This window comes from Pseudomonas sp. NY15372 (genome assembly GCF_048068215.1).
Taxonomy (GTDB): Bacteria; Pseudomonadota; Gammaproteobacteria; order Pseudomonadales; family Pseudomonadaceae; genus Aquipseudomonas; species Aquipseudomonas guariconensis_A.
Map to the genome: position 1 here is coordinate 1 of NZ_JBLUPY010000021.1, position 56,149 is coordinate 56,149.

Genomic DNA, 56,149 nt, shown 5'->3' on the forward strand with positions numbered 1-56,149 from the left:
CCCCCACGGCCCGCCCCCCCCCCCCCCCCCCCGGCGGGGGGGGGGGCCGCGGGCGCCCGGGGGTTTGGGCCGGTACTGGCGGTGGATCAATTGGCGAATGTACCTTGCAGGTGCTCGGCCCGAAACTCCAGCGTCTGCGGACGATACCCGGCGCGCAGCGGCGGCAGGGGCAGGCAATCGGTCCAGGTGGCGCCGGGCTGCAGTTCGCCGGGGCCGCGGTAGCGCGGGGCGTTGTAGGTGTTCTCGGCCAGGTTGACGGTATCGCCCGGGGTGTAGGCGGCGACGCGCCAGCGCAATTCGGTCAGGGGAACATCGTTGCCGTTTTTCATGCGCACCTGCAAGGCACGGTCGGCGGGGCACTGGTCGGGGGCGTAGGTCAGGCGCAGGTCCAGGCGAGCCAGTTGCGAGGCTTCGCGGGTGTCCTGCCAGACCACCCACAGCGCCACCAGCCCCAGGCCGAGCACGGCGGCCAGGGAAATCGGCAGGGCCTTGGCTGGGTAGCGCAGCAGCAATACCAGCCAGGTGAGGATGAGCAGGGCGCCGATGAGCATGGCGGGGTTAGACCTTGTTGCAGCGGGTCAGGTCATCCTAGCTGGAAAACGGGGAGGGCTCAAAAGCGGGAGGGCGTTGCCCTCCTTTCGCGGCACAAGGCCGCTCCTACAGAGCCCTGCACAACGGCAGACCTCTGTAGGAGCGGCCTTGTGCCGCGAAAGGGCCGCAAAGCGGCCCCAGGGTCCCACTTACTGCGCGATGGTCTTCACCGAAACCCCACGCTCCACTGGCGTGGAAGTACGCCCGTAGACATCCTCGAAGCGCTCGATGTCGTCCTCGCCCAGGTAGCTGCCGGACTGCACTTCGATGATCTCCAGCGGGATCTTGCCCGGGTTGCGCAGGCGGTGGATCGAGGCGATGGGGATGTAGGTCGACTGGTTCTCGGTGAGCAGGAACACGTTCTCGTCACAGGTCACCTCGGCCGTGCCCGATACCACGATCCAGTGCTCGGCACGGTGGTGGTGCATCTGCAGCGACAGGCTCGCGCCCGGCTTGACGGTGATGTGCTTGACCTGGAAGCGGCCACCCATGTCCACCGAGTCGTACGAGCCCCATGGGCGATACACCTCGAGGTGGTTCTGGGTTTCGCTGCGGCCCTGCTGGTCGAGGGTGTTGACCAGTTGCTTCACGCCTTGGACCTTGTCCTTGTGGGCGATCATCATGGCGTCCTTGGTCTCGACCACGACGATGTTCTCCAGGCCGATCACCGATACCAGCTTGCCGTTGCCATGGATCATGCAGTTGCGGCTGTCCTGCACCACCACGTCGCCCTTGGTGACGTTGCCGTCGGCGTCCTTGTCGTGCACTTCCCACAGCGACGACCAGCAACCTACGTCGCTCCAGCCGGCCGACAGCGGCACCACGCAGGCGCGCTGGGTCTTTTCCATCACCGCGTAGTCGATGGAGTTGTCCGGGCAGCAGGCGAAGGTGGCGGCATCGATGCTCAGGGTGTCGCCGTCTTCCTCGCTGCGCTCCAGGGCCAGCAGGCAGGTGTCGTAGATGTCCGGGTCGTGCTTCTTCAGCTCTTCGAGGAAGCGGCTGGCGCGGAACAGGAACATGCCGCTGTTCCAGAAGTAGCCGCCGGCACGGACGAACTCGTTGGCGCGTTTCTCGTCAGGCTTCTCGACGAATTGCGCCACACGCGCCACGCCTTCGGGCAGCAGGGCATCCTGGCTGGAGCGGATGTAGCCGTAGCCGGTCTCGGGCTTGGTCGCCGGCACGCCGAACAGCACCATCTCGCCGCGCTCGGCCGCCACGGTGGCCAGGGCCAGGGCGCGCTGCAGGGCCTTCTGGTCCTCGATCACATGGTCGGCTGGCAGTACCAGCATCAGCTCGTCACGGCCTTCGTTGACCAGCTTCATGGCGGTCATGGCCACCGCAGGAGCAGTGTTGCGGCCGAAGGGCTCCATCAAAAGGCCCTGGGTCTGCAGGTTCAGGCCGGCCAGCTGCTCCTGGACGATGAATTTGTGGTCTTTGTTGCACACCACGATGGGTGCATCCATGCCTTCGAACACCAGGCGCTGGAGGGTCTGCTGGAACAGGGTGTGTTCACCGGTCAGGGCCAGGAACTGCTTGGGGAACTGCTTGCGCGACAGAGGCCACAGACGCGAACCGCTACCACCAGAAAGAATTACCGGGATCATGATGTTTCTCCAAAAGGTCGATAGGGGCTTGGATCAGTTGCTGGCGACTGGGCGGGTGACCCAGACCGGCGACAGGCTGCTGCCGGAACCGGTGACATAGAGCACCGCCGCTTCGCCGCGCTCGAGGGCGACAGGCTTGAGGTCGCTGACCTTCTTGTCGCCTTCGTACAGGGCCAGGTTGACCTTGACCGGGTTGATCTCACGCTCGCCACGGCCGTTGGCGGCCACGGTCTTGACCACTTCGGTCTTGCCATCGGCGGTCTTGAGGGTCAGCGACTGGTCGGTGAGGTTCTGCACCCGCACCAGGGCCTTCTGCTTGTTCTTGAACGGTGGCTCCTCGATCAGCTGCGGGGTGCCGCTGGCGTTGTTGACCAGGGTGTAGTACTTGTCCGCGGCCAGCTTGACCGGGACGCTCTTGCCGCCGACCTGGGCGGTGTAGTCACCGCCTGGCAGGAAGCTGAAGTCGCTGCTGGCCTGGGCGCCGACCTGCTTGATCTGGGTGTTGCCCACGGACGCTGCGGCCGGGGCGTTTGCGGCGTTGTACAGGCGCACGAAGGTCGAGCCCTTCGGCGCGCTTGGGCCATAGAGTGCCGCATCGGCGCCGGCGAGGGCCTGCAGGGAGAGCAGGGACAGGCCTGCCGCGAGGGTGAACGCTTTGGCGAAGGAAGGTTTGTTGGTCATGTGCATGTCCTCTTCAGTGAACCGTCCGATTGGACGACAGAGCCAGGTTTTCTTCGGATTTGCGGGTGTTCTTCAGCTGCGCGATCCACTGCGGATCGAATGCGCTGAGGTCGTTCTTCATTGGCAGATAACGTTCCGGGAATTCCCACACCACCACTTGCGGGGCGTTGTCCTTGAAGGCGTCGCTCTGCAGGTACTTGAGCATCGGCAGCAGCGGGCCATGGCCGTCTTCGGCGTAGTTGGCCACGTCGCTGCGCAGTGCCTGCTGCAGGGCGCCGAGGAAGTTCCAGTGCGGGTTGGCGCTGTAGCTGGTGCCTACCAGCGCCACCGGGATCTGGGTTTCGGCGAACAGTGCATCGCCTGATTCACCCGTGGCCTCGGCCGGTCGGGTGGTGCGTTGCTGCAGGTTGTCCGGGCTCGGCAAAAGGTTGCTGAACAGCGGGTCGAGCGGCAGGAAGTTGGTCAGGTCGCCTTTGTACGGGCTGGTGCCGCCGGCCTCGGTAATGAACTGCTGCGGATCGCCGTTGAGCAGGTTCTGGCGCGATACCGCCTCGGCCAGGGCCTGGGCCGCGACTTCGGCGCCCATGGGCGTCCAGTGGGTGTCGGTGCGCAGGAATACCTGGCCGCGGGCCTTGGCCTGCTCCATCGGGGCCATCAGGTCCGGAGCGAACACGCCGGCCTGGCGGGCCTGGGCGTGGAACTGGTTGTACAGGTCGCTATGCAGGCTGGCTGGCAGGGCCTTGCCCAGGTACTCCGAATAGACCCGAGCCTTCGCCGGGACGATCGCCAGTACCAGCTGGGTGCCGTGGCGCTGCAGGGTGTCGCGCACGCCACGGATCAGCGCCAGGTTTTCCTGCATCAGTTGCTCGGCGCCAGCGGTAGGCTTGAACTCCTCGTCGGTGAACAGCCACTGGTCGCGGCCCAATACCACGCCCGGGCGGCCTTCGTTGAACAGCTTGAAGTCCAGCGCGGCCCACAGGTTGGTGCCGATGCGCTTGATCGGGAACTGCTCGTCGTAGTGGGTCTCGGCGGCCTTGGCCAGCTTGCCGTTGAGCAGGGTCATCTGCTCGGTACGGTTGAAGCTCTCAAGGCCACCCACCGACCAGGCACCTAGCCCGGTCAGCAGGCCCAGGAACGACAGCGAATAGGTGATGCGTAGTGTCCGGTTCATGATTCAGGCCTCAGAACTGGAAGTAGAGGAACGGTGAGTAGCTCTGTGCCGAGAGCTTGAGCACCGAGGCAACGAACAGCAGCAGGACCAGGGCGCGGGTCATGACGCGGGTCCAGTCCAGGCCGATGGAGCCGTCGGCGTTGATCTGCACCGGGGTCGGCTTGGGCGTGGGCTTGGCGTTGCGGTAGAAGTCGCGCAGGCCGAACACCGCCAGGGTGACGTAGGCCACCACCAGGGTCGCGACCTGAAGGCCGGTGAGTTGGGCGCGGTTGAGTTCCGACAGCTGCCAGTCGCCGAAGCTGAACATGGCGCCGTACATGCGGCCGGCCACGTGGAGGTTCTCGGCGCGGAAGATCACCCAGCCGATCACCACCAGCAGGAAGGTGAAGGCCCACTTGACCGGGTTGAAGCGCTGCGGGTTGGTGTCCAGGCCCAGGGCGCGTTCGATGGCGAGCCAGGTGCCGTGCCAGGCGCCCCAGATGATGTAGGTGAAATTGGCACCGTGCCACAGACCACCCAGCAGCATGGTCAGGAACAGGTTGCGGTAGGTGTTGAAGGTGCCTTTGCGGTTACCGCCCAGGGTGATGTACAGGTAGTCGCGCAGCCAGGTGGACAGGCTGATGTGCCAGCGCCGCCAGAACTCGGTGATCGACTGGCTGATGTACGGCTGCTTGAAGTTCTCCATGAAGCGGAAGCCCATCATCAGCCCCAGGCCGATGGCCATGTCGCTGTAGCCGGAGAAGTCGAAGTACAGCTGCGCGGTGTAGGCCAGCGCGCCGAGCCAGGCATCGCCCGTGGTGGGGTTCTGCAAGGCGAAGCAGTGGTCGGCGACCACCGCCAGGGTGTCGGCGATGAACACTTTCTTGATGAAGCCCTGCATGAAGCGGGTGCAGCCTTCGGAGAACTTGTCCAGGGTGTGGGTGCGGTTGTTGAACTGGTCGACCAGGTCCTTGAAGCGCAGCACGGGGCCGGCGATCAGGTGCGGGAAGATCGCCACGAAGGCCGCGAAGTCGATCAGGTTGCGCGTGGCCGGGGTGTCGCCGCGGTACACGTCGATGATGTAGCTGATCGACTCGAAGATATAGAACGAGATACCGATCGGCAGCAGCACGTGGGTGAGGATGAACGGCTGCATGCCGAACGAGGTGATGATCGCGTTGAGGCTGTCGACGCCGAAGTTGGCGTACTTGAAATAGCCCAGGATCGCCAAGTCGACGCCCACGCCCAGCAGCAGCCAGCGTTGGGCTGGCTTGGTGCGCACGCCGGCGGCGCCGACTTTCAGGCCGATCCAGTAGTTCCACAGCGTGACCCCGGCGAACAGGGCAAGGAAATCCACCCGCCACCAGGCATAGAAGATATAGCTGGCGATCAGCAGCAGCAGGTTGCGATAGCGTTGCCCGCTCAAGTAGTACAGGCCGAGGAATATCGGCAGGAACAGGAACAGGAACACGTTGGACGAAAAGACCATCCGGGTTCTCCTTGTCGTTCATCAACCGGGGCAAAGCGCCCCCCAAACCCCCCAGTCCGAAGACGGGGAGCAACCAGGTACCGGTGGGAGCTGGCTTGCCGGCGATGCAAGGCGAAGCCTTGCTCAGCGGTAGTCCGGGGCCGTTGGGCGGCCCATCGCCGGCAAGCCGGCTCCCACAGGGTTTTGTGTTACTTCTTGCTTTGCGCGCTCGGGTCGTAGACCCGCGTCAAGTCGCCACCCAGGCGGAAATTGTTGAACGGCTGCATGCCGCGCTTGCGCTTGAGGGTGTCGCCGCTGCACTGGTACAAGCTGCACCACGGTTCGAGCCAGGCGTACTTGCTGTCGACCTTCAGGTCCTTCATGTCCTGCTTCTCGCCGTTGCGCTTCTTGAACGCGCTCGGGTCGCGGGCGCCGTAAAGCACTTTTTGGCCCAGGCGATGCAAGGCGTTGTTGTTCTCGCCACGCAGGTCCACACCGTTGGCCTGGGCGAAGCTCGCGACCATCGCCAGCGGCGGCAGGGCATAGTTGTGGTAGGCCAGGGCGCGCTGCTTGCGCTTGAGCTCGTTGGGCAGGAAGCCCTGCTCATCGACCTGGTTGGCGCCGACCTTGTATTCCTTCACCGCCCAGTCGAACAGGTCGCGCCGGTCGGTGGCCACGGCGGTGGCCATGACCGCCCAGGCCGCCCAGTAGCTGTGGTTGTTGATCTTCTCCAGCGGCAGGTCGCTCCAGTCGCGCACGGTCTGTTCGGCCAGGCGCGCCAGCCATTTCTCGATCAGCTCGGCCTCGGCCTGGTGCGCGGCCAGCGGCTGGGAATTGGAGAATTTCAGGCGCAGCCACGAACCGCTCATGCTGCCCAGCGCCCATTTGCGCATGGACTTGCCGGTGTGGTTGTAGTCGGTGGACTCCAGTGCCCCGGCCCGGGCCCAGGTACCGAGCCAGGTCAGGGTGCAATCCAGCTGCGCCGGGCGGCCGTCGCGCATGTACTGACCGACCATCTTGCTCACGCCGCGCTCGAGGGTGGTGATGTCCTCGGTGGACTTGCGAAAGGCCTTGTCGGAGGCGGCATTGAACGTCGCCCGCGCCTTGTCGGAGCCTTCGTACTTGCTGCGGAACTGCAAGGCGCCGGTGTAGGGCCTTGGCGCCGGTTCGCAGCGGAAGTTGCCGTCCTTGGTCTTGAGCTTTTCGATCCCGGCGTAGTACCCCTGTGGAGGCACCAGGCCGCCGGCCTGCGCGGCCGGGCCGAACAGGGCCAGGGCGAGCAGGGCGGGGGTGGTGATCTTGCGCAATGGAGTCATGGTCGCCTCACTGGCCGGCTTGCGCTGTGCTTTGCGCATGGCCGGCGAAGTTGTTGCGTTTGCACAGCTTGGCCTCGACCTTCTGGGTACCGTTTTCCGGCCCCTGGACTTCGAGGGCGAGCAGGTTCTGGTCAGCCCAGTCTTCGTCCTCGCGCATCTGGAAGACGAAGCGGCCATCGGTATCGGAGGTCTCCGGTTTTTCGATCTTGATGTCCTCGTGGCGGCCGTTGAGGTACCAGAGGGTGGCCTGCAGCACCTTGACCGAGGGGTCCTCGAACTTGATGTCCATCTGCAGGTTGCGGTTGATCAGGTCCTTGATCACGCCGTTCTTGCCATTGACCATCAGCTCGTTCTTGCCGGGCTTGAGGGTGGCGCTGGCGCTCATCTGCGCAGGGCGGCCGTCACAGCCGTCGTCGAGCAGGGCGAGGATCTGGCGCCAGATGGTTTCCTGGTCCAGGCGGTAGAGCGGGGAGAATTCCCAGATCAGGATCTTGGGTGGGTTCTTCTGGAACTCCTCGCTGCCCAGGTACTGGATCATCGAGCCTTCCAGGCCGCCACCGGGGAAGGCGACGTTGAGCACATCGGCACCGATGTACTGCTGCAGGAAGCCGGAGAAGTTGTAGTTCTTGCCGCTGTGGCTGGTGCCGACCAGGGTGATCTGGGCATTGCCCGAGTCGCCGAACAGGTCGTCGCCACCGCTGGCACCGCCCTTGGGTTCGGTGGCGAACTGGTCCATGTACTGCACCGCATAGCTGGTGCCGCACAGCTGGCCGGCAACGTTGTGCAGGGTGCCGGTCTTGCCCATGCGCCCGGACTTGTGGGTCTCGAATTCCTTGCGCGGGATGCCTTCGAAGGCCGGCATGTCATGCACGGTGTCGGCCACGATCTTGGCCGCGCGCTCGGCGCCGTACGGCGTCCAGTGCTGGTCGCCGCGGAAGTAGAAGTCCTTGCCCTGGTCGGCTGCGGCCAGTTGCTCGTTGGTCAGCGGCGACAGGTCGGGCACGTTGTAGCCCATCTTGGCGAAGCGCTGGAGCATGGCGCGGTAGTTGCCCAGGGCCTTCTGGTAGTCGAAGGCGGCTTTCTCGGCCGGGTTGAGCATGTTGCGGTTCACCAGGCCACGGGTCGGCTGGTACACCAGCACCAGCTCGATGCCGCGCTTCTTGAACGCATCGTGCACCTGCTGCAGGCGCTTGTAGCCGGCCGGGGTGGTGCTGAACTCGGTGCGTAGGTCTTCACGGGTACGGAACAGCCAGTCGCCCTGGGCCTGCACCAAGGTGGTGAAGTTCTGCTGGTAGCGGGTCACGTAGCGGCTGGCGTCGTGGGCCTCGGGGCACAGCTGGCAGCAAGGCTCGGCGGTGAAGCTCGGGGCCTGCACGTCGGCGGCGCGCACGCCCTGGCTGATGGCCAGGAGGGCAGCGGACAGGCCGAGCAATTTCATCAGGTGTGGGGTCATGGTCTGGGCTTCCTTAGTCGATCATTTCGGCCTGGCGTTCGACCGGGTCGATCAGCACAGCCTTCTGCTGGCGCACCAGCAGGTCGAGGATTTCGTCCTGGCGCTCGCCCAGCACGCCATTGAGGCTGATGCCGTTGGACTTGCGTGGCGCCAGCATGGAGACCTTGTACAGTTCCACCGACAACGGCGAGTCGATCGACAGCGGGCCGGAACCGTTGGCCGCCAGCTCGCCGCCGACGACGATCAGCGAGACCTTGGTGTCGAACGGGTCGAGGGCGATGTCGCGGTCGGTGTCGGAAAGGTCCTTGATGTGCCCGTATACACCGACCAGGCCGTTGGCCATGGCGACGTTCTCGTACAGGCGGATGTTCACGCTGTTACGCACGCGGATGCCGTGGCGGCGGTTGTTGATCAGCTTGTTGCCCCAGATCAGGTTGTCGCCGCTCTCGTACAAGGTGATGCCGTCGGTGTGGTTGCGGTAGATCTCGTTGTAGGCGACCAGGTTGTTGACGCTGTTACGGTCCAGGACCACGCCGGAGAGCTTGTTGTCGTAGCTCTTGTTGTTGATGATCCAGCTGTCGTTGACTTCACGGGAGATGATGATCCCGTGCTTCTTCTTGGTGCCGTACACGGTGTTGCCGGCGATGATCAGGCGGTGCGAACGGTCATGGGGGTCGATGCCATAGACGATGTTGTCGCGGTAGGTGTTGTCCTTGACCACGAAGTCCTGGGTCTCGTAGCAGTAGAAGCCGTACCACATGTCGCTGAACTCCGAGCCGATGATCCAGCCGGTGGGTTCCGGGCGGCCCATGCGCTTGGCCATGTTCGGCGTGTACTGGGAAATACTCACCCCGTACGACTTACTCTTGGCGTAGCCGAAGCTGGCCATCTTGGTATTGACGATGTAGGTCTCGGTGCCCCCCCAGGACAGCAGGAACGGGCGGAACTCGTCCGGCTTGCGGAACGTGGCCGGGCCGTTGGCCTGCTCGCGCCAGCCGGTGACCTGGGTATCGGTGACGAACAGCTTGCCGTCGTTGACGATGAACGAACCACCCTCCTGGGACAGGCGCAGCTCCTTGACCTTGCCGTTGATTTCCAGCACGCCTTTCTGGCCGACCACGATGGGCAGGCGCGCCAGGTACACGCCCGGTTCGGTTTCGCGCAGGTACTGCTTGGGCACCTGCTTGCTCAACTGCACCAGGTCGACATGCCCGTCGTCGACGAAAATCGCCTGGGGGATGCCGTGCTGGCGCCGAACCCATTCGGCGCCCTTGTTGTCGCCGCCGATGAATTCCTTGAGCGACTCTTCCTGGAGCATCCGGCGTACGCTGACCTTGCCCTTGCGGCTGCGATCGAGCTTCTTCTGCACTGCCTCGGCGGTGAAGCCTGTGAGGTCGGGCAGCTTGGGCGGGTCCATGTGCAGGGGCTCGACCGGAGCGCTGGAGACTGTGTAGGTCTTGGCCTGCTGCAGTTCCTTGACCACCGGCTTGGTCGGCTCGGCCAGGGCCAGGCCGCTGCTGGCGAGCAGCAGGGCACTGGCCAACAGGCCGTGGCGGAAATTCGGGTGAAGGTTCATGAGTGTCCTCTCCCGGGCCTCAGTAGCGCCAGATCACGTCGACGAAGGCGCGGTGCATGTACGAGTCGGTCTCGCTGCCGTAGGCGTCGCCTGGCTTGAACACGCCGGCACGCAGGCGCACCAGGGCCGAAGGCTCGTCGATCGACTGGCTCAGCGAGGCCGGCAGCAGGCCCTGCTTGAAGTACTTGGTGACCACCACGTCCATCTCCTGGCCCAGGTCCTTCTCACCGTTGATCAGCGGACGGTTCACACCGTTGTCCTCGACCACGGCGTTGATGCCGCTGGAGCCGATGTTCTGCTGGTCATCGACGCGCCAGAACTTGTGGTAGATGAAGCTTGCGTCGTAGTCGTCGCGCAGCTGCCAGGAGGCGAACAGGGTGGCCGCTTGCAGGTTGCCCAGCTCGCCACGGAAGGCTTCGCCGAAGCGGTGCACGCGCGAACGGGTGCCGGTGTAGTTGGAGCGGTTGCTCTCAAGGCCGGTCTGCTCGTAGTTGCTCGAGCCGTCGCTGCCGCCACCGCCGCTGCCGCGGGCATAGGCCGCACCGACTTGCCAGTTGGGGTTCAGGCGCAGGCGCACGCCCAAGTCGGTGGCCCAGGCATTGACGTCGCCGCTCTGCTTGCCGGTGGCGACCTGTTCATTGCCCACGGTCTGGCTGCTGAGGCTGTCGCGATCGCCGGTCAGCCAGGTGACGCTGCCCCAGTAGTTGACGGTGTGGTCGTTGCGCCAGTTGTAGGCGTCGCTGTTGGCCTCCAGGCCCAGCCAGGTGAGGTCGCCGGTGCGGGTCTTGTCCAGCGCGTCGACGGTCTCGCCCGGGTCTTTCAGGCTGCCGCTGTCGTGGGTGTGGTGGGCGCGCACGCCAACCCAGTGCCCCGGCGTCCATTGCGTGGCGACGTTGCCGTAGACGTGGGTGCGGTCCTTGTCTTCGGGCGCCAGCTCGGTGAGGTCGGTGCGGTATTCGCTGAAGCGCTGGGCCACGCCCAGGTCGGCCTTGAGCAGGGTGGTGTCGAAGGTCCAGTTCAGCGCTTCGATGTTGGTATCGCGCCACATGCCGTCGTCGCTGCGCAGGCGCTGGCGACCGAAGCGCAGCTGCTCGCCTGGGTACGGGGTGAAGCCGCTGTAGCCGACCCAGAACTCGCGCATCGCCAGGTAGCTCTTGTCGGGCTTGCGACCGTCGTCGGCGTTGTCCACGGTGCTGCCGTCGTCGGACTGGCGCAGAGTGTCGGTCTCGATGATGTCGGTGGCGGTCACCGCCTGGCCCATGGCGAAGGCGCTCCAGTTGCCACGCTCGCCGTACACCCAGGGGCGCAGGTCAAGGCCCAGGCCGTTCACGTCGCCGCCGGAGCGGGTGCCCAGGTCGCGGTCGTCCTCGGACTGGCCGGTGATCTTGATGTCCAGGCCGAAGTTCTTGTCGGCTGTCATTTCCGCCAGGGTCGGGCAGGACCACAGCAGGGCGAAGCTCAGGCCAATGCCGGCTTTCACGAATGGATTGAGCGTCATAGCGAGTCCTCACCGTCTACTTCTTTTTCTTCGTCTTGCAGGGCTTCTTGGGCCAGGGTGCTGTTGCCGACCTGGGCCATGCTGCCGCGCGCCTGCTTTTCCTGGTCCAGCAGTTGCTGGGCCTGGCTGCGTTGCTCGGGTGTCAGTTGCTGGTCGAGCTGTTGCAGCAACTCGGCCGACTGGGGTGTCGGGTTGGCCTGGGCCAGCTGGGCGAATACCCAGGCGTTGGCCGGTGCCGGGCGGATGCCGTGGCCCTCGCTGAACAGCTGGGCCAGGGCGTAGTCGGCACTGAGCTGGCCGCCACGGGCGGCGCTGAGCAGGTGGTCGACGGCCTTCTGCGGCTCGACGTGGCCCAGGTAGCCGCGGCGATACAGCTGGCCGAGGTAGTAGTGGGCGCTGATCTCGCCGGCATCGGCGGCCGCCTGCAGGTGCTGCTCGGCCTTCTTGGCATCGGCCGGCAGGGTCTTGCCTTCGTAGTAGAGGCGGCCCAGCAGCAGTTCGGCGCGAGGCTGTTCGGCCTCGCGGCCTTTGTCGATGTAGGCCAGCAGTTGGTCGTTGTCGCCAAGCTCGGGGAAGTCGTACACCAGTTGCGCCAGGCTCACCCAGGAGGCCGGGTTGACCGGTGCCACTTGCTCGAGCAGTTCCTTGGCGGTCTTCTCGTCGGTCTGGCCCAGGCTGCGGTCGGCCAGGACACGGGCGACGCTGTCGACCCGGGTGGCGGGTACCGCGCCGCTGCCATAGGCGGCCTTGAGCTGCTGGATCAGCGCGGCCTGCTGGTCGGGCTGGGCACGCTTCTGGTAGACGGTGGCCAGTTCCACGTAGCAGATATCGGTGGTGTTCAGCGCGGCCTTGCAGATCTTCTCCACATCGCCCAGGTGCTGGTCGTAGGTGCCCTGGGTGCGATAGAGCAGCACCTGGGCCAGGCCCGCCTCGGGGTTGCCGGCGGCGCGCCACTGGTCGATCTGCTGCTGGGCGTTCACGTTGGGGAAGCTCTGCGGGTATTGCAGGTAGAGCATCGCCAAGGGGATCAGGGTATTGGTCTCACCCTGTTGCGCTGCGAGCTTGAGCAGGGTCTCGGCTTCCTGGCGCTCGGCCTGGGTGGCGTCGGGTTTGGCCACCAGCAGGCGGCCGAGGCGAGCCTGGGCGCGCGGCGAAGTGGCCGCGGCGGCGCGGTAGGTGGCCTCGGCCTGCTTGAGCTGGGCCGGGTCGCGTGTGGCGACCTGGATATCGGCCAGGCCCACCTGGGCATCGCTGTAGCCCAGGTCGGCCAGGGCCTTGTAATTGCGTTCGGCCAGCGCGGTATCGCCGCGCTTCATGGCTTCGTTGGCCAGGCGCTGGTCGGGCAGGCCGGAACAGCCGGCCAGGGCGACGGCCAGGGCCAGGCCACAGAGCCCCAGGTTTTCCCGGGCCCAGTGGGAGCTGGCTTGCCAGCGATTGGCCAATGCCGCGGCTGGGCGAGCGCTGCGCGCTCGATCGCCGGCAAGCCGGCTCCCACAGGGGGTACGAAGTCCGCTAGTCATCGTTCGATCCCTCTTACAGCCCGCGGGCCACGGCCTTGTCGATCAGCCAGTCCAGCGACGGGCCACGGTCGGCGTTGACCGAGGCAGGACGGCCGGCCAGTTCGGCAGGCAGGGCGCCGTCGGGCTTGATCTGCACGCGGATGTCCGAGGCCAGGTCTTCGCTGTTGAGGTTGGCGCTGCTGACGATCTGACCAGTACGCACGTCGTCTTCGCCGGCGATCTGGAACTGCACACGGGTGCCAGGCTTGACCTGGTCGAACTGGCGGTAGCTGAAGCGCGCCTCGATCATCGGGTTGCTGGTCCGCGGAATCAGCTGGAAGATCGGCTGGCCCTTGGCAGCGTACTGGCCGTCGTTAACCAACTGGCGGGAGACCACGCAATCGCACGGGCTGGTGAGGGTGCCGGACAGCTGCTTGCCGAACAGCTCCTCGACCTTGGCTGGCTCGAGCTGGGAGTCGTCCAAGTGGCCCTTGAGCATGTCCAGCATGCTGGTGCTGAAGCTCGCCAGCGGGGCGCCCTTGACCACTTGGCCGCCACTTTCCACCAGGCTCTGCACGGTGCCGTCGCGAGGCATGGTGACGTTGGTGGTGGGCACGGCGACTACGCCGGCCTCGGCGTGGCTGACGAAGTACATGCCATACAGCGACTTGGCGATGAAGCCGAAGGCGGCCACGCCGACCACGAACACGCCGAGGCTGACGGTGACCGCGCGCAGACGGCCGAAGGCCGACAGGCCCGAGCCGTTGTCCTTCTGCTTGCGCGCCTTGGTGAAGTTGTCGCGCTGCAGGGTGCTGAGCACGCCGCCCACGTCGATCATTTCGCCGGACAGGAAGGTGGTGATGATGTGGCGCAGGGTCGCCACGTCGCGCGGTTCCAAGTTCTGGAACTGCACGCCAGTGCGGCCGTTGCTCTGGTAGGAGCGGACCTGGAACTCGACGTCCATGGACAGGCCCAGGTTGTCGACCGTGAACTGCAGGCGGCCACGCAGCACGTCGCCGACATTCAGCGGTTTGTTGGTGTGGAAGGACAGGCCCCCGGCGGAGAGATCGTCCACCTTCACATCGTGCGTCTCGCGGTTGCGGTCCAGGTAGCGCAGCTTGGCGGGGATGCGTACCCGTACATGCTGGCGCTGGGCTTCGGACTCATGCACGACATTGGCGTTCACGGCGGTATTCATGGCGATTTCGTTCCTGTTAGTTCCGTTCCGGGGGGGCTCACACGATCATGAACAGCACAGCGACGAAGATGCTGGCCGCCGAGAAGGTCATGGTCCGCGAGGACCAGGTGTTGAACCATTGTTGAAAACTTGCGAGGTCACGCTTGAGCGCAGTCGGCTGGCGGGTCCACGACTGTTTGTCGAGGCGGAAGAACACGTAGATCTTCATGATCGCGCCGACGATCTGGTTGTAATAAAGAATCAGCGGGTAGGCCGGCCCTACGTTGTGGCCCGAGCACAGCAGCATGATGGTGAGGATCAGGCGGGTGATGCCGATCCACAGCAGGTACACCAGCAGGAAGCCCAGGCCGAACTTGAGGCTGGCGATCACCGCCACGGTCAGGCCCAGCAGGCTGGTCCACATGGACACGCGCTGGTCGAACAGGACGATGCTGGTGAACAGCCCCAGGCGCTTGAGGCCCAGGCCCAGTGCACGGGAGTTCTGCCGCAGGTTGTTGCCGTACCAGCGGTACATCAGCTTGCGGCTGGCCTTGAGGAAGCTCTTCTCCGGTGGGTGCTCGACCGTGTTGATCGCCGCGTCCGGCACGTAGAAGGTGTCGTAGCCCAGGCGCATGAGGCTGAACCAGCTGGACTTGTCGTCACCGGTGAGGAACTTGAAGCGGCCCAGGCGCCAGTGGTGCAGCGAATCGCTTTCCACGTCGGCGATGAACTCGGGGTTGGTCACCACGCTTGCGCGGAACATCGACATCCGGCCGGTCATGGTCAGCACGCGCTTGGACAAGGCCATCGAGCACATGTTGATGTGGCGCTGGGCGAAGCGCAGCTTGTGCCACTCGCTCATGATGTAGCCGCCGCGCACTTCGCAGAATTCGTTGGTGGTCAGGCCACCGACATTGGGGAACAGCTTGAACCAAGGTACGGTCTTGCGGACCACGCCTTCGCCGAGCACGGTGTCGCCATCGATCACCGCGACCACGGCATGTTCGTCGGGCATCATCCGCGAGATGGCGCGGAAGCCGAAGGCCAGGCCGTCGCGCTTGCCGGTACCGGCGATGCGCACGAAGTCCAGCTTGACGTGGGCGGGCGGGTTGTAGCGGGCCCACAGGCTCTTGACCAGCAGCTCGTCGGACATCTCTACCAGCGAACAGACCACGGTGGTGGGGTAGCCACAGTCGATCGCCTCGCGGATCACCGAGCTGTAGACCTGCGCGGTGGTGTGGGCATCGATGCGGAAGCTGGTGACCATCAGGTACACATGGGACGGGTCGGCCGCCTTGCCCAGCTTGCGCACTTTACGGCGCAGGTACGGGTAGACGCCGTAGAGGAAGACCATGCCACGGATGAAATGGGTGGCGCCCATGGAGTAGCGCCAGATGCCGACAGCGCCGACCAGGAAGATGAAGTGCTTCGACTGCGAGTCGAAGATGTCGCTGGGCAGGGCCAGGGCGATCAGCATGAGCAGGCTCACGTAGAGCAGCCACCCGGCGCACTGCAACAGCACTGTCTGGAGCCTTTGCATGTTCAGCATCCGTCGCGAGAATCAGGGGGAAGGGCAGCGGTCGCCCGCTGCCCGGCCGGTTACCAGCAGATGCCTTCGGTACGGCTGGTGGCGCAGGTCGGCTTGGTCATGAAGCCGACCAGGTCGATCACCTGCTTGCCTTCCGGTGCCTGCTGGGCGAGGGCGCGGAACTTCTCGTCGCGGTTGCCCAGGATGATCACGTCGGCGTTGTCGATGACGTGCTGCAGGTCATCGTTGAGCAGCGAGGAAACGTGCGGGATCTTCGACTCGATGTAGTCCTTGTTGGCGCCGTGGACACGGGCGTACTGGACGTTCTGGTCGTAGATGTTCAGCTCGTAGCCCTTGCCGATCAGGCGCTCGGCCAGTTCCACCAGCGGGCTTTCACGCAGGTCGTCCGTGCCGGCCTTGAACGACAGGCCCAACAGGGCGACCTTGCGCTTGTCGTGGCTTTCGATGATGTCGAAGGCGTTCTGCACCTGGGACTCGTTGCTGCGCATCAGCGAGTCGATCAGAGGTGCCTTCACGTCCAGGCTCGAAGCGCGGTAGGTGAGGGCGCGCACGTCCTTGGGCAGGCACGAGCCGCCGAAGGCGAAGCCTGGGCGCATGTAGTACTGGGACAGGTTCAGGACCTTGTCCTGGCAGACCACGTCCATCACGTCGCGGCCATCGACACCCACGGCCTTGGCGATGTTGCCGATCTCGTTGGCGAAGGTGACCTTGGTGGCGTGCCAGACGTTGCAGGTGTACTTGATCATCTCGGCCACTTCGACCGGCTTGCGGATGATCGGCGCGTCCAGTTCCTCGTAGATGGCCTGGAGCACGTCGCCGCTGGCCTTGTCCAGCTCGCCGATGACGGTCATCGGTGGGCGGTCGTAGTCGGCGATGGCGGTGCTTTCGCGCAGGAACTCAGGGTTGACCGCGACGCCGAAGTCGACGCCGGCCTTCTTGCCGGAGCAGTCCTCGAGGATCGGGATCACCACGTTCTTGACGGTGCCCGGCAGCACGGTGCTGCGCACCACGATGGTGTGGCGGCGCTCGGTGTCGCGCAGCACGTAGCCGATCTCGCGGCACACCGACTCGATGTATTCCAGGCCCAGGTCGCCGTTCTTCTTGCTCGGGGTGCCGACGCAGATCATCGACACGTCGCTGGCACGGATGGCTTCGGCGAAGTCGGTGGTGCCGCGCAGGCGGCCATTGGCGATGCCTTGCTGCAGGAGCTGTTCCAGACCCGGCTCGACGATGGGCGACTTGCCCTGGTTGATCAGGTCGATCTTGGTCTTGGACACGTCCACACCAATCACTTCATGGCCCCGTGCCGACAGGCAGCCTGCACAGACGGCACCCACATAACCCAAACCAAAGATGCTGATACGCATCGTATTCACCTCGTGTGTTTATCACGTCGGTTCCTCCGAGAAGAACCGGACCGGGTTGATTAACCAGCAGTTTTCGGGCGCACGGCTCCCTGGCGAATGAACAGTTCGCCGAACGCAGGCATGAATAAATCCGGAGCGCGCAAAGTTGTGCACTCACAATTGGCAGTAAAAGGCCAGTAATTAAAAGGCGTGCCCTGAAATGCAGCCGTCTTTATTGCAGTTTGCTAACTCGCATACTGCTGTGCTTGTTCTTTCAATTGGAAAAATCCTATGAAATCAACCACTAGGACGATAGTAGGGGCGCGTCTCTCCTTCGTGGACAGGGCCTTCGGTCGGTACCGTTGCGCCTGTCGAAGTTATCGGAGCCGGTAGTGGATACCGGCCGTTGTCATCTGTAAGTCATTTCTCACGTGTGTCGCAGGAAATGCGTTACGGGTCCTATGAGCCGTCGCCGGTAGCAGAAGTTCCGAGGTCGGTTCGGCGGCGGTGAAAGATTTCTTAATATTTTTTCAATCGGAAATACTTTCAATCTGATAGCACAGGGGAATTTGGCCCCCATATATAAAGGGCCAGATCGATGAGGGATGGTTATATGCCAGTATGTGAAAAATTTTTTCAAAAACCGTCAAAAAACTACGAACGGTCTTATGGCATTTTGCGATAAGCGGAGGGGTGGTGGTTTTTTGGCGTCGGGATCGTGGCAGGGTGGCAATATGAAGCACCGCGCGGGCGGCGCTCGATGTACGCCTCCCACAAATCCCAAACCAGGCACTTCAATTGGCCGGATGATCCCGCAGGAACACCAGGTGGTCCTGCTTCGACTGCTCGGCACTGTAGTAATACCCCTGCACGTCGAAGCGCTTGAGCTGCTCGGGGTCGTCGATCCGTTCCTGGATCACGAAGCGGCTCATCATTCCGCGGGCTTTCTTGGCATAGAAGCTGATGATCTTGTATTGGCCGTTCTTCAGGTCCTTGAAATCGACGTCGATCACCCGCGCGTTCAGGGCACTGCGCTTGACCGCACTGAAGTATTCGTTGCTGGCCAGGTTCAGCAGCACGTCATCACCCTGGTCGGCCAGGGCCTGGTTCAGCCATTCGCTGATGCGGGTGCCCCAGAAGGCGTAGAGATCCTTGCCGCGGGCATTGGCCAGCTTGGTGCCCATTTCCAGGCGATAGGGTTGCATCAGGTCCAGTGGGCGCAGCAGCCCATACAGGCCCGAAAGCATGCGCAGGTGGCCCTGGGCGTAGGTGAAATCGTCTTCGCTGAGGCTTTCGGCATCGAGCCCTGTGTACACGTCACCTTTGAAAGCCAACAGGGCCTGCTTGGCGTTGGCGGGTGTGAAATCCGGCGTCCAGCTGCCGAAGCGGGCGGCGTTAAGGCCGGCGAGCTTGTCGGACAGGTGCATCAGTTCGCTGATCTGGGCGGGCGTGAATTCACGCAGTTGGGTGATCAGCTCCTGGGAATCGTCCAGGTACTGGGGCAGGGTGAAGCGCTGGGTCACCGGCGGGGTGTCGTAATCGAGGGTTTTGGCGGGGGAAATCACCGTCAGCATCGGGTCGGCTCCTGGAATCGTCGGCGCCGATTCTACGGGTTGGCGCCGGTGAGGCCAAACTATGGCGACGATAGTCGCGGACCATCAGCGGGCGTCACGTTATAGTGCGCCTGATGATGTTGCGGAGAGTTCGATCGTGCGTATTGCCTTCGTCCTGCTGGCGGGCCTGCTGAGCCTGGCTGCCCAGGCCGCCCCGTTACCTGTGGCCAGCCTGGACCGCACCTTGTGGCCGGAGCAGCTGGACAGCCCGGCGCTGTTCGATGTCGCCTCCCGGGCCGAGATCCTGTCGTTCGCCCAGGTGTTGCAGGAGAGCGAAATGCTCGACGAGCCGGCGCTGGCAGCGCGCTTGCAGCTGCGCCAGGTCAACCTGGCGTCCATCCGTGCGGTACGTGCGCGCATGTGGCAGCGGCTGTGGGAAAACTACCAGCAGGCCCAGCGCAGCTGCGAACAGGACGCCTCGTTCTGCTACCCGCTGGAATCGATGGCCGAGCTGCGTACCCTGGCCGCCACCTTCGCCGGTGACGTGGGAGAGTTCTATGTGCCATGGATCGAGCCCAGCCGGCAATTCCACAGCCGCTACCTGAACGAACAACTGCGCAAGGCGGCGGTATTGCCCCAGACCAGCAGCGAGATCGAGCGTTTGTCCAGCCGTGAGCGCAATGGTGACGAGCTCAACGACCGGGTGTTCCTGCTGACCTTCGTTGGTGGGCCTGGCCCTGAAGGCAGCAGTACCGATGTGCTGGCCGACTACCTGCGACGACAGAAGCTCGGTGGCCTGTTCTTCGTCATCGGCAACCGCCTGCAGCAACGACGCGACGCCGATGCGCCGGGCGCGCTCGCTGCGCTGTATGAGGACCAGTGCGTGGGTATCCAGGGCTGGGAATATCGCTCCCATGCGCAGTGGTCGGATTGGCAGGACTCGCTGCGCCGAGCCCAGACCCGGGTCCAGGCGGACTTGCCGGAGCAGTACGTGCCGTTGTTCCGACCGCCCTATGGGCAGCGCAGGGCCGATGGCGAGGCGTTCATGGGGCGTCAGAAATTGCAGGTATCGTTGTGGGACATCGATGCCCAGGATGACAGTGCGTTGAGCGCGCAGGCCTCGGCCCAGCGAGTGCTGACCTTGATGCTGCTGTGGCGCAAGGGCGTGATCCAGTTCCACGACAGCCAGCCCAAGGCGCAGCCGGCGGTGGAGTGGTTGCTGCGCAACACGGCGCAGAGCGGGATTGGCTGGGAGGATTGCCTGGAATACGGGCGGCGGGAATAACCGGCCCTCTGTGGTACCGCGATCAAGGGCGAAGCCCTTGCCTGGCGACGGTGATCTCGGGGTGGCCTGATCGCGGGGCAAGCCCGCTCCTACAGAGGCAGTACCCGCCGTATCGCGCAATTATGCAGTGCTTGATCTTTGACTCTAGACCCGTCCGGGGCTCAAGCCAAGCCCTGAACATCAATCGGAAAAATAAACTTCAACTGAACGTAAAAAGACTTTTTCTGGTCATCATTTATGCGGTATGTAGGAACCAGACAGCCGAATCCTGCAGCACAGGTGGCGTCATCCAGGCCCTCCTTGCCAGGTGCGCTCCCCGCCCGTAACGACGCGGATACGGGGAGAACGGCGGTCACTCTGCGGCGCAGCAGTACGCGTCGTGTGGCTTTCACATAAGGTGACCGAGTATGGATGACCAAGGACGCAATTCTTCCTCCACCCAGCCAATCCTGTATGTGCTCGATACCAATGTCCTGATTCACGACCCCAACGCATTGCTCAACTTCGAGGAGCACCGTGTCGCCATCCCGATGACGGTGCTGGAGGAACTCGACAAACTCAAGACCGGCAAACACACCATCGCCGCCGAATGCCGCCAGGCCATCCGCCTGATCGACCAGACCCTCGGTGATGCCTCGCCCAGCGACGTCGAGCAGGGTGTGCCGATCCAGCGTGGCAAGAGCGGGCCCAAGGGCTTCCTGTCGATCCTGATGAGCCCGCGCAACGAACCGAACCGGCTGCTGCCGGAGAACCTCAACGACAACATCATCATCAACCAGCTCCTGGAGCTGCGCAGCCGCCGCGCCGACCTCGATGTCGTGCTGGTGACCAAGGACATCAACATGCGCCTGAAGGCGCGTGCCTGTGGCATCGCTGCCGAGGACTACAGCACCGACCAGCTGGTCGATGACGTTTCCTTGCTGTCCAAGGGCTATCACTCGGTGACCGGCTCCTTCTGGGACCGGGTCAGCAAGGTCGAGACCCGCCAGGAGCGCGGCCGTACCTGGCACCGGGTGCAACTGACCGACAACCTGCCGGCGGTGCACGTCAACGAGTTCATCATCGATGAGCAGGGCTTCGTTGGTTGGATCAAGGGCATCCGCGAAGACGAACTGCTGTTGCTCGACCTGCACCAGGAGCCATTGCTGCACCAGGAGGCCTGGGGCCTGAAGCCGCGTGACATCCACCAGAGCCTGGCGCTGTTCGCGCTGCTCGACCCGGATATCCACCTGGTCAACCTCACCGGCGCTGCGGGCTCCGGCAAGACCATCCTGGCGCTGGCCGCAGCCATCGAGCAGACCATGGTCAGCAAGCGCTACCGGCGGATCATCGCCACCCGCAGCGTGCAGGGGCTGGACCAGGAGATCGGCTTCCTGCCGGGTACCGAGGCCGAGAAGATGGAGCCCTGGCTGGGCGCCATCACCGACAACCTCGAAGCCTTGCACATGGATGACGAGAGCACCCATGGCAGCGTGGAATACATCCTCGAGCGGGTACCGCTGCAGTTCAAGTCGCTGAACTACATTCGCGGCCGCAGCTTCCAGCAGAGCCTGATCCTGATCGACGAGTGCCAGAACCTTACCCCGCACCAGATGAAAACCATCATCACCCGTGCTGGGGCCGGGTCGAAGGTGGTCTGCCTGGGCAACCTGGCGCAGATCGACACCCCTTACCTGTCGGCCACCAGCTCTGGCCTGACCTACCTCACCGAGCGCTTCAAGGACTTCCCCCACGGCGTTCATATCACCCTGCAGGGCGTGCCACGCTCGGTACTGGCCGAGTACGCCGAGTCGCATCTGTAGCGCCCACCGCCGGGCGGCCTTCCGCCCGGCCTTACCCGTTCAACGTACACCCTCTGGAGGAGCGGGCCGACATATTCTCCTGCTCAAACCTGACCTACAGGTTTACACTCTTTGTTCCCTTCACAGGAGCAGAGCAGTGCTGACTCATCTCGATTCCCAGGGGCGCGCCAACATGGTCGACGTCACTGAAAAAGCCGTGACTGCGCGCGAGGCCGTGGCCGAAGCGCGGGTGCGCATGTTGCCGCAGACCTTGCAGATGATCGTCGATGGCGAACATCCCAAGGGCGACGTGTTCGCCGTGGCGCGCATCGCCGGTATCCAGGCGGCGAAGAAGACCAGCGATTTGATCCCGCTGTGCCACCCATTGATGCTCACCAGCGTCAAGGTCGAATTGGCCGCCGACGGCAGCGATGGGGTGCATATCGTCGCCCGTTGCAAGCTGGCCGGGCAGACCGGCGTGGAGATGGAAGCGCTGACCGCCGCCAGTGTCGCCGCGTTGACCCTCTATGACATGTGCAAGGCGGTGGACAAAGGCATGGTCATCGAGCAGGTGCGCCTGCTGGAGAAAGTCGGCGGCAAGAGTGGCCATTACCAGGTGGAGGCGTGATGAAGGTTCAGGTCATGTATTTCGCCCGCTATCGCGAACTGCTGGGGCTTGACAGCGAGCGCCTGGAAGGGGATTTCGCGGTACTCGACGATGTGCGCCAGGCATTGGTCGCCAAGGGCGGGCAGTACGCGGTGCTGGCCGAGCAAAACCTGATGTGCGCGCGTAACGAAGAGCTGTGCAAGCTCGACGAGCTGCTGGAAGAGGGCGACGAAGTGGCGTTCTTCCCGCCGGTGACCGGAGGCTGACCATGGGTGTTCGGGTTCAGCAGCAGGCGTTCGACCCCGGCGTGGAAACCAACGCCATGCATGCCGCCAACGTCGGCGTCGGCGCGGTGGTGGGTTTCGTGGGGTACGTGCGCGATTTCAACGATGGCCTGGATGTCGCGGGGATGTTCCTCGAACACTACCCAGGCATGACCGAGAAGGCCCTGGCCAAGATCGTTGTCGAGGCCGAGCAACGCTGGCCGCTGCTCAAGGTCGAGGTGCTGCACCGCATCGGTGCGCTGGAGCCGGGCGAGCCGATCGTCTTCGTCGGTGTGGCCAGCGCCCATCGGCAAGCGGCGTTCGATGCCTGCAACTTCATAATGGATTACCTGAAGACCCGAGCGCCGTTCTGGAAGAAGGAGAATACCCAGGAGGGGCCACGGTGGGTGGAAGGCAAGCAGAGCGACCAGGATGCCGCGCAGCGCTGGTAGTCAAAGTGCGCCGCCGCCCCCTCACTGTAGGAGCGGTAAGCGGCCTGCATCAGTGATGCTTGCGCGGCACCGGCTTGAGCAGCTCGTCAGGCGGCATCTCGCACTTGATCTTGCGACCCAGCAGTTCCTCGATGGCTGGCAATTGGTAGGCGTCGTCCTCGCCCGCGAAACTGATCGACACGCCACTGGTGCCGGCACGGCCCGTGCGACCGATGCGGTGCACGTAGTCGTCCGGGTCTTCCGGCAGGGTGAAGTTGATCACGTGGCTGATGCCATCGATGTGAATGCCGCGGCCGGCCACGTCGGTGGCCACCAGCACGGCGATGCGGCCTTCGCGGAAGCTTTCCAGGGTGCGGATGCGCTTGTGCTGCGGCACGTCGCCCGACAGTTGGGCGGCGTTGATACCGTCGCGCACCAGGCGCTCCTCGACCCGCCGCACTTCGTCCTTGCGGTTGGCGAAGACCATCACCCGTTCCCACTTGTTCTGGGTCACCAGGTTGTACAGCAGTTTGTATTTGTCGCTTGAGGCCACGGCGTAGACGTGTTGCTCGACCGTCTCGCTGGCCACGTTCTCCGGCTCGATCTCGACGATGGCGGGGTTGGTGGTCCACTGCTTGGCCAGGTTCATCACGTCATCGGTGAAGGTGGCCGAAAACAGCAGCGTCTGGCGTTCGCTCTTGGGTGGGGTCTGGCGGATGATCTGGCGCACCTGCGGGATGAAGCCCATGTCGAGCATGCGGTCGGCTTCGTCCAGCACCAGTACTTCGACCATGTCCAGGTGCACCTCGCCGCGCTGGTGGAAGTCCAGCAGGCGGCCCGGGGTGGCCACCAGGATGTCGCAATGGCGCGCTTCCAGGGCCTTTAGCTGCTTGTCGAAGTCCATGCCGCCGACGAATGTCATCACGTTCAGGCCGCTGTACCTGGTCAGGGCCATGGCGTCCTTGGCGATCTGCACCACCAGCTCGCGGGTCGGCGCGATGATCAGCGCACGGGGCTCGCCCATGTAGCGTTCCTTGGGCGGCGGCGTCTGCTGCAGCTGGGAGATGATCGAGATCAGGAACGCGGCGGTCTTGCCGGTGCCGGTCTGGGCCCGGCCGATGGCGTCCTTGCCGCGCAGGGTATGGCCCAGTACCTGGGCCTGGATCGGTGTGCAGTAGGGGAAGCCCAGGTCGTGGATGGCATGCATCAGCTCGTTGGACAGCTTGAAGTCATGGAAGCGGGTCTTGCCTTCCTGGGGCTCGACCACGAAGTCTTCCGGCTTCCACAGGCTGGCCTGGGGCTTTGGCTTGCGCTCGCGGCGAGGCTTGTCTTGGGGGGCGGGTTTTTCCGCACGCGGGGCGGCCGTTGGCGCTGCCGCTTCGACGGGCTGGGCTGGGGTTGCCGGCGGCTCTGCCGCGGGCGGGGGGGTAATCACGTTGGCAACGGGTGCGACGGCCTGCGGGGTGGCGTCGGGCTTGCCGAATATTTTCTTGAGTGCCTTGAGCACGATCGTCTCGTCAACTGGTTAAGGAATGTACGCCGGGCAGTGTAATGCAAGAACCGGGCGCGGCGTAGTGGAGTGCGCCGACAACTACAGATGAATGCACCGCTAGCGCAGGTGGCGTACCAGCCAGTTGTAGATGTCGTTGATTTCCTGGGGCACCACTTCGTGTTCCATCGGGTATTCCTCCCAGGCCGCCTCGACACCCCAGTGCTTGAGGTGCTCGTAGGCCGTGCGGCCCATGGACGGGATCACCACCGGGTCATGCACGCCGTGCAGGCACAGGGCCGGGGTGCGCTGCTGGCAGGCGCTGAGCTGGTGCTCGTCAGTGAAGGTCGGGGCATAGGTCGACAACGCCAGCACGCCGCCCAGGGCCTCCTGCCACTTTATATAGGCTGTGTGCAACACCACCGCACCCCCCTGGGAGAAGCCGGCGAGGAACACCCGCGCCAGGTCGATGCCCTTGGCGCGCTCGGCCTCGATCAGTGCCACCACCTGCTCGGCAGATTCCTCCAGTTGCGCTTGATCGATGGCGCGGGCCGGGGTCATGGCCTTGATGTCGTACCAGCTGGGCATGGCGTAGCCACCATTGATGGTGACCGGGCGGGTAGGCGCCTGGGGCATCACGAAGCGGGTGCTGAGCAAGTGTTCCTGCAGGGCCTCGGCCACCGGTAGGAAGTCGTAACGGTCGGCCCCCAGGCCGTGCAACCAGATCACACAGGCATCGGCGGTGTTCTGGGGTTCGAGGATCAAAGGGTTGGTCATGGCTGCTCCGAAAGTGTGCGCACACACAGGTTCTGGTGCGTGAAAAGAAGGCGTGCACGGGTAATGCCACAAGAAGATGTCGCAACTCTACAACTTTTCCGGCTTGACGACCGCTTAAACGCTTAAGCGCATGACTATGGTACGCCCTTTGCTACGGATCAACCGATGCGAGGGGATCGACCGGCGACGGTAACACCCTCGTGCGGATAGTAAGGCTGTCATCAGAACAGCTCATTGCGCCATTGACCCAATAACAAGCCAACCAGGGGTCGGATGCGCCTCATAAGGGTGCGGTGCAATTCCGGCTCGATACAACAAGAGCGATTGGAGGTTGTGAATGAAGATGTTGAAAACCACCCTGGCAGTCCTGACCGCTGCCGCTGCGCTGGGCGCCACCAGTTTTGCCCAGGCCGGCGCCACCCTCGATGCGGTGAAGAAGAAGGGCTTCGTCCAGTGTGGCGTGAGTGACGGCCTCCCGGGCTTCTCGGTACCGGACAGCACCGGCAAGATCGTCGGTATCGACGCCGATGTATGCCGCGCCGTGGCGGCGGCGGTGTTCGGCGACGCCACCAAGGTCAAGTTCAGCCAGCTCAACGCCAAGGAGCGTTTCACCGCACTGCAGTCCGGCGAAGTCGACGTGCTGTCGCGTAACACTACCTGGACCAGCTCGCGCGATGCCGGCATGGGCCTGGTGTTCGCCGGTGTCACCTACTACGACGGCGTCGGTTTCCTGGTCAACAAGAAGCTGGGCGTCTCCAGCGCCAAGGAACTCGATGGGGCGACCATCTGCATCCAGGCCGGTACCACCACCGAGCTGAACGTCTCGGACTTCTTCCGCGCCAATGGCCTGAAGTACACCCCCATCACCTTCGACACCTCCGACGAGAGTGCCAAGTCGCTGGAGTCCGGCCGTTGCGACGTGCTGACCTCGGACAAGTCGCAGCTGTTCGCCCAGCGTTCGAAGCTGGCTGCACCGAGCGAATACGTGGTGCTGCCGGAAACCATCTCCAAGGAGCCCCTGGGCCCGGTGGTGCGCAAGGGCGACGAGGAGTGGTTCAGCATCGTCAAGTGGACCCTCTTCGCCATGCTCAACGCCGAGGAAGCGGGCATCACCTCGAAGAACGTCGAGGCCGAGGCCAAATCCACCAAGAACCCCGACGTCGCTCGCCTGCTGGGTGCCGACGGCGAGTACGGCAAGGACCTGAAGCTGCCCAAGGACTGGGTGGTGCAGATCGTCAAGCAGGTGGGCAACTATGGCGAAGTGTTCGAGAAGAACCTGGGCCAGAGCACCGACCTGAAGATCGACCGTGGCATGAACGCCCTGTGGAACAACGGCGGCATCCAGTACGCACCTCCAGTGCGCTGATGGTTGCACCCTGCGGCGGCATTCCGCCGCCGCAGGCTGTTCGATCCCATCCTTGCGGGGCACTTCATGCAAAATCGAATCGGCGCGCAGAAGGGGTTTTCCCTGAGCGATCCACGTGTGCGCGCGTGGCTGTTCCAGGTGGTCACGGTGGTGTTCGTGGTCGGCCTGGGCTGGTACCTGTTCCATAACACCCAGACCAACCTGCAACACCGGGGCATCACCTCGGGCTTCGACTTCCTCGAGCGCAGTGCGGGCTTCGGCATCGCCCAGCACCTGATTCCCTATGTGGAGTCGGACAGCTATGCCCGGGTTTTCGTCATCGGCCTGCTCAACACCCTGCTGGTGACCTTCATCGGCATCATCCTGGCCACGGTGCTGGGCTTCGTCATCGGCGTGGCGCGGCTGTCGCCGAACTGGATGATCAGCAAACTGGCGACCGTGTACGTGGAGACCTTCCGTAACATCCCGCCGCTGCTGCAGATCCTGTTCTGGTACTTCGCCGTGTTCCTCACCCTGCCGGGGCCACGGGGCAGCATCAACCTCGATGACACCTTTTTCATCAGCAACCGCGGCCTGAACATGCCCGGGGCGACCATGGCCGAGGGCTTCTGGCCGTTCGTGCTGGCCCTGGTGCTGGCGGTTGTCGCCATCGTGTTGATGGTGCGCCTGGCCAACAAGCGTTTCGACGAGACTGGCGAGCCGTTCCACAAGTTCTGGGTGGGGCTGTTGATGTTCATCGGCATCCCTGGCGCCTGCGTGCTGCTGTTCGGCAGCCCGGTGCACTGGGAGGTGCCGCAGCTCAAGGGCTTCAACTTCGTCGGCGGCTGGGTGCTGATTCCCGAGCTGCTGGCCTTGACCTTGGCGCTGACCATCTATACGGCGGCGTTCATCGCCGAGATCGTGCGCTCGGGCATACGCTCGGTCAGCCATGGCCAGACCGAGGCCGCGCGTTCGCTGGGCCTGCGCGAGGGGCCGACCCTGCGCAAGGTGATCATCCCCCAGGCCCTGCGGGTGATCGTGCCGCCGCTGACCAGCCAGTACCTGAACCTGGCGAAGAACTCGTCCCTGGCGGCCGGTATCGGCTACCCGGAGATGGTCTCGCTGTTCGCCGGTACCGTGCTCAACCAGACCGGCCAGGCCATCGAGGTGATCGCCATCACCATGAGTGTCTATCTCGCCATCAGCATCAGCATTTCGCTGCTGATGAACTGGTACAACAAGCGCATCGCGCTGATCGAGCGGTGAGGGTACGCCTGTGACAGCCCATGTTTTCAAACCCGACATGCCGCCACCGGTGAAGACCGTCGGCGCGCTCGCATGGATGCGGGCCAACCTGTTTTCCAACTGGCTCAACACGCTGTTGACCCTGTTTGCCCTGTACCTGATCTGGCTGATCGTGCCGCCGCTGGTGCAGTGGGCGTTCATCGATGCCAACTGGATCGGTACCACCCGTGCCGACTGCACCAAGGAGGGCGCCTGCTGGGTGTTCATCCAGCAGCGCTTCGGCCAGTTCATGTATGGCTACTACCCGGTCGAATTGCGCTGGCGGGTCGACCTGACCGTCTGGCTCGCCGTGCTCGGCGCCGCGCCGCTGTTCATCAAGCGCTTCCCGCGCAAGGTGGCCTACGGCGTGGGCTTTCTAGTGTTGTACCCAGTGTTGGCCTACACCCTGCTGCACGGCGGCTACCTGGGCCTTGCCGCAGTTCCCACCAGCCAGTGGGGTGGCCTGATGTTGACCTTGGTGATCGCCACCGTCGGTATCGTCGGCGCCTTGCCACTGGGCATTCTGCTGGCGCTGGGGCGGCGTTCCAACCTGCCGGCGGTGAAGGTGGTATGCGTCACCTTCATCGAGTTCTGGCGCGGCGTACCGCTGATCACCGTGCTGTTCATGTCCTCGGTGATGCTGCCGTTGTTCCTGCCCGAGGGCATGAGCTTCGACAAGCTGCTGCGGGCCATGATCGGCGTCATCCTGTTCCAGTCAGCCTACATCGCCGAGGTGGTCCGCGGAGGCCTGCAGGCTATCCCCAAGGGCCAATACGAGGCGGCCGCGGCCATGGGCCTGGGCTACTGGCGGGCGATGGGGCTGGTGATCCTGCCCCAGGCACTGAAGCTGGTGATCCCTGGCATCGTCAACACCTTCATCGCCCTGTTCAAGGACACCAGCCTTGTGATCATCATCGGCCTCTTCGACCTGCTCAACAGCGTCAAGCAGGCCGCGGCCGACCCGGCCTGGCTGGGCATGGCCACCGAGGGCTATGTGTTCGCCGCCCTGGTGTTCTGGATTTTCTGTTTCGGTATGTCCCGCTACTCCATGCACCTGGAGCGCAAGCTGGACACTGGCCACAAGCGTTAGGAGTTTCGAAATGAGTGAAGCGAGCAAGCAGCCTGTCGGCCCCGAAGGCATCATCCAGATGCAGGGTGTGAACAAATGGTATGGGCAGTTCCACGTGCTCAAGGACATCAACCTGAACGTGCGCCAGGGGGAGCGTATCGTGCTGTGTGGGCCGTCGGGCTCGGGCAAGTCGACTACCATCCGCTGCCTCAACCGTCTGGAAGAGCACCAGCAGGGCCGTATCGTGGTCGATGGCGTGGAGCTGACCAACGACCTCAAGCAGATCGAGGCGATCCGCCGCGAGGTGGGCATGGTGTTCCAGCACTTCAACCTGTTCCCGCACCTGAGCATTCTCGAGAACTGCACCCTGGCGCCGATGTGGGTGCGCAAGATGCCACGGCGCAAGGCCGAGGAAATCGCCATGCACTACCTGGAGCGGGTGCGCATTCCCGAGCAGGCGCACAAGTATCCGGGGCAGTTGTCCGGTGGTCAGCAGCAGCGCGTGGCCATCGCCCGGGCGCTGTGCATGAAGCCCAAGATCATGCTGTTCGACGAGCCGACCTCGGCGCTGGACCCAGAGATGGTCAAAGAGGTGCTCGATACCATGGTGGGCCTGGCCGAAGACGGCATGACCATGCTCTGCGTGACCCACGAGATGGGCTTTGCCCGGACGGTGGCGAACCGGGTGATCTTCATGGACAAGGGGGAGATCGTGGAGCAGGCGGCGCCGGATGACTTCTTCGACCGGCCGCGCAGTGACCGGACCAAGTTGTTCTTGAGCCAGATCCTGCATTGAGGTGATTGGGGCCGCCTTGCGGCCCTTTCGCGGCACAAGGGCCTGCAAAGCAGCCCCTGCGTGAAGCCTTACTTCTCTTCCGGGGCGCTCACCGGCGCAGGCGGCGGCCGCAGCCCCACCTCGGCGATCAGCTTGAGCTGCTCGCCATTGCGCATCACTTCGATGGAAATCTTCTCGTTGGGCTTGATACGCGCCACCTGGTTCATGGACTTGCGCCCGTCGCCGGCCGGTTCGCCATTGATGCTCAGGATCACGTCACCCAGCTGCAGGCCCGCACGTTGCGCCGGGCCATCGCGGAAGATGCCTGCCACCACAATGCCCGGGCGGCCCTTCATGCCATAGGACTCGGCCAGCTCTTGGCTCAGCGGCTGCACCTCGATGCCCAGCCAGCCACGGATCACCTGGCCGTGTTCGACGATCGACTTCATCACCTCCAGCGCCAGCTTGACCGGGATGGCGAAGCCGATGCCCTGGGAACCGCCGGACTTGGAGAAGATCGCGGTGTTGATGCCGATCAGGTTGCCGTTGGCATCGATCAGCGCCCCGCCCGAGTTGCCCGGGTTGATCGCCGCGTCAGTCTGGATGAAGTCTTCGTAGTTGTTCAGGCCCAGCTGGTTGCGGCCGGTGGCGCTGATGATGCCCATGGTCACGGTCTGGCCGACGCCGAAGGGGTTGCCGATGGCCAGCGATACATCGCCGATGTGGATGGTGTCGGAGCGGCCAATGGTAATGGCCGGCAGTTTCTTCAGGTCGATCTTCAAGACCGCCAGGTCGGTCTCCGGATCGCTGCCGATCACCCGCGCCAGGGTTTCGCGGCCGTCCTTGAGCGCCACCACGATCTGATCGGCGCCGCTGGTCACGTGGTTGTTGGTCAGCAGGTAGCCTTCCGGGCTCATGATCACCGCCGAACCCAGGCTCGATTCCCAGCGTCGTTGCTTGGGCAGGTTGTCACCGAAGAAGCGGCGGAACTGCGGGTCTTCGAACAGCGGGTGCGAGCTCTTGTTCACCACCTTGGTGGTGTACAGGTTGGCTACGGCCGGGGCGGCCAGGGTCACCGCATCGGCGTAGGACACCGGCCCCTGCACGATGCGCGAGGTCTGTGGCGCCTGCTGCAGGTTGACGTCCTGGCTGGGCAGGCCGACCCATTCGGGAAAACGCTGGATGATCAGCATGGCGATCAGCACGCCGGTAAGCAGGGGCCATCCAAAAAAACGCAAAGCCTTGAGCATCGAATGAATCCTGGGAGTAGGGCAGGGGCCGGTGGCTACGCAGCGGGGAGCGAGCGCGCGCGATCATACACTGGTAGCAGCGCTCCCACACGGGGTGTGTCGACCCTGTGAGAGCGGGTTTACCCGCGAATGACGGTGCCACGAACTGACCCCCAGGCGTTCGCAGCCGGTTTCCCCGAAGCCGGCGACGGCCCATAATGGCGGCCATTATACGGGCGTTGCGCCCACCGAACGCGCAGATTTTCGAGGAGATTTTCCATGGCCGTCGCCCTGAGCACCCTGGTGGAGGAAGCCGAGCGCTACCTGGCCAGCGCCAAGATCCAGGATTACTGCCCCAACGGCCTGCAGGTCGAAGGCCGCCCGCAGGTCAGCCGCATCGTCAGTGGCGTCACCGCCAGCCAGGCCTTGCTCGATGCCGCGGTCGAGGCCGACGCCGACCTGGTGCTGGTGCACCATGGCTACTTCTGGAAAGGTGAGAACCCGTGCATCACCGGCATGAAGCAGCGCCGCCTCAAAACTTTGCTCAAGCATGACATCAGCCTGCTGGCCTATCACCTGCCCCTGGACCTGCATCCGGAGGTGGGCAACAACGTGCAGTTGGCTCGCCAGTTGGACATTACTGTCGAAGGCCTTCTGGACCCGGACAACCCGAAGGTGGTCGGCTTGGTGGGCTCGCTCGCCGAGCCGATGTCGGCGCGTGATTTCGCTCGCCGGGTGCAGGAGGTGATGGGGCGCGAACCGCTGCTGATCGAGGGCGAGCAGATGATCCGTCGGGTGGGCTGGTGTACCGGTGGTGGGCAGGGTTACATCGACACCGCTATTGCGGCGGGGGTCGACCTGTTCTTGAGCGGCGAGGCATCCGAGCAGACCTTCCACAGTGCCCGCGAGAACGGCATCAGCTTCATCGCCGCCGGGCACCATGCTACCGAGCGCTACGGGGTGCAGGCGCTGGGCGACTACTTGGCGCGGCGCTTTGCGCTGGAGCATTTGTTCATCGACTGCCCCAACCCGATCTGACTTCATTGGCCAATCGCCGGCAAGCCGGCTCCCACAGGTGACGCGCAGTTTCTGTGGGAGCCGGCTTGCCGGCGATTGGACTGCGCAGCGGTCCTCGATTTCCCCCAAACCCCCAGTCATATCGTTAGATTCTTTCGGTCTAGCCAGCCTCCTAAATAGAATCAAGTGCTGTGATACAGTGCCAGCCTCGAACACGGCCCGCTGGCCGTCCATAAGATCGTTTTTCGTGAGTAGCCATGGTCGACAAACTGACGCACTTGAAACAGCTGGAGGCGGAGAGCATCCACATCATCCGCGAGGTGGCCGCCGAGTTCGACAACCCGGTGATGCTGTACTCGATCGGCAAGGACTCCGCCGTGATGCTGCACCTGGCGCGCAAAGCCTTCTTCCCGGGCAAGCTGCCATTCCCGGTGATGCATGTCGACACCCAGTGGAAATTCCAGGAGATGTACCGCTTCCGCGACAAGATGGTCGAGGAGATGGGCCTGGAGCTGATCACCCACGTCAACCCTGAAGGTGTGGCCCAGGGTATCAACCCGTTCACCCATGGCAGCTCCAAGCACACCGATATCATGAAGACCCAGGGCCTGAAGCAGGCGCTGGACAAGTACGGCTTCGACGCAGCCTTCGGTGGCGCCCGCCGCGACGAGGAGAAGTCCCGCGCCAAGGAGCGTGTCTACTCCTTCCGCGACAGCAAGCACCGCTGGGACCCGAAGAACCAGCGCCCGGAGCTGTGGAACATCTACAACGGCAAGGTCAACAAGGGCGAGTCGATCCGCGTCTTCCCGCTGTCGAACTGGACCGAGCTGGACATCTGGCAGTACATCTACCTCGAAGGCATCCCGATCGTGCCGCTGTACTTCGCCGCCGAGCGCGAAGTCATCGAGAAGAACGGCACCCTGATCATGATCGACGACGAGCGCATCCTCGAGCACCTCACCGATGAGGAGAAGGCACGCATCGTCAAGAAGAAGGTGCGTTTCCGTACCCTCGGCTGCTACCCGTTGACGGGCGCGGTGGAGTCGGAGGCCGACAGCCTCACCGACATCATTCAGGAAATGCTCCTGACGCGCACTTCCGAGCGCCAGGGCCGCGTCATCGACCACGATGGTGCAGGCTCCATGGAAGACAAGAAACGTCAGGGCTATTTCTAATTCTCAGGGTTACTCCATGTCGCACCAATCCGATTTGATCAGCGAAGACATCGTCGCTTATCTGGCTCAGCACGAGCGCAAAGAACTGCTGCGTTTCCTCACCTGCGGCAACGTGGATGACGGCAAGAGCACCCTGATCGGGCGCCTGCTGCACGACTCCAAGATGATCTACGAGGACCACCTCGAGGCCATCACCCGCGACTCGAAGAAAGTTGGCACCACCGGCGAGGAGGTCGACCTGGCGTTGCTGGTCGACGGCCTGCAGGCCGAGCGCGAGCAGGGCATCACCATCGATGTCGCCTACCGCTATTTCTCCACCGCCAAGCGCAAGTTCATCATCGCCGACACCCCGGGCCACGAGCAGTACACCCGCAACATGGCCACCGGCGCCTCGACCTGCGACCTGGCGATCATCCTGGTCGACGCCCGCTACGGCGTGCAGACCCAGACCCGCCGGCACAGCTTCATCGCCTCGTTGCTGGGCATCAAGCATATCGTGGTCGCGGTCAACAAGATGGACCTGAAGAACTTCGACGAGCAGGTGTTCGAGTCGATCAAGGCCGACTACCTGAAGTTCGCCGAGGGCATCAACCTCAAGCCGTCGAGCCTGCACTTCGTGCCGATGTCGGCGCTCAAGGGCGACAACGTGGTCAACCGCAGCGAGCGTTCGCCGTGGTACACCGGCCCTGCGCTGATGGAAATCCTCGAGACCGTGGAAGTGGCGGCCGACCGCAACTTCACCGACCTGCGCTTCCCGGTGCAGTACGTCAACCGCCCGAACCTGAACTTCCGCGGTTTCGCCGGCACCATCGCCAGCGGTGTCGTGCACAAAGGTGACGAAGTGGTGGTGCTGCCTTCGGGCAAGAGCAGCCGGGTCAAGTCCATCGTCACCTTCGAAGGCGAGCTGGAAAACGCAGGGCCCGGCCAGGCCGTGACCCTGACCATGGAAGACGAGATCGACATCTCTCGCGGCGACCTGCTGGTGCATGCCGACAACGTCCCGCAGGTAGCCGACCAGTTCGACGCCATGCTGGTATGGATGGCCGAGGAGCCGATGCTTCCAGGCAAGAAGTACGACATCAAGCGCGCCACCAGCTACGTGCCGGGCTCGATCGCCAGCATCACCCACAAGGTCGACGTGAACACCCTGGAGCAGGGCGCTGCCAGCGCGCTGCAACTGAACGAGATCGGTCGTGTCAAGGTCAGCCTGGACGCCGCCATCGCCCTGGACGGCTACGACAGCAACCGCACCACCGGCGCGTTCATTGTCATCGACCGCCTGACCAACGGCACTGTCGGTGCCGGCATGATCATCGCGCCGCCGGTATTGCCGCACGGCAGCACCGGCCACCACGGCAAGCTGGCTCACGTTTCCACCGAGGAGCGCGCCCTGCGCTTCGGCCAGCAGCCGGCTACCGTGTTGTTCAGCGGCCTTTCCGGGGCTGGCAAGAGCACCCTGGCCTATGCCGTGGAGCGCAAGTTGTTCGACATGGGCCGTGCGGTGTACGTGCTCGACGGCCAGAACCTGCGTCATGACCTGAACAAGGGGCTGCCGCAGGATCGCGCCGGCCGCACCGAGAACTGGCGCCGCGCCGCCCATGTGGCGCGCCAGTTCAACGAAGCCGGCATGCTGACCCTGGCCGCCTTCGTGGCGCCGGATGCCGAAGGCCGCGAGCAGGCCAAGGCACTGATCGGCAAGGAGCGCCTGGTCACCGTCTACGTACAAGCTTCGCCGACCGCCTGCCGCGAGCGTGACCCGCAAGGCCTGTACGCTGCCGACGGCGACAACATCCCGGGCGAAAGCTTCCCGTACGATGTGCCGCTGGACGCGGACCTGGTGATCGACACCCAGGTCACCAGCATTGACGAAGGCGTCAAGCAGGTGCTGGACGTGCTGCGCAAGCGCGGCGCGATCTAAGCGTCAATGCTGCAAAGAAAACCCCGCTTCGGCGGGGTTTTTCTTTTTTCGGCCGCACTGATTCATCGCTTGGCCATTATCCGATTTAACGCCGCGGCATTGTTGAAATGCCATCTTTGGCACGGTGATGCGTTCTTTCATCCTCTTCGCGCTTTTCTCTATAGCCTATGAAGAGGTACCAATGAAATTAGAAAAGACCGCCGCTGCTGTAGCCTTTGTCCTGTGCAGCACCCTGGCCACCACTGCATCCGCTGATCTGGGTGCCAAGTGCTGCCCATTCAGCGATGCGCGCCTGAAGACCAATGTCGAGAACTTGTTGGACTCGACCGACACCTTGACCAAGATCCACGGCGTACGCTTCAAGTGGAAGGAGTCGGGGCGTGAGGATATCGGTGTCGTCGCGCAGAACGTAAAAGAAGTGTACCCCGAGCTGGTTCACGAAAAGGACGGCATGCTGACGGTCGACTACGAAAAGCTGGTGGCCCCCCTGATCGAGTCGGTGCGCGAGCTGAACCAGCGCATCGAAGCCCTGGAAAAGGCCCAGGCCGCTCACTGATTACCACGCGAGTTGGGCTGCGCTGTTACATATAGAACAGATAAGTAGCGCCAACCCCCTGTGGGAGCGGGCTTGTCCCGCGATTGCGTCTGCCCAGGAATCGCTGCATGCTGAATCCCTACCGCTACGTCCCGGCATGCTAACCAAGCTGGCAACGCCGCCAGCTTTTCCACAAGGAGCATGACCATGAAAGCAGCAATGAAGCAGGGCATCATCGACCTCCGTCGTGGTGGCGACGATGATGAGGGCGGCCAGTCCTGGCGCAAGCCGTAAGTCGAGTTGGAAGCGATTGTTCCGCTAATGCAGAACACGCCGCCAAGGGGCTGCTATGCAGCCCATCGTAGGACAAGCCCGTTACAGGACCACGCCACCTCAAGAGTGGCGAGGTCCTTGTAGGAGCGGGCTTGTCCCGCGATGGGTCGCGTAGCGGCCCCGACTGCTTAACTCAGCACCATCTTTGTACTTGTCCTAGCCGTGTTGCACTGCTTCAGCCTGCAGGGCCTTTTATCCATCGAAAGTGCTCTTGATAATCCATCTGCCGCTCGCAGCCTTGTTTGTAAGGGTCCATATCGCACTGGAAGTGGATATCTTGCTTGTCAGGAAAAAACAACGGCATTTCGCTATTGCATCCGCATAGCAGGAGCATGGTTATTGCTGCTAATTGTTTCATTGAGAACTCGTAACCTGTCTTTTGGCTGGTCGTTGGCGTTCAATGAATTATTGTCGATTGCTGATGGCGATATTTGATTATTTTGTGTGGGAAAAATCTATTTGTGGTGTAGGATGTTTTTCAGTGGTTAGGGTGGGAATTGACTCGATGTTCAGGTGGCGGGCGCATGTGGAAGATATATTGGCAGCCGAGTGAGTGGCTGCTGATGTACAAACTACAGAAGAGGTTGGCATGGGAAGGAAATATAAAAATATAAATTATCAGCCGTTTCAAGGCTCCGGTGGCGTACTGTTGCCACCTAACCAAACCTTGCGTGCAGGACAGTTTATAAGATCCACTAACGGCCGATTCTTTCTGCGACTCAGAGAGGATGGCAATCTGGTGCTGGAAGAGGGCGCTTCGTTGGTTTGGGTTGCAGATGAGCGGCAACCCTACAGTTCGACGATTTATCGTAAGCGAATGCGTGAGCCGCTGCAATTTGTCGTGAGCAACTCGGGATTTTTATATGACCCAGCTCGGGGGCGGTTATGGTCCGCCCAGAGTACAGAGACTCTAGATAAATCGTATTGGCGAAATAATTATCTGAAGGTGACCGATGCCGGAAACATCGTGATATTCGACGGCCGTAACGGGGAGGTCCGCTGGGCGCGCCAAGGGTATGTGCCGGGACGGCTTCCTAAAAGGGAAAAGATATATCCGGAGGTATACCCTCCCATACCTGACCCGCTCATAAAAATACCTCATGATTTTCCATGATTCATAAGTGATAGTCATGCGACATATGACCCCAGGCCACAAGATTTTTAAAGTGGCTTGGCGGTCGTTGCAAAGGATTAAATATGGGCTTCCGATACCGGTATAACTCGCTTTTCCTTCACCGCTTTGTATGAGAAGCTCGAATAAATCTCCTTCACCCCCGGCAACCGCTGCAACACTTCTCGGGTGAACTCTCCAAACGACTCCAGATCCCTCGCCAATATCTCCAGCAGAAAGTCATACCGCCCGGAAATGTTGTGGCAAGACACGATCTCGGGGATTTCCAGCAATCGCTTTTCGAACGCCAAGGCCATTTCCTTGGTATGCGAATCCATCATGATGCTGACGAACGCCGTCACGCCAAAGCCCAGCGACTTGGGCGAAAGGATGGCCTGGTAGCCGGTGATATAGCCGTTGTCTTCGAGCAACTTGACGCGCCGCCAGCAGGGCGAGGTGGTCAGGGAAACCTGGTCGGCCAGTTCGGCGACGGTGAGGCGGGCGTTGTCTTGCAGGGCCGCGAGCAGGGCGCGGTCGGTGCGGTCCAGGGTCGAAGGCATGTCTTGCTCTCCTGATGCGTTGATTGTTGTTTTTATTCCAAAATACCTGCGCAATCGTGGGCGATTTTGGAAAAATACCCGCCGTCTGGTGGCATAAGCTTATAACAAACCACCAGAGGCTGTTGCCATGCGCGACTGCGATAAAAACACCGGTTTTTCCACACGGGCCATCCACCATGGCTACGACCCGCTGTCCCACGGCGGCGCACTGGTGCCGCCGGTGTACCAGACCGCGACCTATGCCTTCCCGACCGTCGAGTACGGTGCTGCCTGTTTCGCCGGGGAAGAAAGCGGGCATTTCTACAGCCGCATTTCCAACCCGACCCTGGCCCTGCTCGAGCAGCGCATGGCGTCTCTGGAAGGTGGCGAGGCGGGCTTGGCGCTGGCGTCGGGAATGGGCGCCATTACCTCGACCCTATGGACATTGCTGCGCCCAGGCGACGAGCTGATTGTCGGGCGCACCCTGTATGGCTGCACCTTCGCCTACCTGCATCACGGTATCGGTGAGTTCGGCGTGAAGATCCGCCATGTCGATCTCAACGACGAAAGTGCCCTGAAGGCGGCCATCACCGCGAGAACCCGGATGATCTATTTCGAAAGCCCAGCCAACCCCAACATGCAGTTGGTCGATATCGCAGCCGTGGCCGACACGGTGCGTGGGCATGACATCCACATCGTGGTCGACAACACCTATTGCACGCCCTACCTACAGCGCCCGTTGGAGCTCGGCGCCGACCTGGTGGTGCATTCGGCCACCAAGTACCTGAGCGGCCATGGCGACATCACGGCCGGCCTGGTGGTGGGGCGCAAGGCACTGATTGACCGGATCCGCCTGGAAGGCCTCAAGGACATGACCGGCGCGGTGCTCTCGCCCCACGATGCCTCACTGCTGATGCGCGGCATGAAGACCCTGACCCTGCGCATGGAGCGCCATTGCAGCAACGCCCAACAACTGGCCGAGTACCTGGCGCGTCAGCCCCAGGTGGAACTGATCCACTATCCGGGCCTGCCCAGCTTCCCTCAACACGCGCTGGCCCAGCGGCAGATGCGCCTGCCTGGCGGGATGATCGCCTTCGAGCTCAAGGGTGGCATCGAGGCGGGGCGGCGGTTCATGAATGCGCTGCAACTGTTCAGCCGCGCCGTGAGCCTGGGTGATGCCGAGTCGTTGGCCCAGCACCCAGCGAGCATGACCCACTCCAGCTACACGCCGCAGGAGCGCGCCCACCATGGTATTTCCGAAGGCCTGGTGCGGCTTTCGGTGGGCCTGGAGGACATCGAGGACCTGGTCGCCGATATCGCCCAGGCATTGAAAGCCTGTGCCTGAAGGGGGGCAGCGCTTGTTTCGCAGGTGAACCCCTGGCGAACCCTGTAGGAGCGGGCCCGCCAATCAAATAGTCATGGGTTGTTCTTAGGCGCGGGTTTACCGCGAATCTTGGAAAGTGAAGGGGAAGCCCGGTGGTGGCAATGATCAACCCGAACGAGCCATCCTCGGCTCAAGAGATCGACCTGGACAATGACCCGGCCGAGACCGCCGAATGGTGCGAGGCGCTCGAGTCTACCTTGGCCCATTGCGGCCCGGCGCGGGCGCGCTACCTGTTGCAGCGCCTGCAGAGCCATGCCCTGGAGCTGGGCCTGGCGCGCGATGCCCAGCCATTCTCCGCCTACCGCAACACCTTGCCGGTAGAGCAGCAGGGCGCCTACCCCGGTGACCTGGAGCTGGACGAGCGCATCACCGGCATCCTGCGCTGGAACGCCCTGGCCATGGTGGTGCGAGCCAATCATGCCTATGGCGACCTGGGCGGACACATCGCCAGCTACGCTTCGGCGGCGGAGATCTTCGAGGTCGGCTTCCAGCATTTCTTCCGCGGCGAGGGTGGTGGTGAGCAGCGTACCGGCGACCTGGTGTTCTTCCAGCCCCACTCGGCGCCGGGTATCTATGCGCGTGCCTTTCTCGAAGGGCGCCTGAGCGAGGCGCAATTGGCCCATTATCGCCAGGAGGTCGCCGGCAACGGGCTGTGCTCCTATCCACACCCCTGGCTGATGCCCGATTTCTGGCAATTTCCCACCGGCTCCATGGGCATCGGCCCAATCAATGCGATCTACCAGGCGCGCTTCATGCGCTACCTGCAGCATCGCGGCCTGGCCGACACGGCCTCACGGCATGTCTGGGGCGTGTTCGGCGACGGCGAGATGGACGAGCCGGAATCCATCGCCGGTCTGACCCTGGCGGCGCGGGAGGGGCTGGACAACCTGACCTTCATCGTCAACTGCAACCTGCAGCGGCTGGATGGCCCGGTACGCGGCAACGGCCAGATCATCCAGGAACTCGAGGCATTGTTCAGTGGGGCCGGCTGGAACGTGATCAAGGTGCTCTGGGGGTCGGAATGGGACCCGCTGTTCGCCCGCGACCATGAGCACGTGCTGCTGCGCCAGCTGGCCGCGACGCCGGATGGGCAGTTCCAGACCCTCGGCGCCAAGGACGGCACCTACAACCTCGAGCACTTCTTCAACCAGCACCCGGCCCTGCAACGGCTGGTGGCGCACATGAGCTCCGAGCAGATCAACGCCCTCAAGCGCGGTGGCCATGATTTTCGCAAGTTGCATGCGGCCTATGCCGCGGCCAAGGCCTGCAAGGGCCGGCCAACGGTGATCCTGGCCAAGACCAAGAAGGGCTACGGCATGAGCAGTGCCGGCGAATCAAGGATGACCGCGCACCAGGCCAAGAAGCTGGATGTCCAGGCGCTGCTGGCGTTTCGGGATCGCTTCCGCCTGCCGTTGTCGGACGAAGCGGTGGCGCAATTGCGTTTCTATCGCCCAGCCGACGACAGCCCGGAAATGCTCTACTTGCGCCAGCGACGCGCGGCCCTCGGTGGGCCACTGCCGGTGCGGCGCAGCGATTGCCCCCGACTGCCGGTGCCTGACCTGGCAACCTTCGGCGACTTCGCCCTGCACGCCCAGGGCAAGGAAATGTCTACCACCATGGCCGCGGTGCGCCTGCTTGGGCACTGGCTGAAGGCTCCCGGGCTTGGGCCGCGGGTGGTGCCCATTGTCGCGGACGAGGCGCGTACCTTCGGCATGGCCAGCCTGTTCCGGCAGATCGGTATCTACTCGTCCTGCGGGCAACGCTACGAGCCGGAGGATGCCGGCTCCCTGTTGACCTACCGGGAAGCCAAAGATGGCCAGTTGCTGGAGGAGGGCATCACCGAGGCCGGGGCGATTTCCTCGTGGGTGGCCGCGGCAACGTCCTACGCGGTGCATGGCGAGCCGATGCTGCCGGTGTACATCTACTATTCGATGTTCGGCTTCCAGCGGGTCGGCGACCTGATCTGGGCGGCCGCGGACCAGCGCGCCCGCGGTCTGTTGCTGGGCGCCACGGCCGGGCGTACCACCTTGGGTGGCGAAGGGCTGCAACACCAGGACGGTTCGAGCCTGGCGATGGCTGCGCTGGTCCCCAATTGCCGGGCCTGGGACCCGTGCTTTGCCGGTGAGCTGGCGGTGATCCTCGACCATGCCGCCCGGCGCATGCTGGTGGAGCAACACGACGAATTCCACTACGTGGCGGTGATGAATGAAAACTATCCACAGCCTTCGCTCCCCGAGAGCAAGCACACGGATGTGTTGCGCGGCATGTACCACTTCGCCAGCCAACGCGCCCTGCAGTCGCGCGGCACGGTGCGGCTGCTGGGCTCGGGTGCGATCCTGCGTGAGGTGATCGCCGCCAGTGAGCTGTTGGCCACCGAGTGGCAGATCGACAGCGAGGTGTTCAGTGTCACCAGTTTCAGCGAACTGGCTCGCCAGGCGCGGGATGTGCAGCGGGCAGCGGTGCGCGGGCAGGGCATAAAGCAAGATAGCCACCTGAGCCGTTGCCTGACCGGTGATGCGCCGGTGGTCGCGGCCAGCGACTATGCGCGGGCCTGGCCGCAGTTGATTGCCGAGTATGTGCAGGCGCCCTATATGACTCTGGGCACCGACGGCTTCGGGCGTAGCGACACCCGCCAGCAGTTGCGGCGCTTCTTCGAGGTCGACAGGTACAGCGTGGTGATGGCGGCGTTGTATAGCCTGGTCAAACAGCAGCGGTTGGGTGAGGAGGTGCTGGAGCAGGCGAGGGGGCGGTATGGGGTAGGGGAAGCTATCGCGCCCTGGTATCGCTGAGGTGAGGACGTTGTCCTCGATCGCGGCACAAGGCCGCTCCTACCCACGGTGTCGGTGCAGCGCTCCTGGCGGTATCAATGAAAAAGGCCTCTTGCGAGGCCTTTCTGATGTTCAGCGCTTGAGCCCGTAGCTCTCGTCGAGCATGCCCGGCGAGTTCGGCGTCTTGGGCGCGTAGTCGCGAGGCACCTCGGCGGTGTCCTTCGGCGGAGTCAGGCGGTCACGTGGACCCTGCGCGGCTTCGGAGTGCAGCGCGGCCAGCAGGCGCTGGCGGGTCAGGTCATCCAGGGCCAGGCGGTTGGCGCCGTCGGCCAGGTGGTCCTGCACGTCCTGGTAGCTCTGGGTCAGTTTCTTGACCAGCGCGGCGGTGCTGTTGAAGTGGGTGACCACTTCGTTCTGGTAATTGTCGAAACGCTGCTGGATATCGTCCAGCTGGCGCTGGGTATTGCTGGGCGCTGCGTTGGGCAGCAGGCGGGCCACGACGAAGCCGACCACCACGCCGACGACGAGGGCCAGGGTCGGCAACAACCAAACAAGGAGCGAGAGTTCCACGAGTCCTTCCTCTATAAACGGCTTTGCTTTACGTTAACGGCTCAGACCTGCGCTGTATACCGCGAGCGATCGCAAATCAGAACAGAATTCTTCAGCTAGACGAGTCGACCTTTCCCTAGGTCACGGAGTTGTGCCTTGCTTATCCGCGAAACCCCCTTGTTCATCGATGGCCCCAGCGGCCAGCTGGAAGCCTTGTACCTGGATGGGGCCGATGCCCGCGGTGCGGTGCTGATCTGCCACCCGAACCCGGTGCAGGGCGGTACCATGCTCAACAAGGTGGTCTCGACCCTGCAGCGCACTGCCCGCGACGCCGGCTACATCACCCTGCGCTTCAACTACCGTGGCGTGGGCCAAAGCGCCGGTAGCCATGACATGGGTGCCGGCGAAGTCGCCGATGCCGAGGCCGCCGCCGCCTGGCTGCGGGCCAAGCACCCAGGCCTGCCGCTGGTACTGATGGGCTTCTCGTTCGGCGGTTTCGTCGCCGCCAGCCTGGCCGGCCGTCTGGAGGCCGACGCCGTCGAGCTGCAACATCTGTTCATGATCGCACCGGCTGTGATGCGTCTGAGCGAGCAGTTCCCGCTGCCCCAGCGTTGTCCGCTGACCGTGGTGCAGCCGGAAACCGACGAGGTCGTCGACCCACAGCTGGTATACGACTGGTCCGACAACCTGTCGCGCCCCCATGAGCTGCTGAAAGTGGCAGAATGCGGACACTTCTTCCATGGCAAGCTGACCGATCTGAAGGATCTGGTGCTGCCGCGTCTTTCGAACTGAGCCAAGCCTGATCAAGCGAACACCCATGACTACGCGTATCCTCACCGGTATCACCACCACCGGCACCCCGCACCTGGGCAACTACGCCGGCGCCATCCGCCCGGCGATCCTCGCCAGCCAGCAGCCCGGTGCCGACTCGTTCTACTTCCTGGCCGACTACCACGCCCTGATCAAGTGCGACGACCCGCTGCGTATCCAGCGCTCGCGCCTGGAAATCGCCGCCACCTGGCTGGCCGGCGGCCTGGACCCGGCCAAGGTCACCTTCTACCGCCAGTCCGATATCCCCGAGATCCCCGAACTGACCTGGCTCCTGACCTGCGTGGCCGCCAAGGGCCTGCTCAACCGCGCCCATGCCTACAAGGCCTCGGTAGACAAGAACGTCGAGGCTGGCGAAGACCCGGATGCTGGCGTGACCATGGGCCTGTTCAGCTACCCCGTGCTGATGGCCGCCGACATCCTGATGTTCAACGCGCACAAGGTGCCGGTCGGCCGCGACCAGATCCAGCACGTGGAGATGGCCCGCGACATCGGCCAGCGCTTCAACCACCTGTTCGGCCAGGGCAAGGACTTCTTCGCCCTGCCGGAGGCCGTGATCGAGGAAAGCGTGGCCACCCTGCCGGGCCTGGACGGCCGCAAGATGTCCAAGAGCTACGACAACACCATTCCGTTGTTCACCAGCGCCAAGGACATGAAAGACGCCATCTCGCGCATCGTCACCGATTCGCGTGCGCCGGGCGAGCCGAAGGACCCGGACAACGCTCACCTGTTCACCCTGTTCCAGGCCTTCTCTACCCCGGCGCAATCGGCCGAGTTCCGTGAAGAGCTGCTGCAGGGGCTGGGTTGGGGCGAAGCCAAGCAGCGTCTGTTCCAGTTGCTCGACGGCCAGCTGGCCGGGCCTCGCGAGCAGTACCACCAGTTGATCGCTCGGCCTTCTGACCTGGAAGACATTCTCCTGGCCGGCGCCGCCAAGGCCCGCAAGATCGCCACGCCGTTCCTCGAGCAACTGCGCGAGGCCGTTGGCCTGCGTTCGTTCCGCACGGCAGTGCAGGTGTCCACCGAGGTGAAGAAGAAGGCTGCCAAGAGCGCCCGTTTCGTCAGCTTCCGTGACGAAGATGGCAGCTTCCGCTTCCGCCTGCTGGCGGCCGATGGCGAGCAACTGCTGCTTTCGCGCAGCTTCGCCGACGGCAAGAGCGCCGGCGCCGTGAGCAAGCAACTGCAGCAGGGCGGTGAAGCCGATGTGCGTGTCGAAGGCCTGGGCTTCTCGCTCTGGCTGAATGGCGAACAGGTTGCCGACGGGCCGCAGTTCGACAGCGCCGAGGCCCGTGATTCGGCCATCCAGAGCCTGCACGAGGCCCTGGCGCCACAGCAGGACTGAGGCAATTCGCCGCAACGCCAATTGCCATTATGCGGGCCTGTCGCTACAGTGACGGCCCGTTTTTTGTTGCCTCGCTAACGAATCATGACGCCCCTCGAACGATATCAAGCAGATCTGAAACGTCCCGACTTCTTCCATGACGCGGCGCAGGAAACTGCGGTGCGTCACCTGCAGCGCCTGTACGACGACCTGCTGGCGGCGCAGAACAACAAGCCGGGCGTGTTCGGCAAGCTGTTCGGCAGGAAGGAACAGGCGCCGGTCAAGGGCCTGTATTTCTGGGGGGGAGTAGGGCGAGGCAAGACCTACCTGGTCGACACCTTCTTCGAGGCGTTGCCCTTCAAGCAGAAGATGCGGACGCACTTCCACCGCTTCATGAAGCGCGTGCACGAGGAGATGAAGACCCTCAAGGGCGAGAAGAACCCGCTGACCATCATCGCCAAGCGCTTCTCCGAGGAAGCCAAGGTGATCTGCTTCGACGAGTTCTTCGTTTCCGACATCACCGATGCCATGATCCTCGGCACCCTGATGGAAGAGCTGTTCAAGAACGGCGTGACCCTGGTAGCGACGTCCAACATCGTCCCTGACGGCCTCTACAAGGACGGCCTGCAACGCGCACGCTTCCTGCCGGCCATCGCCCTGATCAAGCAGAACACCGAAGTGGTCAACGTCGACAGCGGCGTCGACTATCGCCTGCGCCACCTGGAGCAGGCCGAGCTGTACCACTACCCGCTCGACGATGCTGCCCACGAAAGCCTGCGCCAGAGCTTCCGGGCGTTGACACCCGAGTGCACGCAGGCGGTCGAGAACGACGTGCTGGTGATCGAGAACCGCGAGATCCAGGCCATCCGCACCTGCGACGACGTTGCCTGGTTCGACTTCCGCGCCCTGTGCGACGGCCCGCGCAGCCAGAACGACTATATCGAGCTGGGCAAGATCTTCCACGCCGTGCTGCTGAGCAATGTCGAGCAGATGGGCGTGACCACCGACGACATCGCCCGGCGTTTCATCAACATGGTCGACGAGTTCTACGACCGGAACGTGAAGCTGATCATCTCCGCCGAAGTGGAGCTCAAGGACCTGTACACCGGTGGGCGCCTGAGCTTCGAGTTCCAGCGCACCCTGAGCCGCTTGCTGGAGATGCAGTCCCACGAGTTCCTGGCGCGCGCGCACAAGCCTTGACCCAATGAACAAGGGGGCCGCTTCGCGGCCAATCGCCGGGGCCCCCGCCCCCCCCCGGGGTTGGGGGGGCGGGGGGGGGGCCGCGGGGCGGCGGGTGGGGGGCGCCGCGCGAGGGGGCCAGCGGGGGGGGGGGGAAACCGGCTCCCACAGGTTTTGCGCTGGCCTTGTGGGAGCCGGCTTGCCGGCGATTGGGGCGCGAAGCGGCCCTTTTTGTATTCAGGCTTCCTGCATGAACTGCTGCCGGTACTGGTTCGGCGACAGCTCGGTGTGTTGGCGGAACAACCGCGCGAAGAAGCTGGCATCGTCATAGCCCACTTCGTAGCTGATGGTCTTGATGCTCTTGCGCGTGCTCGACAGCAAGCCCTTGGCGGTCTCGATACGCAGGCGCTGCAGGTAGTGCAGGGGCTTGTCGCCGGTGGCGCTCTGGAAGCGACGCATGAAATTGCGAATGCTCATGCCGTGGTTGCGCGCCACGTCCTCGAAGCGGAACTTGTCGGCGAAGTGCTCCTCCAGCCAATGCTGGATCTGCAGGATGATCAGGTCCTGATGCAGCTTCTGCCCGCCAAAACCCATGCGCCCCGGTGTGTAGCTGCGCTGGACCTCGTAGAGGATGTCCCGGGCCACGGCGCGGGCGACGTTGGCGCCGCAGAAACGCTCGATCAGGTAGATGTACAGATCGCACGCCGAGGTGGAGCCGCCTGCGCAATAGAGGTTGTCGGCATCGGTCAGGTGTTTGTCCTGGTTCAGGCGCACGTTCGGGAAGCGCTCGGCGAAACTGTTGAAGAAGCGCCAATAGGTGGTCGCCTCCTTGCCGTCGAGCAGGCCGGCTTCGGCGAGCCAGAACACGCCACTGGCCTCCCCGCACAGCACGGCGCCGCGGGCGTGCTGTTCGCGCAACCAAGGCAGTACCTGCGGGTAGCGTTGCTGCAGGGTGTCGAAGTCTTCCCAGAAGGCCGGAAGGATGATCACGTCGGCATCGTCCAGGCCGCCATCGACCGGCACCTGCACGTTGCTGAAGCTGTCCACGGGCTTGCCGTCCGGGCTCACCAGGCAGATGTCGAACATCGGCTGCAGACCCAGGCCCAACTGCTTGCTGTAGCGCAGGCTGGCCAGGTGGAAGAAATCCTTGGCCTGCATGAGGGTCGAAGCGAACACCTTATCGATGGCCAGGATGCTGACGCGCCGCAGCGACGCGGAGGGTTGGGTGAACATCATTGTCATTGTTCTTATAGGGTAGAGTGGTCAATCACCGGCTGGATCGTCTTATTTTTTGGCGATTGTGTCTACCCCGTGAAGCAGAGGGCTGCTTTGCAGCCCAATCGCCGGCAAGCCAGCTCCTACAGGCCTTGGGGTCGCGTCGTACCTGTGGGAGCTGGCTTGCCGGCGATTGGGTCGCGAAGCGGCCCCTTTCGGCTCAAGGCGCCGGGTTCGGTTGCTCCTGGTGAATCGCCTCGATCGCCGCCAGCAGTTCATCGCTCAGGTTCAGCTCGGCGCTGGCCAGGTTGCTCTGCAATTGCTCGACACTGGTGGCGCCGAGGATATTGCTGGTCACGAACGGCTGGCGGGTCACGAACGCCAGGGCCATTTGCGCTGGATCCAGGCCATGGGCTCGGGCCAGTTGTACGTAGCGGCTGCAGGCCGCCACGGTCTGCGGGTTGGAATAGCGGGCGAAGCGGCTGAACAGCGTCAGGCGCGCATGCTCTGGCCGGGCACCGTCCTCGTACTTGCCCGAGAGCATGCCGAACGCCAGGGGCGAGTAGGCCAGCAGCCCGCACTGTTCACGGATCGCCACTTCCGCAAGGCCCACTTCGAAGCTGCGGTTGAGCAGGTTGTAGGGGTTCTGGATCGACACCGCCCGCGGCCACCCGCGGGTCTCGGCCAGGTGCAGGAACTTCATCGTGCCCCAGGGCGTTTCATTGGACAGGCCGACATGGCGGATCTTGCCTGCGCGCACCTGCTCGTCGAGCACCTCCAGGGTTTCTTCCAGCGGCGTGAAGTGGTCGTGCGGCAAGTGCTGGTAGCCCAGCTTGCCGAAGAAATTGGTGCTGCGCTCGGGCCAGTGCAGCTGGTACAGGTCGATGCGATCGGTGTGCAGGCGGCGCAGGCTTTCGTCCAGGGCGGCGACGATGTGCTGGCGATTGTGCTTGAGCTGGCCGTCGCGAATGTGGCTGATGCCATTGCCGGGGCCGGCCACCTTGCTGGCCAGGATCCAGTCGTCGCGATCGCCATGGCGGCGGAACCAGTTGCCGATGATGCGCTCGGTGGCGGCGTAGGTTTCCGGGCGCGGGGGCACCGGGTACATCTCGGCGGTGTCGATGAAGTTGACCCCACTGGCCTTGGCCAGGGCGATCTGGGCGAAGGCTTCGGCCTCGTCGTTCTGCTCACCCCAGGTCATGGTGCCCAGGCACAGGGCGCTGACGTTGAGGTCGGTACGGCCGAGCTGGCGGTATTCCATCAGGCATCGTCTCCTTGCAAATGAAGCCATCAAATCAGGTTGAAATTTTTTGCGCAATCTGGATAATTCGGCCCCTCTCCGTGTGGCGGAAGTGATGCACCACCATGCAGGAGGAACCCTTGTCGAACATTGGACGCGCCGACCCGAGCCCCCAATAGCGTCCGTGTGCGGCTGCGCGCTTGCCCTTGGCAAGCTGTGCACTATCCAGTAAGATTCGCCGTCTATTTTTCGCTGGGCGGCCTCTGAGGCTTTAGAGAATGAAAACTTTTACTGCTAAACCGGAAACAGTAAAGCGCGACTGGTACGTAGTTGACGCCGCTGGTCAGACCCTGGGTCGTCTGGCTACCGAAATCGCTCGTCGTCTGCGTGGCAAGCACAAGCCAGAATACACCCCTCACGTTGACACCGGCGACTACATCGTCGTCATCAACGCCGAGCAGGTACGTGTCACTGGTGCCAAGACTTCGGACAAGATGTACTACTCCCACTCCGGTTTCCCAGGCGGCATCAAGGAAATCAGCTTCGAGAAGCTGATCGACAAAGCCCCTGAGCGTGTTATCGAAACTGCGGTCAAAGGCATGCTGCCGAAGAACCCGCTGGGTCGCGACATGTACCGCAAGCTGAAAGTGTACGCGGGTGCTGCTCACCCTCACACTGCTCAGCAGCCTCAAGAACTGAAGATCTAACGGGATAGTTCATTATGTCGGCGACTCAAAATTACGGCACTGGCCGTCGCAAGACCGCAACCGCTCGCGTTTTCCTGCGTCCGGGTACTGGTAACATCTCCATCAACAACCGTCCTCTGGACACCTTCTTCGGCCGCGAAACCGCTCGCATGGTTGTTCGCCAGCCGCTGGAGCTGACCGAGACCGTCGAGAAGTTCGACATCTACGTCACCGTTGCCGGTGGTGGTGTCAGCGGTCAGGCCGGTGCGATCCGTCACGGTATCACCCGCGCGCTGATGGAATACGACGAAACCCTGCGTGGCGCTCTGCGTCGTGCTGGCTACGTCACCCGCGACGCTCGTGAAGTCGAGCGTAAGAAAGTGGGTCTGCGTAAAGCGCGTAAGCGTCCTCAGTACTCCAAGCGTTAATACCGCTTCGGCAGTCGAAAAAAAGCCCGGTTCCATATTTGGAACCGGGCTTTTTTTATGGCTTGAACTAACCTGTCAGCATGTCAGTGACAACTTGCCGCATAGACACAGATCAAGCAAAGCGAGGGTTGCAGCCCAACCGGGGGGTAATCACCTTGTCAGTGTGTGGACTTGTTCCTTACCATTGCGGCCAATTTTTAGTGCACAGACATTACTAAGTAGATGCCTGATCCAACAGGCCAAAGCAGCTGATGGGAGAGGACTGAATGAGCAATGACGGCGTCAACGCAGGCCGGCGCCGCTTCCTCGTAGCCGCCACATCCGTGGTGGGCGCAGCGGGGGCAGTGGGGGCTGCGGTACCGTTCGTGGGGTCATGGTTCCCCAGCGCCAAGGCGAAAGCCGCAGGTGCACCGGTGAAGGTCAATATCGCCAAGGTCGAGCCGGGTCAGCAGATGGTGGCTGAGTGGCGGGGGCAACCTGTATTCATTGTGCGACGAACCGAGGAGATCCTCGGCAATCTGAAGAAAATCACCGGGGATTTGTCCGACCCCGAATCCAAGTCGTCGGTGCAGCCGACCTATGTCGACCCACAGAACCGCGCCATCAAGCCCGAGATCCTCGTGCTGGTCGGTCTGTGTACCCACCTGGGCTGCTCGCCCACGTTCCGTCCTGAAGTCGCACCCGCCGACCTGGGGCCGAAATGGGTGGGGGGCTACTTCTGCCCTTGCCACGGTTCGCACTACGACCTGGCCGGTCGCGTCTACAAGTCGCAACCGGCTCCTCTCAACCTGCCAGTGCCTCCGCACTCGTACGAGTCGGATGACATCATCGTCATCGGCGTCGATCAGGAGAACGCGTGATGAGCAAGTTCATGGACTGGATTGATGCTCGCTTCCCCGCTACCAAGATGTGGGAAGACCACCTGAGCAAGTATTACGCGCCCAAGAACTTCAACTTCTTCTACTTCTTCGGCTCCCTGGCCTTGTTGGTGCTGGTCAACCAGATCGTCACTGGCGTCTGGCTGACCATGAGTTTCACGCCGTCGGCCGAAGAGGCGTTCGCCTCGGTCGAATACATCATGCGCGACGTGGAGTACGGCTGGATCCTGCGCTACCTGCACTCCACCGGTGCTTCGGCGTTCTTCATCGTGGTGTACCTGCACATGTTCCGCGGGCTGCTCTATGGCTCGTACCAGAAGCCGCGCGAGCTGGTCTGGTTGTTCGGCATGCTGATCTACCTGGCGCTGATGGCCGAGGCGTTCATGGGCTACCTGCTGCCCTGGGGGCAGATGTCCTACTGGGGCGCACAGGTGATCATCTCGCTGTTCGGTGCCATTCCGGTGATCGGCGACGACCTGACCCAATGGATCCGCGGTGACTACCTGATCTCGGGCATCACCCTGAACCGCTTCTTCGCCCTGCACGTGATCGCCTTGCCTATCGTCATCCTGGGCCTGGTGGTGCTGCATATCCTGGCGCTGCACGAGGTGGGCTCGAACAACCCCGATGGCGTCGACATCAAGAAGAAAAAGGACGAGAACGGCGTGCCGCTCGATGGTATTCCTTTCCACCCTTACTACACCGTGAAGGATATCGTCGGGGTCGTGGTGTTCCTGTTCGTGTTCTGCGCCGTGGTGTTCTTCTTCCCTGAAATGGGCGGCTACTTCCTGGAAAAACCGAACTTCGAGCAGGCGAACGCGTTCAAGACCCCCGAGCACATCGCGCCGGTGTGGTACTTCACGCCGTTCTACGCGATCCTGCGCGCGGTCCCTGACAAGCTGTTCGGCGTCATCGCCATGGGCGCCGCCATTGCCGTGCTGTTCGTGTTGCCCTGGCTGGACCGCAGCCCCGTGCGCTCCATGCGCTACAAGGGCTGGCTGAGCAAGATCTTCCTGCTCGTGTTCTGCGTGGCCTTCGTGATCCTGGGTGTGCTGGGCGTATTGGCGCCAACGCCGGGTCGGACCTTGCTGTCGCAGGTCTGCACCGTGCTGTATTTCGCCTACTTCCTCCTGATGCCGTTCTACACCAGGCTCGAGAAGACCAAACCGGTTCCGGAAAGGGTGACTGGCTGATGAAAAAGCTAATAGCAGTATTGTTCCTGGCAGTGATGCCCGCCTTGTCCTTTGCCGCAAGCGAGCACGGCCCGGTGCTGGACAAGGTCGATATCGACCTTACCGACAAGGCCGCCATGCAGGACGGTGCACGTACCTTCGCCAACTATTGCATGGGGTGCCATAGCGCCAAGTTCCAGCGTTACGAGCGGGTTGCGGACGACCTGGACATCCCGCACGAGCTGATGCTCGAGAAGCTGGTGTTCACCGGCGCCAAGATCGGCGACCACATGAAGATCGGCATGCAGCCCGACGATGCCAAGACCTGGTTCGGTGCGGCGCCGCCTGACCTTACCCTGGTCGCCCGTGTGCGCGGCACCGACTGGCTGTACACCTACCTGCGCAGCTTCTATGAGGACAAGTCGCGTCCTTATGGGGTGAACAACAAGGTGTTCCCGAACGTCGGCATGCCTAACGTGCTGGTTGGCCTGCAAGGCAACCAGGTGATCGGCTGCAAGCAAGTGCAGACCGTGGTCGACGGCAAGAAGCAATTCGACCCGCTGACCGGCAGCCCATTGACCCATGAAGCCTGCGACCAGCTGACCATCGAGCCGAATTCCGGTACCCTGACGGCCGAGCAGTTCGACGAGAAGGTCAAGAACCTGGTGACCTTCCTGGCCTATTCGGCCAACCCGGTCAAACTGGAAAGCCAGCGCATCGGTACCTACGTGTTGCTGTACCTGGCTTTCTTCTTCGTGTTCGCCTACTTGCTCAAGCGCGAATACTGGAAGGACGTGCACTGATCACGCAGTAGTTTCTGGTAGTTGAACGCGCCCTGGGGCGCCCCTTCGCGAATGCGTCGGGGCCCTCCAGGGCGCGTTTGCATTTGGAGTTTCACAAAGCATCCCCATGCGAGGAGGCGTTACATGGGCGCAACCAACAGGTTAGCCTGCTATTCCGACCCCGCTGATCACTATTCTCACCGGGTACGCCTTGTTCTCGCCGAGAAGGGCGTCAGTGTACAGATTGTCGACGTCGACCCCGGTCGTCTGCCGCCCAAGCTGGTCGAAGTGAACCCTTACGGCAGTGTGCCGACGCTGGTCGATCGTGACCTGGCTCTCTACGAGTCCAGCGTGGTGATGGAATACCTCGAGGAGCGTTACCCGCACCCGCCCTTGATGCCGGTCTACCCGGTGGCTCGGGGCAACAGCCGCTTGCTGATGCACCGCATCCAGCGCGACTGGTGCGTCTTGGCGGACACCATTCTCGATTCACGCAGCACGGATGCGGCGCGTGCCGAGGCGCGCAAGGCCCTGCGTGAAAGCCTGACGGGCGTATCGCCGTTGTTCGGCGAGTTCTCCTGCTTCATGAGCGAGGAGCAAAGCCTGGTCGATTGTTGTCTATTACCCATATTGTGGCGGTTGCCGGTCATGGGTATCGAATTGCCGCGGCAGGCCAAGCCGCTGTTGGATTACATGGAGCGGCAGTTTGCCCGCGAGCCTTTCCAGGCGAGCCTGTCCGCTGCAGAACGTGAAATGCGCAAGCTTTAAGGAGCCGTTGATGAACTCCAGTCGCCCCTATCTGGTTCGAGCACTGTACGAGTGGATCGTCGACAACGATTGCACCCCCCATATGCTGGTCAATGCCGAGTATCCGGCTGTCCAGGTGCCCCAGGGATTCGCCAGTGACGGCCAGATCGTCCTGAATATTTCCCCCAATGCCGTGCGCGGCCTGCACATGGACAACGATGCGGTGAGCTTCGAAGGTCGTTTCAGTGGTGTGTCCCATTCGCTGTTCGTGCCGGTGGGCGCGATCCTGGGTATCTATGCCCGGGAGAATGGTCAAGGCATGGTCTTCGAGTTGGAGCCGCCGTTGATGGACAACGACGAGCTGGACGACGAAGGCGTCGAGCCGGACGACGATGGCCCGCCAGCGGGTGGTGGTCAACCGCCGCGCCCGAGTGGCCGGCCCAGCCTCAAGGTGGTCAAGTAAACAAAAAAGGCGATCCGGATGGATCGCCTTTTTTATTGGTGTGGGGCCTGTGATTACAGGTCCTTGATGCTGCGTACCTGGTCCTTGTTGACGCGGGTGCGCTTGCCGTCCAGTTGCTCGAACTCGTAGAAGCCCGAATCGGCGTCGTATTCCGGAGCATCGGTGGTCTGGAATTCACGGCCGTCGTTGAGGGTGATCTGGCTTGGGGTGGAGCAGCCGGCCAGGGCGGCGAAGGCGCCGATTGCGAGGACGGACAGCAGGGACTTCTTCATGGGTACTTCCTGGTTTGGGTTGAACGCTGGTGTTGCTTCATGGCCTCATCACCGGCAAGCCGGCTCCCACAGGCAAGGCCGCGCGCGGCGGGTGGGAGCCGGCTTGCCGGCGATGCAATTGGGTGTCAATCGATGTACTCGAACAGCTTGACGATCTTCTGCACGCCCGACACGCCTTGCACCACGCTGGTGGCGGCGTTGGCTTCCTGTTGGGTCACCAGGCCCAGCAGGTAGACAATACCGTTCTCGGTGATCACTTTGATGCGCGTGCTTGGCACGTTGGCATCGCCGAGCATTTGCGCCTTGATCTTGGTGGTCAGCCAGGCGTCGTTGTTGCGCGCGAGAATCGAGGAGGGCTGCATGACCTGCAGTTCGTTATGCACCTTCTTGACCCGTTGCACCTGGCCTGCGGTCTGCTCGGCGAGGCTCTTGAGGTCGGCGCGCGGGGTCTGACCGGCCAGCAGGACGATGCCGTTGTAGCTGCTGACGACGATGTGCGAGCCTTTGTCGAGGTCGGCGTTGGCCTTGGCGATGTTCACCGAGACCTTGGTTTCGATCAGCGAGTCGTCGATCTTGCTGCCGATGGTGCGGGTGCCGCGATCATCCTCGATGGGTGAATTGCGGGCCGAGGTCAATACCGAGCTGCAGCCGGAGAGGCTCAGGCACAGGGTCAGGGCCATCAGGCCAAGGCGCTTGGGGATCATTCTTCACTCCCGAACAGTTGGCTGTCGATCAGGTCGCACAGGCAATGGATCGCCAGCAGGTGGACTTCCTGGATTCGCGCGGTGACGTTCGACGGCACGCGGATCTCCACATCTTCAGGCAACAACAGCGAGGCCATGCCGCCGCCGTCACGCCCGGTCAGTGCCACGACGATCATTTCACGGTCGTGCGCGGCCTGAATCGCTTGTATCACGTTGGCGGAATTGCCACTGGTAGAGATCGCCAGCAGCACGTCGCCCGGTTGGCCCAGGGCACGGATCTGCTTGGAGAAGACTTCGTTGTAGCTGTAGTCGTTGGCGATCGAGGTCAGCGTCGAGCTGTCGGTCGTCAGGGCAATGGCCGGCAGGCTGGGGCGCTCGCGCTCGAAGCGGTTGAGCAGCTCCGAGGAGAAGTGCTGTGCGTCGCCGGCCGAGCCGCCGTTGCCACAGGCAAGCATCTTGCCCTCGTTGAGCAGCGCATTGACCATGACCAGGCTGGCCTGCTCGATGTGGGGTGCCAGGATGTCCATCGCCTGTTGCTTGGTGTCGATGCTGGCCTGGAACAGCCGGCGAATTCGGGATTGCATGTCCATCTGGTGTGACCTTAAGAGGGGCGGTGGCCGGCGCGACGCGCGACAGGAACCAGCCCGCGAAACATAGAGCTAAAAAATCGGAATGGGTTCAGCATTCGAAGGCGTTTTTCAGCCATTGCAGCGGCTGGCCCGCGTGGTGGCTGCCCTGCAGGGCGACAACGTCGAAGCGGCAGGGTTGGTTGGCCCAGCGTGGCTCTTTCTGCAGGAACAGGTTGGCAGCGAGTGCCAGTCGCTTCTGCTTGCGTCCGTCGATGCTGCCGACGGCGCCGCCGAAGGCCGCATGCAACCGGTAGCGGACTTCCACGAATACTACTGTATCGGCGTCGAGCATGACCAGATCGAGCTCACCACCCTTGCATCGCCAATTGCGCGCCAGTAGTCGCAGGCCATGCCCTCGGAGGTATTCGAGGGCATGGTTTTCCGCGGCAAGGCCTGCGTTGGAAGGCGATGCGTCGGGCATCAGCGAGGGGTGTCCGGCAGGCGCTTGACCTGGCCACCCGCGAACTCGGCCCACGGCAGCTGGCGCTCGACGCGCTGGCTGGGGCTCATGGTCAAGCTGCCGGAAAGGCCTTCGATGCGGTTGTCCGGCAGGGCCTTCAACTGGCCCAGGCGAGGGGCCAGGCTGTAGGCATCCACGCCCATGGCGTAAAGGCGGCCGAGGCTGCCGGCGGCCTGGGGCCATTGCTGGACCACCTGCTGGCGCAGGCTGTTGGTGCTGTCGAGCAACCAAGGGGTCTCGCAGAAGCGGATGCCGTTCATGTCGTTGTACTGGTTCACGTCACCACTGGCGCTGTAGAGGTTGGAGGTGGCGTAGACCGGCACGTCGCCTGCGTACTGGAAGTTCAGGGTCGGCTTGATCTGCTGGGCCTGCTGCGGCGTGGAGGCGAGGAAGATGAAGTCGATGTCCTGGCGGCGTGACGGTTGTGCGGCGATGTTGCCGCCAACGGTGCTCTGCAGGCTCTTGGCGCGGCTTTCGCTCTGGCGCAGCTGGAACAGCTCGGCGATCTGCTGGGCCAGGGCGACCGGCTGGGCGATGCGCTCGGCGGCCAGCAGGGTGCCGCCATGGCCTTCCCAGTCCTGGCGGAAGGCGGCGAGTACGCGATCGCCCCATTCACCGCTCGGCACCAGGGCCACGGCGCGGACCAGGCCGTCGGCGCGGGCACGGCGCGAGACTTCGCGGGCTTCGTCCTCGGCGGCGAGGCCGAACTGGAACAGCTGAGGGGGTGCTTTCTGGCCGGCGTCGGCGTAGTTCAGTGCCAGGGTGGTGATCGGCAGTTGCGGGTTGGCTGCGAGCTTCTTCACCAGTGGTTTTTCCAAAGGACCGACCACCAGTTGTACGCCGGCCGCCTGGGCCTGGCGGTAGAAGTCATCCAGCGAGGTCAGGCGCGAGCTGTCGAACACCTGCACGGCCGGAGCCGGCTGGCCAGATTGCTGGGCCTGGAAGTGAGCGGCCATGAAGCCGTCGCGCAGGGCGCGGGCGACGCCGGCCAGCGGGCCTTCCTGAGGCAGCAGCAGGGCGACC

Annotated in this window: 54 protein-coding genes (1 of these 54 cut by a window edge); 26 read left to right on the forward strand and 28 right to left on the reverse strand. The window is 63.1% G+C overall.

Annotated elements, in window-relative coordinates:
* Window positions 1–86: 86 nt before the first annotated feature.
* From ACNFG0_RS15225 to yaaA, 14 genes are all read right to left on the reverse strand, one after another.
* Window positions 87–551, reverse strand: a complete 465-nt coding sequence (locus ACNFG0_RS15225) for a multidrug transporter (protein WP_196144398.1) — start codon at window positions 549–551, stop codon at window positions 87–89.
* Between the two features lie 189 nt (window positions 552–740).
* The gene (locus tag ACNFG0_RS15230) at window positions 741–2,195 is read right to left on the reverse strand and encodes a mannose-1-phosphate guanylyltransferase/mannose-6-phosphate isomerase (protein WP_196144397.1); all 1,455 of its coding nucleotides are present in this window, start codon (window positions 2,193–2,195) and stop codon (window positions 741–743) included.
* Window positions 2,196–2,228: 33 nt separating this feature from the next.
* Window positions 2,229–2,876, reverse strand: a complete 648-nt coding sequence (locus ACNFG0_RS15235) for an alginate O-acetyltransferase AlgF (RefSeq protein ID WP_416765466.1) — start codon at window positions 2,874–2,876, stop codon at window positions 2,229–2,231.
* 13 nt (window positions 2,877–2,889) lie between these two features.
* Complete coding sequence (locus ACNFG0_RS15240) at window positions 2,890–4,047, reverse strand: alginate O-acetyltransferase (RefSeq protein ID WP_416765468.1); 1,158 nt, start codon at window positions 4,045–4,047, stop codon at window positions 2,890–2,892.
* 10 nt (window positions 4,048–4,057) lie between these two features.
* Window positions 4,058–5,515 (reverse strand): MBOAT family O-acyltransferase, encoded by a 1,458-nt coding sequence (locus ACNFG0_RS15245; RefSeq protein WP_196144394.1) that lies wholly within the window; start codon window positions 5,513–5,515, stop codon window positions 4,058–4,060.
* Between the two features lie 188 nt (window positions 5,516–5,703).
* Window positions 5,704–6,810, reverse strand: a complete 1,107-nt coding sequence (locus ACNFG0_RS15250) for a mannuronate-specific alginate lyase (protein WP_196156314.1) — start codon at window positions 6,808–6,810, stop codon at window positions 5,704–5,706.
* 7 nt (window positions 6,811–6,817) lie between these two features.
* Window positions 6,818–8,263: an alginate O-acetyltransferase gene (locus ACNFG0_RS15255; protein WP_196144392.1), complete on the reverse strand. Its 1,446-nt coding sequence runs from the start codon at window positions 8,261–8,263 to the stop codon at window positions 6,818–6,820.
* Window positions 8,264–8,276: 13 nt separating this feature from the next.
* Window positions 8,277–9,839, reverse strand: a complete 1,563-nt coding sequence (gene algG / locus ACNFG0_RS15260; protein WP_196144391.1) for a mannuronan 5-epimerase AlgG — start codon at window positions 9,837–9,839, stop codon at window positions 8,277–8,279.
* A 19-nt stretch (window positions 9,840–9,858) separates the two neighbouring features.
* Complete coding sequence (locus ACNFG0_RS15265) at window positions 9,859–11,337, reverse strand: alginate export family protein (RefSeq protein WP_416765471.1); 1,479 nt, start codon at window positions 11,335–11,337, stop codon at window positions 9,859–9,861.
* Window positions 11,334–12,857 (reverse strand): alginate biosynthesis TPR repeat lipoprotein AlgK, encoded by a 1,524-nt coding sequence (gene algK / locus ACNFG0_RS15270; protein ID WP_230381314.1) that lies wholly within the window; start codon window positions 12,855–12,857, stop codon window positions 11,334–11,336. Before algK ends, ACNFG0_RS15265 begins: the two co-directional genes overlap by 4 nt.
* A 13-nt stretch (window positions 12,858–12,870) precedes the next feature.
* A complete protein-coding gene (locus tag ACNFG0_RS15275) occupies window positions 12,871–14,034 on the reverse strand; it encodes a PilZ domain-containing protein (RefSeq protein WP_196144388.1) in 1,164 nt (387 codons plus the stop codon).
* 37 nt (window positions 14,035–14,071) lie between these two features.
* On the reverse strand, window positions 14,072–15,553 hold the full coding sequence (gene alg8, locus ACNFG0_RS15280; RefSeq protein ID WP_216356236.1) for a mannuronan synthase: 1,482 nt from the start codon (window positions 15,551–15,553) through the stop codon (window positions 14,072–14,074).
* Between the two features lie 59 nt (window positions 15,554–15,612).
* Window positions 15,613–16,929 carry a nucleotide sugar dehydrogenase gene (locus ACNFG0_RS15285; protein ID WP_416765472.1) on the reverse strand — a complete coding sequence of 439 codons (1,317 nt, stop codon included), beginning with the start codon at window positions 16,927–16,929 and terminating at the stop codon, window positions 15,613–15,615.
* 773 nt (window positions 16,930–17,702) lie between these two features.
* Window positions 17,703–18,482 carry a peroxide stress protein YaaA gene (gene yaaA, locus ACNFG0_RS15290; protein WP_416765473.1) on the reverse strand — a complete coding sequence of 260 codons (780 nt, stop codon included), beginning with the start codon at window positions 18,480–18,482 and terminating at the stop codon, window positions 17,703–17,705.
* 136 nt (window positions 18,483–18,618) lie between these two features.
* On the opposite strand from yaaA, the gene ACNFG0_RS15295 reads away from it, so the two are divergent.
* From ACNFG0_RS15295 to moaE, 5 genes are all read left to right on the forward strand, one after another.
* Window positions 18,619–19,746 carry a polysaccharide deacetylase family protein gene (locus ACNFG0_RS15295; RefSeq protein ID WP_416765474.1) on the forward strand — a complete coding sequence of 376 codons (1,128 nt, stop codon included), beginning with the start codon at window positions 18,619–18,621 and terminating at the stop codon, window positions 19,744–19,746.
* Between the two features lie 407 nt (window positions 19,747–20,153).
* The gene (locus ACNFG0_RS15300) at window positions 20,154–21,548 is read left to right on the forward strand and encodes a PhoH family protein (RefSeq protein ID WP_196156310.1); all 1,395 of its coding nucleotides are present in this window, start codon (window positions 20,154–20,156) and stop codon (window positions 21,546–21,548) included.
* Window positions 21,549–21,684: 136 nt separating this feature from the next.
* A complete protein-coding gene (gene moaC, locus ACNFG0_RS15305; RefSeq protein WP_196144382.1) occupies window positions 21,685–22,155 on the forward strand; it encodes a cyclic pyranopterin monophosphate synthase MoaC in 471 nt (156 codons plus the stop codon).
* Window positions 22,155–22,400, forward strand: a complete 246-nt coding sequence (locus tag ACNFG0_RS15310) for a MoaD/ThiS family protein (RefSeq protein ID WP_196166941.1) — start codon at window positions 22,155–22,157, stop codon at window positions 22,398–22,400. The genes moaC and ACNFG0_RS15310 overlap by 1 nt, the downstream gene beginning before the upstream one ends.
* A gap of 2 nt (window positions 22,401–22,402) precedes the next feature.
* Window positions 22,403–22,849, forward strand: a complete 447-nt coding sequence (gene moaE, locus ACNFG0_RS15315) for a molybdopterin synthase catalytic subunit MoaE (protein WP_196144380.1) — start codon at window positions 22,403–22,405, stop codon at window positions 22,847–22,849.
* A gap of 49 nt (window positions 22,850–22,898) precedes the next feature.
* Here the strand turns inward: moaE and rhlB are convergent, their stop codons facing one another.
* Window positions 22,899–24,335: an ATP-dependent RNA helicase RhlB gene (rhlB, locus tag ACNFG0_RS15320; protein ID WP_416765475.1), complete on the reverse strand. Its 1,437-nt coding sequence runs from the start codon at window positions 24,333–24,335 to the stop codon at window positions 22,899–22,901.
* Between the two features lie 102 nt (window positions 24,336–24,437).
* Entirely contained in the window at window positions 24,438–25,094 is a 657-nt protein-coding gene (locus tag ACNFG0_RS15325; protein WP_196144378.1) for an alpha/beta hydrolase, read from the reverse strand.
* A gap of 337 nt (window positions 25,095–25,431) precedes the next feature.
* Here ACNFG0_RS15325 and ACNFG0_RS15330 point away from each other — a divergent pair, with 337 nt between their 5' ends.
* The 4 genes from ACNFG0_RS15330 to ACNFG0_RS15345 all read left to right on the forward strand — a co-directional run bounded on the left by ACNFG0_RS15330 (window position 25,432) and on the right by ACNFG0_RS15345 (window position 29,588).
* The gene (locus tag ACNFG0_RS15330) at window positions 25,432–26,460 is read left to right on the forward strand and encodes an amino acid ABC transporter substrate-binding protein (protein ID WP_196144377.1); all 1,029 of its coding nucleotides are present in this window, start codon (window positions 25,432–25,434) and stop codon (window positions 26,458–26,460) included.
* 66 nt (window positions 26,461–26,526) lie between these two features.
* Complete coding sequence (locus ACNFG0_RS15335) at window positions 26,527–27,705, forward strand: amino acid ABC transporter permease (RefSeq protein WP_416765476.1); 1,179 nt, start codon at window positions 26,527–26,529, stop codon at window positions 27,703–27,705.
* 10 nt (window positions 27,706–27,715) lie between these two features.
* Complete coding sequence (locus ACNFG0_RS15340) at window positions 27,716–28,813, forward strand: amino acid ABC transporter permease (protein ID WP_416765477.1); 1,098 nt, start codon at window positions 27,716–27,718, stop codon at window positions 28,811–28,813.
* 10 nt (window positions 28,814–28,823) lie between these two features.
* A complete protein-coding gene (locus ACNFG0_RS15345; RefSeq protein WP_084857219.1) occupies window positions 28,824–29,588 on the forward strand; it encodes an amino acid ABC transporter ATP-binding protein in 765 nt (254 codons plus the stop codon).
* Window positions 29,589–29,656: 68 nt separating this feature from the next.
* Here the strand turns inward: ACNFG0_RS15345 and algW are convergent, their stop codons facing one another.
* Window positions 29,657–30,817, reverse strand: a complete 1,161-nt coding sequence (algW, locus tag ACNFG0_RS15350; protein WP_196144374.1) for a Do family serine endopeptidase AlgW — start codon at window positions 30,815–30,817, stop codon at window positions 29,657–29,659.
* 258 nt (window positions 30,818–31,075) lie between these two features.
* Here algW and ACNFG0_RS15355 point away from each other — a divergent pair, with 258 nt between their 5' ends.
* The 3 genes from ACNFG0_RS15355 (at window position 31,076) to cysN (ending at window position 34,906) form a co-directional block, all read left to right on the forward strand.
* The gene (locus ACNFG0_RS15355) at window positions 31,076–31,834 is read left to right on the forward strand and encodes a Nif3-like dinuclear metal center hexameric protein (RefSeq protein ID WP_196156308.1); all 759 of its coding nucleotides are present in this window, start codon (window positions 31,076–31,078) and stop codon (window positions 31,832–31,834) included.
* Between the two features lie 236 nt (window positions 31,835–32,070).
* Entirely contained in the window at window positions 32,071–32,988 is a 918-nt protein-coding gene (gene cysD / locus ACNFG0_RS15360; RefSeq protein ID WP_084857225.1) for a sulfate adenylyltransferase subunit CysD, read from the forward strand.
* A gap of 16 nt (window positions 32,989–33,004) precedes the next feature.
* The gene (gene cysN, locus ACNFG0_RS15365; protein ID WP_416765480.1) at window positions 33,005–34,906 is read left to right on the forward strand and encodes a sulfate adenylyltransferase subunit CysN; all 1,902 of its coding nucleotides are present in this window, start codon (window positions 33,005–33,007) and stop codon (window positions 34,904–34,906) included.
* Window positions 34,907–34,909: 3 nt separating this feature from the next.
* On the opposite strand, the gene ACNFG0_RS15370 is transcribed toward cysN, so the two are convergent.
* Window positions 34,910–35,047, reverse strand: coding sequence for a hypothetical protein (locus ACNFG0_RS15370; RefSeq protein WP_416765482.1), 138 nt, complete (start codon window positions 35,045–35,047; stop codon window positions 34,910–34,912).
* A gap of 40 nt (window positions 35,048–35,087) precedes the next feature.
* Here ACNFG0_RS15370 and ACNFG0_RS15375 point away from each other — a divergent pair, with 40 nt between their 5' ends.
* Window positions 35,088–35,462 (forward strand): tail fiber domain-containing protein, encoded by a 375-nt coding sequence (locus ACNFG0_RS15375; RefSeq protein ID WP_196156307.1) that lies wholly within the window; start codon window positions 35,088–35,090, stop codon window positions 35,460–35,462.
* Window positions 35,463–35,949: 487 nt separating this feature from the next.
* Here the strand turns inward: ACNFG0_RS15375 and ACNFG0_RS15380 are convergent, their stop codons facing one another.
* Window positions 35,950–36,132: a hypothetical protein gene (locus ACNFG0_RS15380; RefSeq protein ID WP_416765484.1), complete on the reverse strand. Its 183-nt coding sequence runs from the start codon at window positions 36,130–36,132 to the stop codon at window positions 35,950–35,952.
* 195 nt (window positions 36,133–36,327) lie between these two features.
* Here ACNFG0_RS15380 and ACNFG0_RS15385 point away from each other — a divergent pair, with 195 nt between their 5' ends.
* Complete coding sequence (locus ACNFG0_RS15385) at window positions 36,328–36,888, forward strand: hypothetical protein (RefSeq protein WP_328311178.1); 561 nt, start codon at window positions 36,328–36,330, stop codon at window positions 36,886–36,888.
* Window positions 36,889–36,965: 77 nt separating this feature from the next.
* Here the strand turns inward: ACNFG0_RS15385 and ACNFG0_RS15390 are convergent, their stop codons facing one another.
* Window positions 36,966–37,445: an Lrp/AsnC family transcriptional regulator gene (locus ACNFG0_RS15390; protein ID WP_084857231.1), complete on the reverse strand. Its 480-nt coding sequence runs from the start codon at window positions 37,443–37,445 to the stop codon at window positions 36,966–36,968.
* A 127-nt stretch (window positions 37,446–37,572) separates the two neighbouring features.
* Here ACNFG0_RS15390 and ACNFG0_RS15395 point away from each other — a divergent pair, with 127 nt between their 5' ends.
* On the forward strand, window positions 37,573–38,769 hold the full coding sequence (locus tag ACNFG0_RS15395) for a methionine gamma-lyase (RefSeq protein WP_416765486.1): 1,197 nt from the start codon (window positions 37,573–37,575) through the stop codon (window positions 38,767–38,769).
* Between the two features lie 140 nt (window positions 38,770–38,909).
* On the forward strand, window positions 38,910–41,597 hold the full coding sequence (mdeB, locus tag ACNFG0_RS15400; protein WP_416765488.1) for an alpha-ketoglutarate dehydrogenase: 2,688 nt from the start codon (window positions 38,910–38,912) through the stop codon (window positions 41,595–41,597).
* A 111-nt stretch (window positions 41,598–41,708) separates the two neighbouring features.
* Here the strand turns inward: mdeB and ACNFG0_RS15405 are convergent, their stop codons facing one another.
* Complete coding sequence (locus ACNFG0_RS15405) at window positions 41,709–42,146, reverse strand: YhcB family protein (protein ID WP_196144368.1); 438 nt, start codon at window positions 42,144–42,146, stop codon at window positions 41,709–41,711.
* Window positions 42,147–42,281: 135 nt separating this feature from the next.
* Between ACNFG0_RS15405 and ACNFG0_RS15410 the strand changes: the two genes are divergently transcribed.
* The 3 genes from ACNFG0_RS15410 (at window position 42,282) to zapE (ending at window position 45,471) form a co-directional block, all read left to right on the forward strand.
* Complete coding sequence (locus ACNFG0_RS15410) at window positions 42,282–42,917, forward strand: alpha/beta hydrolase (RefSeq protein ID WP_416765490.1); 636 nt, start codon at window positions 42,282–42,284, stop codon at window positions 42,915–42,917.
* A 25-nt stretch (window positions 42,918–42,942) separates the two neighbouring features.
* Complete coding sequence (locus ACNFG0_RS15415) at window positions 42,943–44,292, forward strand: tryptophan--tRNA ligase (protein WP_416765492.1); 1,350 nt, start codon at window positions 42,943–42,945, stop codon at window positions 44,290–44,292.
* Between the two features lie 84 nt (window positions 44,293–44,376).
* Complete coding sequence (zapE, locus tag ACNFG0_RS15420) at window positions 44,377–45,471, forward strand: cell division protein ZapE (RefSeq protein ID WP_196156782.1); 1,095 nt, start codon at window positions 44,377–44,379, stop codon at window positions 45,469–45,471.
* 216 nt (window positions 45,472–45,687) lie between these two features.
* Here zapE and ACNFG0_RS15425 read toward each other — a convergent pair whose 3' ends face one another.
* Window positions 45,688–46,584, reverse strand: coding sequence for a GlxA family transcriptional regulator (locus ACNFG0_RS15425; protein WP_196144475.1), 897 nt, complete (start codon window positions 46,582–46,584; stop codon window positions 45,688–45,690).
* 301 nt (window positions 46,585–46,885) lie between these two features.
* Window positions 46,886–47,926 (reverse strand): NADP(H)-dependent aldo-keto reductase, encoded by a 1,041-nt coding sequence (locus tag ACNFG0_RS15430; RefSeq protein ID WP_196144364.1) that lies wholly within the window; start codon window positions 47,924–47,926, stop codon window positions 46,886–46,888.
* A 257-nt stretch (window positions 47,927–48,183) separates the two neighbouring features.
* On the opposite strand from ACNFG0_RS15430, the gene rplM reads away from it, so the two are divergent.
* From rplM to ACNFG0_RS15465, 7 genes are all read left to right on the forward strand, one after another.
* Entirely contained in the window at window positions 48,184–48,612 is a 429-nt protein-coding gene (rplM, locus tag ACNFG0_RS15435) for a 50S ribosomal protein L13 (protein WP_043207468.1), read from the forward strand.
* A gap of 14 nt (window positions 48,613–48,626) precedes the next feature.
* Complete coding sequence (gene rpsI, locus ACNFG0_RS15440; RefSeq protein ID WP_054893989.1) at window positions 48,627–49,019, forward strand: 30S ribosomal protein S9; 393 nt, start codon at window positions 48,627–48,629, stop codon at window positions 49,017–49,019.
* A 266-nt stretch (window positions 49,020–49,285) separates the two neighbouring features.
* Window positions 49,286–49,879: a ubiquinol-cytochrome c reductase iron-sulfur subunit gene (petA, locus tag ACNFG0_RS15445; RefSeq protein ID WP_196144363.1), complete on the forward strand. Its 594-nt coding sequence runs from the start codon at window positions 49,286–49,288 to the stop codon at window positions 49,877–49,879.
* Window positions 49,879–51,090: a cytochrome b gene (locus ACNFG0_RS15450; protein WP_196144362.1), complete on the forward strand. Its 1,212-nt coding sequence runs from the start codon at window positions 49,879–49,881 to the stop codon at window positions 51,088–51,090. Before petA ends, ACNFG0_RS15450 begins: the two co-directional genes overlap by 1 nt.
* A complete protein-coding gene (locus tag ACNFG0_RS15455) occupies window positions 51,090–51,872 on the forward strand; it encodes a cytochrome c1 (RefSeq protein ID WP_196144361.1) in 783 nt (260 codons plus the stop codon). The genes ACNFG0_RS15450 and ACNFG0_RS15455 overlap by 1 nt, the downstream gene beginning before the upstream one ends.
* Window positions 51,873–51,995: 123 nt before the next feature.
* Window positions 51,996–52,619, forward strand: coding sequence for a glutathione S-transferase N-terminal domain-containing protein (locus tag ACNFG0_RS15460; RefSeq protein WP_196144360.1), 624 nt, complete (start codon window positions 51,996–51,998; stop codon window positions 52,617–52,619).
* 10 nt (window positions 52,620–52,629) lie between these two features.
* Window positions 52,630–53,061: a ClpXP protease specificity-enhancing factor gene (locus ACNFG0_RS15465; protein WP_196156193.1), complete on the forward strand. Its 432-nt coding sequence runs from the start codon at window positions 52,630–52,632 to the stop codon at window positions 53,059–53,061.
* Window positions 53,062–53,114: 53 nt separating this feature from the next.
* Here the strand turns inward: ACNFG0_RS15465 and ACNFG0_RS15470 are convergent, their stop codons facing one another.
* From ACNFG0_RS15470 to ACNFG0_RS15490, 5 genes are all read right to left on the reverse strand, one after another.
* Window positions 53,115–53,333: a YgdI/YgdR family lipoprotein gene (locus ACNFG0_RS15470; protein WP_084857259.1), complete on the reverse strand. Its 219-nt coding sequence runs from the start codon at window positions 53,331–53,333 to the stop codon at window positions 53,115–53,117.
* Window positions 53,334–53,458: 125 nt separating this feature from the next.
* Complete coding sequence (locus ACNFG0_RS15475) at window positions 53,459–54,037, reverse strand: BON domain-containing protein (protein ID WP_196156191.1); 579 nt, start codon at window positions 54,035–54,037, stop codon at window positions 53,459–53,461.
* Complete coding sequence (locus ACNFG0_RS15480) at window positions 54,034–54,627, reverse strand: phosphoheptose isomerase (protein ID WP_043207486.1); 594 nt, start codon at window positions 54,625–54,627, stop codon at window positions 54,034–54,036. The genes ACNFG0_RS15475 and ACNFG0_RS15480 overlap by 4 nt, the downstream gene beginning before the upstream one ends.
* An 88-nt stretch (window positions 54,628–54,715) precedes the next feature.
* Window positions 54,716–55,087, reverse strand: coding sequence for a YraN family protein (locus ACNFG0_RS15485; RefSeq protein ID WP_416765497.1), 372 nt, complete (start codon window positions 55,085–55,087; stop codon window positions 54,716–54,718).
* Window positions 55,087–56,149: the 3' portion of a penicillin-binding protein activator gene (locus ACNFG0_RS15490; RefSeq protein ID WP_416765498.1), read on the reverse strand. The gene runs 755 nt beyond the window's last position; only the last 1,063 of its 1,818 coding nucleotides appear in the window; the start codon falls outside the window, past its right edge; it ends in the stop codon at window positions 55,087–55,089. The genes ACNFG0_RS15485 and ACNFG0_RS15490 overlap by 1 nt, the downstream gene beginning before the upstream one ends.

Bases quoted from the DNA above. Each gene is read 5' to 3' on its own strand.
- ACNFG0_RS15225 (WP_196144398.1), bottom strand. From the start codon at position 551: ATGCTCATCGGCGCCCTGCTCATCCTCACCTGGCTGGTATTGCTGCTG.
- ACNFG0_RS15230 (WP_196144397.1), bottom strand. From the start codon at position 2,195: ATGATCCCGGTAATTCTTTCTGGTGGTAGCGGTTCGCGTCTGTGGCCT.
- ACNFG0_RS15235 (WP_416765466.1), bottom strand. From the start codon at position 2,876: ATGACCAACAAACCTTCCTTCGCCAAAGCGTTCACCCTCGCGGCAGGC.
- ACNFG0_RS15240 (WP_416765468.1), bottom strand. From the start codon at position 4,047: ATGAACCGGACACTACGCATCACCTATTCGCTGTCGTTCCTGGGCCTG.
- ACNFG0_RS15245 (WP_196144394.1), bottom strand. From the start codon at position 5,515: ATGGTCTTTTCGTCCAACGTGTTCCTGTTCCTGTTCCTGCCGATATTC.
- ACNFG0_RS15250 (WP_196156314.1), bottom strand. From the start codon at position 6,810: ATGACTCCATTGCGCAAGATCACCACCCCCGCCCTGCTCGCCCTGGCC.
- ACNFG0_RS15255 (WP_196144392.1), bottom strand. From the start codon at position 8,263: ATGACCCCACACCTGATGAAATTGCTCGGCCTGTCCGCTGCCCTCCTG.
- algG (WP_196144391.1), bottom strand. From the start codon at position 9,839: ATGAACCTTCACCCGAATTTCCGCCACGGCCTGTTGGCCAGTGCCCTG.
- ACNFG0_RS15265 (WP_416765471.1), bottom strand. From the start codon at position 11,337: ATGACGCTCAATCCATTCGTGAAAGCCGGCATTGGCCTGAGCTTCGCC.
- algK (WP_230381314.1), bottom strand. From the start codon at position 12,857: ATGACTAGCGGACTTCGTACCCCCTGTGGGAGCCGGCTTGCCGGCGAT.
- ACNFG0_RS15275 (WP_196144388.1), bottom strand. From the start codon at position 14,034: ATGAATACCGCCGTGAACGCCAATGTCGTGCATGAGTCCGAAGCCCAG.
- alg8 (WP_216356236.1), bottom strand. From the start codon at position 15,553: ATGCAAAGGCTCCAGACAGTGCTGTTGCAGTGCGCCGGGTGGCTGCTC.
- ACNFG0_RS15285 (WP_416765472.1), bottom strand. From the start codon at position 16,929: ATGCGTATCAGCATCTTTGGTTTGGGTTATGTGGGTGCCGTCTGTGCA.
- yaaA (WP_416765473.1), bottom strand. From the start codon at position 18,482: ATGCTGACGGTGATTTCCCCCGCCAAAACCCTCGATTACGACACCCCG.
- ACNFG0_RS15300 (WP_196156310.1), top strand. From the start codon at position 20,154: ATGGATGACCAAGGACGCAATTCTTCCTCCACCCAGCCAATCCTGTAT.
- ACNFG0_RS15310 (WP_196166941.1), top strand. From the start codon at position 22,155: ATGAAGGTTCAGGTCATGTATTTCGCCCGCTATCGCGAACTGCTGGGG.
- moaE (WP_196144380.1), top strand. From the start codon at position 22,403: ATGGGTGTTCGGGTTCAGCAGCAGGCGTTCGACCCCGGCGTGGAAACC.
- ACNFG0_RS15325 (WP_196144378.1), bottom strand. From the start codon at position 25,094: ATGACCAACCCTTTGATCCTCGAACCCCAGAACACCGCCGATGCCTGT.
- ACNFG0_RS15330 (WP_196144377.1), top strand. From the start codon at position 25,432: ATGAAGATGTTGAAAACCACCCTGGCAGTCCTGACCGCTGCCGCTGCG.
- ACNFG0_RS15335 (WP_416765476.1), top strand. From the start codon at position 26,527: ATGCAAAATCGAATCGGCGCGCAGAAGGGGTTTTCCCTGAGCGATCCA.
- ACNFG0_RS15345 (WP_084857219.1), top strand. From the start codon at position 28,824: ATGAGTGAAGCGAGCAAGCAGCCTGTCGGCCCCGAAGGCATCATCCAG.
- algW (WP_196144374.1), bottom strand. From the start codon at position 30,817: ATGCTCAAGGCTTTGCGTTTTTTTGGATGGCCCCTGCTTACCGGCGTG.
- ACNFG0_RS15355 (WP_196156308.1), top strand. From the start codon at position 31,076: ATGGCCGTCGCCCTGAGCACCCTGGTGGAGGAAGCCGAGCGCTACCTG.
- cysD (WP_084857225.1), top strand. From the start codon at position 32,071: ATGGTCGACAAACTGACGCACTTGAAACAGCTGGAGGCGGAGAGCATC.
- cysN (WP_416765480.1), top strand. From the start codon at position 33,005: ATGTCGCACCAATCCGATTTGATCAGCGAAGACATCGTCGCTTATCTG.
- ACNFG0_RS15370 (WP_416765482.1), bottom strand. From the start codon at position 35,047: ATGAAAGAACGCATCACCGTGCCAAAGATGGCATTTCAACAATGCCGC.
- ACNFG0_RS15375 (WP_196156307.1), top strand. From the start codon at position 35,088: ATGAAATTAGAAAAGACCGCCGCTGCTGTAGCCTTTGTCCTGTGCAGC.
- ACNFG0_RS15380 (WP_416765484.1), bottom strand. From the start codon at position 36,132: ATGAAACAATTAGCAGCAATAACCATGCTCCTGCTATGCGGATGCAAT.
- ACNFG0_RS15390 (WP_084857231.1), bottom strand. From the start codon at position 37,445: ATGCCTTCGACCCTGGACCGCACCGACCGCGCCCTGCTCGCGGCCCTG.
- ACNFG0_RS15395 (WP_416765486.1), top strand. From the start codon at position 37,573: ATGCGCGACTGCGATAAAAACACCGGTTTTTCCACACGGGCCATCCAC.
- mdeB (WP_416765488.1), top strand. From the start codon at position 38,910: ATGATCAACCCGAACGAGCCATCCTCGGCTCAAGAGATCGACCTGGAC.
- ACNFG0_RS15415 (WP_416765492.1), top strand. From the start codon at position 42,943: ATGACTACGCGTATCCTCACCGGTATCACCACCACCGGCACCCCGCAC.
- zapE (WP_196156782.1), top strand. From the start codon at position 44,377: ATGACGCCCCTCGAACGATATCAAGCAGATCTGAAACGTCCCGACTTC.
- ACNFG0_RS15430 (WP_196144364.1), bottom strand. From the start codon at position 47,926: ATGGAATACCGCCAGCTCGGCCGTACCGACCTCAACGTCAGCGCCCTG.
- rplM (WP_043207468.1), top strand. From the start codon at position 48,184: ATGAAAACTTTTACTGCTAAACCGGAAACAGTAAAGCGCGACTGGTAC.
- rpsI (WP_054893989.1), top strand. From the start codon at position 48,627: ATGTCGGCGACTCAAAATTACGGCACTGGCCGTCGCAAGACCGCAACC.
- petA (WP_196144363.1), top strand. From the start codon at position 49,286: ATGAGCAATGACGGCGTCAACGCAGGCCGGCGCCGCTTCCTCGTAGCC.
- ACNFG0_RS15450 (WP_196144362.1), top strand. From the start codon at position 49,879: ATGAGCAAGTTCATGGACTGGATTGATGCTCGCTTCCCCGCTACCAAG.
- ACNFG0_RS15455 (WP_196144361.1), top strand. From the start codon at position 51,090: ATGAAAAAGCTAATAGCAGTATTGTTCCTGGCAGTGATGCCCGCCTTG.
- ACNFG0_RS15460 (WP_196144360.1), top strand. From the start codon at position 51,996: ATGGGCGCAACCAACAGGTTAGCCTGCTATTCCGACCCCGCTGATCAC.
- ACNFG0_RS15465 (WP_196156193.1), top strand. From the start codon at position 52,630: ATGAACTCCAGTCGCCCCTATCTGGTTCGAGCACTGTACGAGTGGATC.
- ACNFG0_RS15470 (WP_084857259.1), bottom strand. From the start codon at position 53,333: ATGAAGAAGTCCCTGCTGTCCGTCCTCGCAATCGGCGCCTTCGCCGCC.
- ACNFG0_RS15475 (WP_196156191.1), bottom strand. From the start codon at position 54,037: ATGATCCCCAAGCGCCTTGGCCTGATGGCCCTGACCCTGTGCCTGAGC.
- ACNFG0_RS15480 (WP_043207486.1), bottom strand. From the start codon at position 54,627: ATGGACATGCAATCCCGAATTCGCCGGCTGTTCCAGGCCAGCATCGAC.
- ACNFG0_RS15485 (WP_416765497.1), bottom strand. From the start codon at position 55,087: ATGCCCGACGCATCGCCTTCCAACGCAGGCCTTGCCGCGGAAAACCAT.